The 56672-nt window shown below is 64.6% G+C and carries 49 protein-coding genes (2 of these 49 only partly in view); 28 read left to right on the top strand and 21 right to left on the bottom strand.

The genetic code is table 11. The features are described 5' to 3' along the window. The 5 genes in view from CK489_RS01825 to CK489_RS01805 are tightly spaced (each overlapping or abutting the next) and all read left to right on the top strand, a layout consistent with a single transcriptional unit that may run on beyond the window. Positions 1-637, top strand: partial view of a PulJ/GspJ family protein gene (locus tag CK489_RS01825; RefSeq protein WP_050631336.1) — the 3' portion only. The gene continues 71 nt to the left of window position 1, outside the view; the window shows 637 of its 708 coding nt (coding positions 72-708); the start codon falls outside the window, past its left edge; the stop codon is at positions 635-637. Beyond that, positions 637-1566: a type II secretion system minor pseudopilin gene (locus tag CK489_RS01820; RefSeq protein ID WP_095731071.1), complete on the top strand. Its 930-nt coding sequence runs from the start codon at positions 637-639 to the stop codon at positions 1564-1566. Before CK489_RS01825 ends, CK489_RS01820 begins: the two co-directional genes overlap by 1 nt. Next, positions 1566-2639 carry a PilN domain-containing protein gene (locus CK489_RS01815; protein ID WP_095731070.1) on the top strand — a complete coding sequence of 358 codons (1074 nt, stop codon included), beginning with the start codon at positions 1566-1568 and terminating at the stop codon, positions 2637-2639. The genes CK489_RS01820 and CK489_RS01815 overlap by 1 nt, the downstream gene beginning before the upstream one ends. Continuing rightward, complete coding sequence (gene gspM, locus CK489_RS01810; protein WP_245350224.1) at positions 2636-3199, top strand: type II secretion system protein GspM; 564 nt, start codon at positions 2636-2638, stop codon at positions 3197-3199. Before CK489_RS01815 ends, gspM begins: the two co-directional genes overlap by 4 nt. Continuing rightward, complete coding sequence (locus tag CK489_RS01805) at positions 3199-3843, top strand: hypothetical protein (RefSeq protein ID WP_244486401.1); 645 nt, start codon at positions 3199-3201, stop codon at positions 3841-3843. Before gspM ends, CK489_RS01805 begins: the two co-directional genes overlap by 1 nt. An 18-nt stretch (positions 3844-3861) precedes the next feature. Here the strand turns inward: CK489_RS01805 and CK489_RS01800 are convergent, their stop codons facing one another. After that, positions 3862-4353, bottom strand: coding sequence for a prepilin peptidase (locus CK489_RS01800; protein WP_095731069.1), 492 nt, complete (start codon positions 4351-4353; stop codon positions 3862-3864). A 246-nt stretch (positions 4354-4599) separates the two neighbouring features. On the opposite strand from CK489_RS01800, the gene CK489_RS01795 reads away from it, so the two are divergent. The 4 genes from CK489_RS01795 to CK489_RS01780 all read left to right on the top strand — a co-directional run bounded on the left by CK489_RS01795 (position 4600) and on the right by CK489_RS01780 (position 9859). Continuing rightward, positions 4600-5385 (top strand): EfeM/EfeO family lipoprotein, encoded by a 786-nt coding sequence (locus CK489_RS01795; RefSeq protein ID WP_095731068.1) that lies wholly within the window; start codon positions 4600-4602, stop codon positions 5383-5385. Further along, complete coding sequence (locus CK489_RS01790; protein WP_095731067.1) at positions 5382-6758, top strand: cytochrome c peroxidase; 1377 nt, start codon at positions 5382-5384, stop codon at positions 6756-6758. The genes CK489_RS01795 and CK489_RS01790 overlap by 4 nt, the downstream gene beginning before the upstream one ends. A gap of 236 nt (positions 6759-6994) precedes the next feature. Then, positions 6995-9058: an alkaline phosphatase family protein gene (locus CK489_RS01785; protein ID WP_245350223.1), complete on the top strand. Its 2064-nt coding sequence runs from the start codon at positions 6995-6997 to the stop codon at positions 9056-9058. Positions 9059-9178: 120 nt separating this feature from the next. Further along, complete coding sequence (locus CK489_RS01780; RefSeq protein WP_245350222.1) at positions 9179-9859, top strand: hypothetical protein; 681 nt, start codon at positions 9179-9181, stop codon at positions 9857-9859. Between the two features lie 11 nt (positions 9860-9870). Here the strand turns inward: CK489_RS01780 and CK489_RS01775 are convergent, their stop codons facing one another. Further along, the gene (locus CK489_RS01775) at positions 9871-11238 is read right to left on the bottom strand and encodes a cytochrome c peroxidase (protein ID WP_245350221.1); all 1368 of its coding nucleotides are present in this window, start codon (positions 11236-11238) and stop codon (positions 9871-9873) included. A gap of 370 nt (positions 11239-11608) precedes the next feature. Here CK489_RS01775 and CK489_RS01770 point away from each other — a divergent pair, with 370 nt between their 5' ends. After that, positions 11609-13378, top strand: coding sequence for an alkaline phosphatase family protein (locus tag CK489_RS01770; protein ID WP_095731064.1), 1770 nt, complete (start codon positions 11609-11611; stop codon positions 13376-13378). A 69-nt stretch (positions 13379-13447) separates the two neighbouring features. Here the strand turns inward: CK489_RS01770 and CK489_RS01765 are convergent, their stop codons facing one another. Then, positions 13448-19105, bottom strand: coding sequence for a DUF5801 repeats-in-toxin domain-containing protein (locus tag CK489_RS01765; protein ID WP_143278067.1), 5658 nt, complete (start codon positions 19103-19105; stop codon positions 13448-13450). Positions 19106-19476: 371 nt separating this feature from the next. Between CK489_RS01765 and CK489_RS01760 the strand changes: the two genes are divergently transcribed. Both CK489_RS01760 and CK489_RS01755 read left to right on the top strand, forming a co-directional pair. Next, complete coding sequence (locus CK489_RS01760) at positions 19477-20172, top strand: FecR family protein (RefSeq protein WP_245350220.1); 696 nt, start codon at positions 19477-19479, stop codon at positions 20170-20172. A 75-nt stretch (positions 20173-20247) separates the two neighbouring features. Further along, complete coding sequence (locus CK489_RS01755; RefSeq protein ID WP_050631965.1) at positions 20248-21123, top strand: tetratricopeptide repeat protein; 876 nt, start codon at positions 20248-20250, stop codon at positions 21121-21123. Positions 21124-21177: 54 nt separating this feature from the next. Here the strand turns inward: CK489_RS01755 and CK489_RS01750 are convergent, their stop codons facing one another. The 4 genes from CK489_RS01750 to CK489_RS01735 are packed head-to-tail and all read right to left on the bottom strand — an operon-like array spanning position 21178 to position 24801. Continuing rightward, complete coding sequence (locus tag CK489_RS01750; protein WP_095731062.1) at positions 21178-22044, bottom strand: efflux RND transporter periplasmic adaptor subunit; 867 nt, start codon at positions 22042-22044, stop codon at positions 21178-21180. Further along, positions 22041-22247: a DUF1656 domain-containing protein gene (locus tag CK489_RS01745; protein ID WP_095731061.1), complete on the bottom strand. Its 207-nt coding sequence runs from the start codon at positions 22245-22247 to the stop codon at positions 22041-22043. Before CK489_RS01745 ends, CK489_RS01750 begins: the two co-directional genes overlap by 4 nt. After that, positions 22244-24295 carry an FUSC family protein gene (locus tag CK489_RS01740; protein WP_095731060.1) on the bottom strand — a complete coding sequence of 684 codons (2052 nt, stop codon included), beginning with the start codon at positions 24293-24295 and terminating at the stop codon, positions 22244-22246. Before CK489_RS01740 ends, CK489_RS01745 begins: the two co-directional genes overlap by 4 nt. Before the next feature lie 2 nt (positions 24296-24297). After that, positions 24298-24801 carry a MarR family winged helix-turn-helix transcriptional regulator gene (locus CK489_RS01735; protein WP_095731059.1) on the bottom strand — a complete coding sequence of 168 codons (504 nt, stop codon included), beginning with the start codon at positions 24799-24801 and terminating at the stop codon, positions 24298-24300. 417 nt (positions 24802-25218) lie between these two features. On the opposite strand from CK489_RS01735, the gene CK489_RS41195 reads away from it, so the two are divergent. From CK489_RS41195 to CK489_RS01725, 3 genes are all read left to right on the top strand, one after another. Further along, the gene (locus CK489_RS41195) at positions 25219-25383 is read left to right on the top strand and encodes a hypothetical protein (RefSeq protein WP_157860991.1); all 165 of its coding nucleotides are present in this window, start codon (positions 25219-25221) and stop codon (positions 25381-25383) included. 307 nt (positions 25384-25690) lie between these two features. After that, the gene (locus CK489_RS01730; RefSeq protein ID WP_050631960.1) at positions 25691-25954 is read left to right on the top strand and encodes a helix-turn-helix domain-containing protein; all 264 of its coding nucleotides are present in this window, start codon (positions 25691-25693) and stop codon (positions 25952-25954) included. A 456-nt stretch (positions 25955-26410) separates the two neighbouring features. Continuing rightward, a complete protein-coding gene (locus tag CK489_RS01725) occupies positions 26411-27964 on the top strand; it encodes a porin (protein ID WP_095731058.1) in 1554 nt (517 codons plus the stop codon). Between the two features lie 130 nt (positions 27965-28094). On the opposite strand, the gene CK489_RS01720 is transcribed toward CK489_RS01725, so the two are convergent. Together CK489_RS01720 and CK489_RS01715 are read right to left on the bottom strand one after the other, a co-directional pair. After that, complete coding sequence (locus tag CK489_RS01720; RefSeq protein WP_095731057.1) at positions 28095-28631, bottom strand: MarR family winged helix-turn-helix transcriptional regulator; 537 nt, start codon at positions 28629-28631, stop codon at positions 28095-28097. Between the two features lie 21 nt (positions 28632-28652). Then, positions 28653-29210: an HNH endonuclease gene (locus CK489_RS01715; protein WP_024584725.1), complete on the bottom strand. Its 558-nt coding sequence runs from the start codon at positions 29208-29210 to the stop codon at positions 28653-28655. 190 nt (positions 29211-29400) lie between these two features. On the opposite strand from CK489_RS01715, the gene CK489_RS01710 reads away from it, so the two are divergent. Beyond that, positions 29401-31161, top strand: coding sequence for a chloride channel protein (locus CK489_RS01710; RefSeq protein WP_050631957.1), 1761 nt, complete (start codon positions 29401-29403; stop codon positions 31159-31161). A 12-nt stretch (positions 31162-31173) separates the two neighbouring features. Here the strand turns inward: CK489_RS01710 and CK489_RS01705 are convergent, their stop codons facing one another. From CK489_RS01705 to CK489_RS01685, 5 genes are all read right to left on the bottom strand, one after another. Continuing rightward, on the bottom strand, positions 31174-32151 hold the full coding sequence (locus CK489_RS01705; RefSeq protein WP_095731056.1) for a peptidyl-alpha-hydroxyglycine alpha-amidating lyase family protein: 978 nt from the start codon (positions 32149-32151) through the stop codon (positions 31174-31176). Positions 32152-32285: 134 nt separating this feature from the next. Next, positions 32286-34073 (bottom strand): flavin-containing monooxygenase, encoded by a 1788-nt coding sequence (locus tag CK489_RS01700; RefSeq protein WP_198960800.1) that lies wholly within the window; start codon positions 34071-34073, stop codon positions 32286-32288. A gap of 111 nt (positions 34074-34184) precedes the next feature. After that, positions 34185-35270: a DUF2855 family protein gene (locus CK489_RS01695; protein ID WP_095731055.1), complete on the bottom strand. Its 1086-nt coding sequence runs from the start codon at positions 35268-35270 to the stop codon at positions 34185-34187. 203 nt (positions 35271-35473) lie between these two features. Continuing rightward, positions 35474-36991 carry an acyl-CoA synthetase gene (locus tag CK489_RS01690; protein ID WP_050629440.1) on the bottom strand — a complete coding sequence of 506 codons (1518 nt, stop codon included), beginning with the start codon at positions 36989-36991 and terminating at the stop codon, positions 35474-35476. 29 nt (positions 36992-37020) lie between these two features. Beyond that, positions 37021-37992 (bottom strand): NAD(P)H-dependent flavin oxidoreductase, encoded by a 972-nt coding sequence (locus tag CK489_RS01685; protein ID WP_050629441.1) that lies wholly within the window; start codon positions 37990-37992, stop codon positions 37021-37023. A gap of 180 nt (positions 37993-38172) precedes the next feature. Between CK489_RS01685 and CK489_RS01680 the strand changes: the two genes are divergently transcribed. The 3 genes from CK489_RS01680 (at position 38173) to CK489_RS01670 (ending at position 41761) form a co-directional block, all read left to right on the top strand. Next, positions 38173-39060: a LysR family transcriptional regulator gene (locus CK489_RS01680; RefSeq protein ID WP_095731054.1), complete on the top strand. Its 888-nt coding sequence runs from the start codon at positions 38173-38175 to the stop codon at positions 39058-39060. A 179-nt stretch (positions 39061-39239) separates the two neighbouring features. Next, positions 39240-40730 (top strand): arylsulfatase, encoded by a 1491-nt coding sequence (locus CK489_RS01675; protein ID WP_095731053.1) that lies wholly within the window; start codon positions 39240-39242, stop codon positions 40728-40730. Beyond that, on the top strand, positions 40727-41761 hold the full coding sequence (locus CK489_RS01670) for a SphA family protein (RefSeq protein WP_502694095.1): 1035 nt from the start codon (positions 40727-40729) through the stop codon (positions 41759-41761). Before CK489_RS01675 ends, CK489_RS01670 begins: the two co-directional genes overlap by 4 nt. Before the next feature lie 162 nt (positions 41762-41923). On the opposite strand, the gene aroE is transcribed toward CK489_RS01670, so the two are convergent. Next, the gene (gene aroE, locus CK489_RS01665) at positions 41924-42742 is read right to left on the bottom strand and encodes a shikimate dehydrogenase (RefSeq protein WP_095731051.1); all 819 of its coding nucleotides are present in this window, start codon (positions 42740-42742) and stop codon (positions 41924-41926) included. Positions 42743-43102: 360 nt separating this feature from the next. Between aroE and CK489_RS01660 the strand changes: the two genes are divergently transcribed. Then, a complete protein-coding gene (locus tag CK489_RS01660) occupies positions 43103-44233 on the top strand; it encodes a sterol desaturase family protein (RefSeq protein WP_050629443.1) in 1131 nt (376 codons plus the stop codon). Positions 44234-44395: 162 nt separating this feature from the next. On the opposite strand, the gene CK489_RS01655 is transcribed toward CK489_RS01660, so the two are convergent. Further along, entirely contained in the window at positions 44396-45958 is a 1563-nt protein-coding gene (locus CK489_RS01655; RefSeq protein WP_050629444.1) for a glycoside hydrolase family 17 protein, read from the bottom strand. A 162-nt stretch (positions 45959-46120) separates the two neighbouring features. Further along, on the bottom strand, positions 46121-46774 hold the full coding sequence (locus CK489_RS01650; protein ID WP_095731050.1) for a DNA-3-methyladenine glycosylase family protein: 654 nt from the start codon (positions 46772-46774) through the stop codon (positions 46121-46123). A gap of 121 nt (positions 46775-46895) precedes the next feature. Here CK489_RS01650 and gluQRS point away from each other — a divergent pair, with 121 nt between their 5' ends. Together gluQRS and CK489_RS01635 are read left to right on the top strand one after the other, a co-directional pair. Continuing rightward, positions 46896-47765, top strand: coding sequence for a tRNA glutamyl-Q(34) synthetase GluQRS (gene gluQRS, locus CK489_RS01645; RefSeq protein WP_095731189.1), 870 nt, complete (start codon positions 46896-46898; stop codon positions 47763-47765). A gap of 319 nt (positions 47766-48084) precedes the next feature. After that, complete coding sequence (locus CK489_RS01635; RefSeq protein WP_198960799.1) at positions 48085-49467, top strand: ATP-binding protein; 1383 nt, start codon at positions 48085-48087, stop codon at positions 49465-49467. Here the strand turns inward: CK489_RS01635 and CK489_RS01630 are convergent. Beyond that, positions 49394-50338: a YihY/virulence factor BrkB family protein gene (locus CK489_RS01630; protein ID WP_198960798.1), complete on the bottom strand. Its 945-nt coding sequence runs from the start codon at positions 50336-50338 to the stop codon at positions 49394-49396. The two genes, CK489_RS01635 and CK489_RS01630, sit on opposite strands and share 74 nt — an antisense overlap. A gap of 82 nt (positions 50339-50420) precedes the next feature. On the opposite strand from CK489_RS01630, the gene CK489_RS01625 reads away from it, so the two are divergent. The 5 genes from CK489_RS01625 (at position 50421) to CK489_RS01605 (ending at position 54167) form a co-directional block, all read left to right on the top strand. Next, positions 50421-50615 carry a twin transmembrane helix small protein gene (locus CK489_RS01625; RefSeq protein ID WP_050422790.1) on the top strand — a complete coding sequence of 65 codons (195 nt, stop codon included), beginning with the start codon at positions 50421-50423 and terminating at the stop codon, positions 50613-50615. Between the two features lie 32 nt (positions 50616-50647). Beyond that, the gene (locus CK489_RS01620) at positions 50648-51220 is read left to right on the top strand and encodes a cob(I)yrinic acid a,c-diamide adenosyltransferase (protein ID WP_095731047.1); all 573 of its coding nucleotides are present in this window, start codon (positions 50648-50650) and stop codon (positions 51218-51220) included. A gap of 117 nt (positions 51221-51337) precedes the next feature. After that, the gene (locus tag CK489_RS01615) at positions 51338-52087 is read left to right on the top strand and encodes an electron transfer flavoprotein subunit beta/FixA family protein (RefSeq protein ID WP_021079449.1); all 750 of its coding nucleotides are present in this window, start codon (positions 51338-51340) and stop codon (positions 52085-52087) included. Then, positions 52087-53037: an electron transfer flavoprotein subunit alpha/FixB family protein gene (locus CK489_RS01610; protein ID WP_021079450.1), complete on the top strand. Its 951-nt coding sequence runs from the start codon at positions 52087-52089 to the stop codon at positions 53035-53037. The genes CK489_RS01615 and CK489_RS01610 overlap by 1 nt, the downstream gene beginning before the upstream one ends. A 248-nt stretch (positions 53038-53285) precedes the next feature. Beyond that, entirely contained in the window at positions 53286-54167 is an 882-nt protein-coding gene (locus CK489_RS01605) for a 3-hydroxybutyryl-CoA dehydrogenase (RefSeq protein WP_095731187.1), read from the top strand. Between the two features lie 11 nt (positions 54168-54178). Here the strand turns inward: CK489_RS01605 and CK489_RS42565 are convergent, their stop codons facing one another. After that, positions 54179-54304, bottom strand: a complete 126-nt coding sequence (locus CK489_RS42565) for a hypothetical protein (RefSeq protein WP_283807237.1) — start codon at positions 54302-54304, stop codon at positions 54179-54181. Further along, positions 54301-55521, bottom strand: coding sequence for an aminotransferase class I/II-fold pyridoxal phosphate-dependent enzyme (locus CK489_RS01600; RefSeq protein WP_245350219.1), 1221 nt, complete (start codon positions 55519-55521; stop codon positions 54301-54303). The genes CK489_RS42565 and CK489_RS01600 overlap by 4 nt, the downstream gene beginning before the upstream one ends. A 108-nt stretch (positions 55522-55629) precedes the next feature. Here CK489_RS01600 and CK489_RS01595 point away from each other — a divergent pair, with 108 nt between their 5' ends. After that, positions 55630-56481, top strand: coding sequence for a LysR substrate-binding domain-containing protein (locus tag CK489_RS01595; protein WP_050629452.1), 852 nt, complete (start codon positions 55630-55632; stop codon positions 56479-56481). Between the two features lie 7 nt (positions 56482-56488). Here CK489_RS01595 and CK489_RS01590 read toward each other — a convergent pair whose 3' ends face one another. After that, positions 56489-56672: the 3' end of a chlorophyllide reductase gene (locus CK489_RS01590; protein WP_095731045.1), read on the bottom strand. Its footprint extends 185 nt past the window's final position; the window shows 184 of its 369 coding nt (coding positions 186-369); the start codon falls outside the window, past its right edge; its stop codon occupies positions 56489-56491.

Genomic DNA, 56672 nt, shown 5'->3' with positions numbered 1-56672 from the left:
GGCGTTGATGGGGCTGTTGCTGTCGGCGCTCGCCGGCATCACCGGGGAATGGCTGCCGAGCTGGAACAGGGGGCTCGATCGGATCCAGCGCAGCGAACTGATCGGGATCGCGCTGGAACGGATCGGCGCCGATCTTGCCGCGGCCGAGTTCGTTGCGGCCAACCGCGATACCCACAAGCCGCTGTTCGACGGATCGGAACTGTCAGTGACCTTCGTGCGCACCTCGCTGGGGCCGAATGCCGGCCCGGGGCTCGACGTGGTGCACCTTGGCGAGGTCAGGGATCGCGGCGAGTTCGTCACGGTCCGTTCGCAGGCGCGATTCACGCCCCTCGCCGACGGGGTGTCGCTGTCGGAGCAGGTGCATCTCGGCAGCCCCGTGGTGCTGCTGCGTGCGCCGTATCGGCTGTCCTTCGCCTATGCCGGTGTCGACCGGGCCTGGAAGAACGCGTGGAAGGATGCCGAGCGGCTGCCGGCGATGATCCGGCTGACCGTGCGTGACGCGGTGAGCCAGCGCGTGTTGTCGGTTTCGACCATCGCGCCGGTCCATGTCCAGATCCCGAGCGATTGCACCAAGCCGGACGGCAATTGCGGCGACAAGGGCAGTTCCAATGTTCCGACCGATCAGGGGAAGACCTGATGGGTGCGCCCGGCAATAGCGGCCGATCGCCGGCTGACCGCGGCTTCGTCATCGTTGCGGTGCTCTGGATCCTGCTGGCGCTGTCGTCGCTGGCGGTCATCTTCTCGGCCTATCTTGCCGCGTCGGCGCGGGCGCTGGCGGCGAGCGACGTCTCGTTGCAGACGGAGGCGCTGGTCTCGGCCGGGCTCGAGCTCACCGCCTATCAGCTGACGCTGACGGATGAGAAGACGCGGCCGCAGCACGGCGCGTTTCAGTTCGGGCTGGACGATGCCAGCGTTGGTGTCAGCTTCACGTCGGAGGCCGGCCGTGTTGACCTGAACTACGCGTCGAAGGAGATGCTGGTCGGCCTCTTCGTCGTGCTCGGCGCTCAGAAGGACGCCGCCTCGGAATATGCCGACCGCATCGTCGGCTGGCGGACCCGGCCGACGCCGGGCAGCGAGAACGTGGAGGCCGCGCGCTACAACGCGCTGGGCTATTCGCCAAGGCAGGGGCTGTTCACCCATGTCAACGAGCTCGCGCTGGTCGCCGGCATCCCCGAGGCCTTTGTCGACCGCGTGCTGCCGTTCGTGACGGTGTTCAACGGCAGTCCGGATGTCGATCCGAAGATCGCCGCGCCGGAAGTCGCGCTGGCGGTGGATAAGGCATCGGGGAAGCAACAGGACAGTTTCGGCTCGAGCACGCTCGGCTCGAATGCTCCGTCGCCGAACGGCATCGCCGCGGGAGCGCAGGCCCCGAACCCGCAGGGTGCGGCGTCGACGGCGCAGAGCCCTTGCTACCGGATCGCGATATCGATCCGATTCCGCAACGGTCACCGCACCACGTCTGAAGCGGTGATCGCGCTCGGCGACAAGGCCGAGCCCTATCGTGTGTTGTCCTGGCAGAACGATCTTGAACCGAGAAGCCCGGTTCTGTTGCGCGGGAGAGGGTGATGGCAATGCTTGCCGAAGCACGGCAATGGTTCGAGCAATGGATCGGCGCGGTCGCGACGGCCGTTGACGGCGTCGCGGGCAGGTTCGTGCGCCGGCGCAGCGTCGAGCTCGACGAGAATGGCGACGGCACCTTCACCGCCCGCCTGGCGGCGGCCAAGGACGGCTCGCCCGCAGCTCCGGTTTCGTTCCGGCTCGATCATGATGTACCGCAACCTGCGCTGCCGGCGGAGTGGAAGACGGCGTTCGACGGCAGCCGCATCGAGGTGCGTTTGCGTTCGGATCACATCGTCAGCCGTGTGCTCGATTTCCCGAGCCAGGCAAGCGACTTTCTCGACGGCATGATCCGCGCGCAGGTCGACCGGTTGACGCCATGGTCCGCCGCCGATGCGGTGTTCGGCTGGGGTTCGCCGCAGCCGATCGCCAACGACCGTATCGAAGTCGCGTTTGGTGCGACCGCGGCGGCCAAGGTCGATCCGGTGGTCCGGATGGCCAGGATGCTCGGCGCCGCCTCCATTGCGGTCTCGGCGCCGGCAGTCGGCAGTGATGGCAAGCCGCAGCAGGTGACGCTGCTCGACCGATCGCTGCGCGGCCTTGCCGGGCCTGCGGTTCCACGGCTGCTGCGCATCGCCCTGGTCTCGACGGCCGCCGCGGCCGCGGTCTGCATGCTGCTCAACATCTATGTCGGCGGATGGCTGCAATCCGAGCAGGAGGATCTGCAACATCGGATTTCGCAGCGCCGCGCCGCGCTGCGTCTCGATGCCAACGGCGATACGTCCGGCCTCGGCCTCCTGGCCAAGCGCAAGCAGACGACGCCGTCGAGTGTCATGGTCCTGGAAGCGATCTCGCGCGTGCTGCCGGACACGACCTATGTGACGGAGCTCCGTATCGAGGGCAACAAGGTGCAGGTGGTGGGATTGACCAAGGATGCGCCATCCCTGATCCGGCTGCTGGAGCAGTCGCCGCAATTCACCCGCGCGACGTTCTTCGCGCCGACAACCCGCGCGGCGAATGAATCGGCGGAGCGGTTCCACGTCGAAGCCAACATATCAGCCTATTTTGGGTCCGGCTCATGAGCGCAGCATCCCGATCGCTGACCGCGGTCAGCACCTCACCCCTGGTCGCCACCGCGAGCTATCTCGGTCTCGTCGTGCTGTTGCTCTTCGTCGTCATCTCGTCGCTCTCGGATCTCATCGGCCTGCGCAGCGACATTGCGGCATCGGCTGGAATGCTGGAGCAATTGGAGGGACGATCCAGGGCGAAGACCGCGCCCGGCGAGGCCGCCATGCCGACCGGTTCCGCCTATCTCGAGGGGGCGACGGTCACGGTTGCTGGCGCCACCTTGCTGCAACGGGTGTCGGGTGCGGTGATCAAGGCCGGCGGCAACGTGCTGTCGACGCAGCTCGACGTTCCCAACGCACCGGCCAAGGCCGGCTTCATCAGCATGGTGGCAAGCAGCGAGATCGAGCAGGCGCAATTGCAGCAGGTGCTCTACGATCTTGAAGCCGGCATGCCGTTCCTGTTCATCGACCAGCTGGTGGTGCAACCGGTCGCCGACGAAGCCGCCAAGGGCGGCGATCCCGGCAAGTTGCGCGTGCTGCTCGGCGTGTCCGGACAATGGCGAGGAGCCAAATGATGCGACGCCATGCTGCGATCATCGTGCTGCTCGCGATGTCGGCTCAAGCCGCGCCGGCCGCCGTGCCGGACCGGTCCGGCGATGCGCTGGATGCCGGGTTGCTCGACGAGACCCGTCTGGGGGGGCCGGTGCTGAGCTCGCCGCCGGCCTCCGAACCGGTGACGTCGGTCCGGGTGGCCCCGTCGCCTGCGCCGACGCCGCGGCCGCTCAGCGCAAATCCGCTGTGGGGCATTCCGCTCACGACGCTGTCCAATACCCGCGACCGCCCGGTGTTCTCGCCGTCGCGGCGGCCTCCGCCTGCCGTGGTTGCGGAACCGGAGGTCAGCAAGCCTGTGCCGCCACCGCCGCGCAAGGTCGCGACCGAGCCGCCGCCGCTGTCGCTGGTCGGCACGATCTCGGGAGATGACGAAAGCTTCGGGATCTTTCTCGATCAATCGAACAAGACCGCGCTGCGGCTGAAGATCGGCGACGATTTCCAGGGCTGGAAGCTGCGAACCATCAAAGCGCGCGAAGCCACGATGGAGAAGGACGAGCACGAGGCGGTGCTCACATTGCCTCAGCCTGGTGGTGATGAGAGCGGCGAGGCCCGCCTCGTTCCGGTCAGCACCGAGCGCAAGCCATTGGCCCTGCGACGACAGATGTAAGGGGACGTCCCGCAGCAGCTAGTTCAGCGCAAGCCAGTTCTGAAGTGCCGGCGTCAGGAGAAGCCCGAGCGCAAGAAAAGGGCCGAACGGGATCGACGTCTGGCGCTTCATCGCGTGTCCTGCGAGCTGCAGGCCGCCGGCCACACCAAGTGCCGCGAGCGCCGCGATCAGCAGCAAGGTCGGAACCCCCGACGCGCCGACCCAGATCGACGCGGCGGCAAGAAACTTCACGTCGCCAAGCCCCAGGCCGTCCACGTGCCGCAGGGCGAAGTAGAGGCGCTGCAACAGCCAGAACACGACGCCGACGAGGCCGGCGATCGCCATCGCACTGAAGGCGGCTGTTGCGCTATCTGTGACAACGATGTTCGCAAGTCCGAGTGCTGCGATCGCAAGATTCAGCCAGTCGGGAATGATGCCGTGGCGAAGATCGATCAGCGCGACGGCGCAACACAGCACGCAAAGCGCGCTATAAGATGCAATGAAGTAAAGCGCTTCGTGATCGATCTGCATGGTAACGGGACAAGTGTGACGCGTAAGCACAATGTGTTGCAACAACTCGCGCGCATTGAACAGTGCATTTTCAATCGATCAGCAGCGCCGCATGATGCGTTTGCGGCATTGTGATCGTCATCGACGATGATGAAACAGAAAAGATGCGACAAAAAGTCTGCGCTGTCACAAATCCGCATAGGATACCGACAATAGTTCGCTCCGCTACGTGCCGCGAGCCCTTCGCGGCAGATGAGTGGGTTGACTATGTACAAGATGCGAGTGGCGGCGTGCCTGGCTTTGCTGGCCGCGTCGGCAGGCGTGCGCGCCGCGAATGCGGGCGCTCTCGAGGACGGCGCCGAGCGTTATCGGCCCTATTTGATCGAGGGCGTCGGCAGCGCGCTGGCGGGCGCGCGTGCGTTGCGCGAACGCGCCGCTGCTGCGGATCTGCCCGGTGCAAGGAAAGCCTGGTTGTCGGCGCGCGCCGGTTGGGAGCGCTCGGAGGTGTTCACCGCGGGCTTCGTGCCCGAGCTCGATGCGCAGATCGACGCCTGGCCGAACGCGGACAGCGGGTTTCATGCCATCGAGGCCAAACTGTTCGGCGCTGCCAGCACCGACGTCGCCACCGATGCGACCGGCCTCGTCGAGCACCTGAATGATCTTCACGGCAAGCTCAAGGACATCAAGCTGACGCCGCAGGGCCTGCTGGACGGCACGGTACGGCTCGCCTACGAAGTCGGCGAGAGCAAGGCCGATGGCGGCGAGTCGCGCATCAGCGGCACTTCGCTGGACGACATGCGCAACAATATCGCCGGCATCGACTTCGCCTATCGCACGATATTCTCCGCCGCGCTCAACACGGTGGACGGCAAGCTCGACGAGATGGTGACGAACCGCATCGAGCAGCTGCAGGCGATCGTTGCCACGCCCGACCTGCCTCACATCAACATCGCCGATCTGCGCCAGACCAGCGAGGAGCTGGTCGTCGCGCTGCAGAGCGCCTCGGCAAAGCTCGGGCTGCAACGCCCGACCCTGGAGGCGCAGGCGCGATGACATCGTTCCACCGGCGGCTGGCCGCGCTGCTTCCCGGCGTCATCGCCCTCGCGTTGCTCGGGCGTGCGGCAGCGTTTCCGGTCGACGGCGACAAGACCGTGCTGCCGGTCGCGACCGAGCTGAACGAGGATGCGCTCGACAAGCCGCGCGAGGTGTTCCAGTCCGAGCGGACCGGAGCCAAATCGTATCTGGTGAACCTCGGTGATCTCGCCTTCAATTCGCCGGGGCTGCTCGGCGAGGTGGCGCGGCAGGCCGGCGTGAGCTGCGGCACCTGCCACGTCAATGGTGCGAACAACGCCAAGTTCTTCATGCCGAAGATGTCGAGCCGGCCCGGCACGTTCGACACCACCGGCCCGTTGTTCAATCCGAAGGCCAACAATCTGGCGTTCGATCCGGTGCGGATCCCGAGCCTGCGCGGCGCGCGCTATCTTGCGCCCTACGGCGCCGACGGCCGCTTCGCCTCGCTGCGCGATTTCGTCCACAATGTCATCACCAACGAGTTTGCCGGTCCCGAGCCGTCGCCGGCAACACTCGATGCGATCGTCGCCTATCTTCACGATATCGACTTCCTGCCCAATCCGAGTCTCGGTCCAGCCGGACGACTGGCCGGCAAGATCACCGACGCGGAGCGCCGCGGCGAGGCGCTGTTCGCAAAACCGTTCCCGCACGATGCTGCACTGAGCTGCGCGGGGTGCCATGTTCCGTCATCCGGCTTTGTCGATCACCAGCAGCACGATGTCGGTTCGGGCGGACTGTTCAAGACGCCGACGCTGCGCAACGCCGACTTCAACGCGCCGTATTTCCACGACGGCCGCTTCGATAACTACAACCAGGTCGTCGATTATTTCGATCGAACCTTTCAGCTCGAGCTCTCGGCGCAGGACAAGGGCGACCTCGTCGCCTATCTCACGGCCGTCGGCGACGGCGTGCAGCCCTATGAACGCGACGGCGCCGGTGCGACGCTGAAGGAGATCAACGATTTCTCGACGGTGCTCGCGACCGCGATTCCCGCCGGTGACAAGGACATCGTCGGGCTGGCGGTCGATACGATCGGCCGCGAGCTGCGCGAACTGACCGAGCAATATCCCGATCGCAAGAACACCAGCGTGTTGGGCGGCGAGCAGCAGCGTGTGCTTGCGCGCAACGGGCTCAAAGAGCTCGTGCTGACGTTGCGGCGCATCGAGATGGCGGTTGCCGCGGGCCGCAACGCGGATGCTGCAACCGAGTTCAGGAACTATCGCAACTTGATGGTCGCTGCCGTGCCTGCGCTGTTGGCGAGCGCCGAGCCGTGGTCGCTGTTCAATCAAGATGTGCACGACCAGCATTACGCTGCACTTCGCGAGGTGATGCGTTCCAGGCACATCGCGCATTGATCGGCTTTTATCGTAGCGGTTTCGCGCAACGCGCCGTTGCGTGGACTGCTGCGTCGATTTTCGATCATCGATCGAAAAGTTGATCGGTGGAGATGCGTCGAGCGGCGGGATGTCTCCACAGAAAATCTTTGAACGTTTCGAAATTTCTCGCGCGCTTTCACGTAAGCGAAAAGCATGCGTCATACTGTCGCACTAAGCAGGGCGTGTTGCTATCCGCAAACACCCTGAGGTCGACAATGAGTTTGAATTACAAAAAGCACTGGCGAACCAGCACCGCGCTCTGCATCGCGTCAACGGTGCTGGTCGCAACTGCCGCATATGCCGCTCACTATCCGGGCGGTCGCAGTGATTGGGACAAGCGTTCGCATCACAATCACCAGGCGCAAGAAGAGGGCGATCGTACGAGGCATGAGAACCATGGAGATCATGGTGGCAAGGATCACGGCGACAAGGGCAAGACGGCGTCGCCGATCAAGCACGTCATCATTCTGATCGGCGAGAACCGCGGCCTGGATCACACCTTCGGTGTGTACAAGCCGAAGGGCAAGGGGCAGACCATCTCCAACCTGTTGTCGAAGGGTATCGTCAACGAGGACGGAACGCCGGGACCGAACTTCGCGCTGGCGCAGCAGGCCTCGGTCGCGGGCCAGCCGCTGTACTACATCGGTGCGCCTGCCATCTCGAAGTCGCCCTACAACGCCACCAATCTGATGCCGCAGCCGAACACCAACGGCACGCCGACCGCGCAGAGCGACACGTCGCCTCCGTTCAAGACGATCACCGAGGCCAGTGTCGAAAAGGACATGGATCCGGCCGATCTCGACATCCTCACCACCGGCTTCAGCGGCCTGCCGACCGGTGTGCTGGATACCCGCGTGCCCGGCGCCGGCGGTCTGAACGGACCGTTCCCGCTGCAGGGTGAGCAGATCAGCGACGACGACTATACGGGCGACTCGACCCATCGCTTCTATCAGGATTGGCAGCAGGAAGACTGCAACGCCGCCAACGCCACCAAGAAGAACAATTCGGGATGCCTAAACGACCTGTTCCCGTTCGTGATGGCGACCTATTCGTCGTCGAACAAGAGCATGGCCAACTCGATGGGCTTCTACAATGCCCAGCAGGGTCAGGCCCCGGTCCTGAAGATGCTCGCCGACCGCTTCACCCTGAGCGACAATTTCCACCAGTCGTTCCACGGCGGCACCGGCGCGAACCACTTCATGCTCGGCACCGGCGACGCGGCGTTCTGGAGCGACGGCAAGGGCAATCCGGTGACGCCGCCGGCGAACCTGATCGCCAATCCGAATCCGGTCGCGGGTTCGGTCAATCGCTACACCGTCGACGGCAACTGGAGCAACTGCTCGGACGTGTTCCAGCCCGGCGTGAAGCCGATCGTCAACTATCTCAACAATCTGCCGTACGCGGCGGAGCCCAACTGCAAGCCCAACCACTACTACATGCTCAACAACGTCAATCCGGGCTACCTGCCGAACGGCGCGCTGTCGGGCGGCAACAACGTGCCGCCGTCGTCGGTTCGCACGATCGGCGATGCGCTGATGGAGAAGAACATCTCCTGGGCGTTCTATGGTGGCGCGTTCAACGACGCCGTGGCGCTCTCCAATGCCGCGGTTGCCGCCAATCCGTCGAACCCGAACCTCAGCGCCGCTGCGGTCACCGATCCGGCGCACGCGCTCGGTGTTGCCTACTGCCAGATTTGCAATCCGTTCCAGTATGCGACCTCGATCATGGCCAACCCGGCCGTGCGTCAGGCCCACATGAAGGACACTGCCGATCTGATCACGGCGATCCAGAACAACACGCTGCCCGCGGTGTCGTTCGGCAAGCCGGACGGTCTGCTCGACGGTCACCCGCAGAGCTCGAAGGTTGACCTGTTCGAGGCCTATGTCCTGAACGTGCTCAACGCGCTGGAGAACAATCCGGAGCTGAAGGCTGATACCGCGATCTTCGTCACCTGGGATGAGGCCGGCGGCTACTGGGACTCCGGCTACCAGCAGTCGATCGACTTCTTCGGCGACGGACCGCGCATTCCGACCCTGATCCTCTCGCCCTATTCGACGGGCGGCAAGGTCAACCACAACTACGCCGACCACGCTTCGCTGCTGAAGTTCATCGAACGCAACTGGGGCCTCCAGCCGCTCACGAACCGCAGCCGCGACAACCTGCCGAACCCGAGCTACTCGAAGAACAACGAGTACGTCCCGACCAACAGCCCGGCGCTCTCTGACTTGTTCGACGCGTTCGACTTCAGCAAGCCGGTGACGTTGTCCTACACCGAGTGATCGGGCCTTCGTCCACCACGAGGTCTTGAATCCATCCAAGGCCGGCGCCGATCGAACCATTGGTTCGGTCGGCGCCGTCATGTTCTGCCTGCCCATCAACTGGACGACCGGGGATCTGCGATGACGCGCGACGAAAACACGTGCAAGGGGCGTGTGGCGGCTTGCCTGTCCGCGATCGCGATCCTGGCCGCCGCGCCGATCCCGGCCACGGCGCAGCAATTTGCAGCCGACCTCATCGCGCGGAAGGACGGTACGGCAACCGCCATCGGAACGCTGCGGGTCTCGGGCCGAAAAGCGCGCATCGAGACCACCGCGCTGCCCGACGGCTTCTTCCTGCTCGATACGGCCGGGCCCGCTGCCTATTTCGTCCGGCCGGCCGCGCACGTCTACATGAATGCCATGCAATCGAGCCCGCTCACCCAGCAGTTCGTGCCGGTCGATCCCGACGATCCGTGCCGGCAATGGCTGGCGATGGCGCAGCTATCCGCGCCGATCGATCTCGCGACGTGGCACTGCCAGCACGATGGACAGCAGGCCATCGCGGGGCGCGACACCGAAATCTATCGCATCGCCGCGCCGTCCGGTCTGGGCTTCACCGGCTGGATCGACCGTGCGCGCAGCTTTCCGGTGCAGATCAAGACCGAAGACGGGACGGTGATATCAGCCGATCACATCCGGGACGAGCCCCAGCCGGCGCAAAGCTTCGAACTTCCCGCGGGTCTGCGCAAGTTCGACCCGCACGCGCTGATCCGCCGGATCCAGCAGAGCGACGTATGGGTCGAGCCGCCGGCCTCGCAGTGATGGGCCGTGCGCTACTGTGATTGCCCGCTGGTGACCGGCAGCATCCGGCCGAGTGCCGTGTAGTGGGCTTGATGCACGGTGCTGTTGAACAGCGACCACGGCTCGGCCTTTTTCAGGGCGACGGGGACGTCGAAATTCACCAGCTGGGCAAATCTGCGATACTCCGTCATCGCTTCGTCGATATGACCGGCCGCGACTTCGAGGTCGATGCGGCGCAGCGTGAGGACGAGGTCCTTCAGGATCGCGCGCGCCGCGAGCCGCTCGTCCTTGCCGCCGATCGAGGTGTTCCTGATGTCCGGGATGTGCTCGGTCAATTCGCGCAGTTCGGCGCCGACCCCGGTCACGGCGAGCGACACCACCGCGGTATCGGCGGCCGGGATCGCGGCCTCAAGCACGCTTGAGAGCTCCAGCACTTCCTTCATCCGGAGCACGACGCCGTCCTTGTCGAACGGACGTTCGCCGTCGCCGACCGCATTCAGATAGGCCACGAGGTCCTGCACGTCCTGGGTCGACAGTTCGAGGTCGAACACGCGGTCGAAATGATCGACCACCTGCTCATAGCTGTCGTAGCGGCCGTCGTGGAAGTACGGCGCGTTGAAATTGGCGTTAAGCAGGGTAGGGGTCTTCACCAGCCCGCCCGATCCAACGTCGTGACGCACCTGGTCGTTGAAGGTTCCACCCGGAATGTGACAGCCGGCGCAGCTGAGCTCGGCCTGCTTCGGGAACGGCTTGAAGAACAGCGCCTCGCCACGGCGCTCGGCCACGCTTGCCTGCACACCGAGCCTGCCGCCGGGCGCGATCTTCGGATTGGGGAGGAAGTCGATATCGTTGATATAGGCGACGAGGCCGTCGAGGACCTGGTCGCTTGGCCGCGGGCCGGAAAACTCGTTGACGATGACATTATATACAAACTCGCGCAGCGAGGTGATGCGCCCTTCATGGCCGTAGGGAGCGAGGAAGCGGGCGCCCCGCAGGCTCGGAATCCTGACCGGGTCGAGGATGCTGTTGAAGGTCTTCGCGTTGAAGACGAGGCTCGTCGTGTCGAAGGTGCCGGGGCGCGAGGACACGCCCGGAACGAACAGCTTCGGGTTCGATGCGCCGCTGACGTGGCAGGTGCCGCAGCTCATTTCGGCCTGGCGCGCCTTGCCGCCGAGGATGGAAGGCGAGTTGAACGCGAGATCACCGAGATTGACCAAATAGGACTTCCGCCCGCCCATCGCCTCGGAATGAAAGAGCTCGCGTGGCCGCAGCAGCGCGTCCTCGGAAAATTCAGTGCCGGCCGGCAGCACGGTCTGGTCGCCGCCGAGCGGAAACGCCAGTGCGCGCAACGGCAGCAAAGCAACCACGAGCGCCAGCAATGCAGTCCGCCGCGGTCTCACGTCGCGATCGGCAGATGGCGCACGACATTTCGCGGAGCCGGACGCCGGAATATCCCAAGCCATTGCGAGAATGCGCTCCTTGTCACAATGCATATGCGCCGCCCGACGTCGGAAGATGTCACCGAGGTGACAGTTTCCTGTCGGCAGGATCAATGACCATCTGTTTGGATAGACGACTGTTGATTGCGGTTTAATGACGATCAATCAACGGGCCGAAAACGGCGCTGCATGTGACAGAAAGAAAAATGATCGGCGTGTGCGGGTCCTTTCACGCGTTTGTGCGCGCGTCGAAAAACGGTCATCCCGGCGAAATGTGTTTTGCATAGCGTGCAACTCAATTTCTATTTCTTTCTGAAATCAGGAGAGCACTATGCGGCTTTGGGGAGCCATTCCGGCGCTCGCAGTTGTTGCTGGCGCCGTTGCCATCTCACCGGTGGCAAACGCCGAGAATTTGGTCGAAAAGATCGTTGATGAGTTCAAGCACGAGGTGCGGGACGAACTGCGTGAGCTGCGCGACCGCGGCCATGAAGGCGTGCATCAGTACAAGCACATCGTCGTCATCTATCAGGAAAACCACAGCTTCGATAACCTGTACGGGCATTGGGGCGATGTCGGCCGCGACAAGATCAACGGTACTTCCGACGCCGACCAGGCCCATACGCTGCAGGTCCGCCAGGACAACCAGACCGTCTATGCCTGCCTGTTGCAGAATGACGTCAATCTGACCTCTCCGTCGCCGCAGCCGACCACCTGCACCGACAACACGGGCTCGGTCGCGATCCTGAGCGCGTTCAAGAACAAGCCGTTCGAGATCAACGACTTCATCCCGACCTCGGCGACCACTTGTCCGAAGCCGGTCGGTGCGTTCGCCGCGCACGGCTTCCTCAACGGCACCGGCGCGCCCGGCGGCTGTACCGAGGACATCGTGCATCGCTTCTACAGCGAGCAGTATCAGCTCAACGGCGGCCGGCAGAACCGCTACGTGACCGGCAGCGACGCTTCGGGCCTGGTGATGGGCTACTACGACACCAAGAAGCTGCCGATCTACAGCTATCTCCACGGCCACGGCGCGCCGAACTACGTCATCGCCGACAGCTTCTTCCAGGGCGCCTTCGGCGGCTCGTTCCTCAACCACCAATTCTTTGTCGCGGCCGCGGCGCCGCAGTTCGTGGGTGCCTTGAACGACGGCAGCGCCAACGACTTCCACTCGATCGTCGATGCCAACGGCATGCCGACCAGCACGCCGCTCTATGCGCCGCTCTCCACCGTGAAGGACGCGCAGCTGACGGCGAAGTGCAACCAGGCCGGCCTGCCGGCGGGCCTCGCCTGCGGCGACTATGCGGTCAACACCACGCAGCCGACCTACCAGCCCTATTCGCCGGGCACTCCGGACATCAAGCGCCTGCCGCCGCTGCACACGCCGAACATCGGCGATCGGCTGTCGGCCAAGCATGTTGACTGGGCCTGGTACTCGGGCGGCTGGTCCAATGCCAATGGCGACGTCGGTGCTTCCGGCTGGACCAACGGCAACGGCACGACCTGCACCGATCCGAACCATGTCTCCACCGCGGTGTTCCCGAACTGCCCCGACGTGGACTTCCAGTACCACCACCAGGCGTTCAACTACTTCGCCAATTACGCGCCGGGAACGCAGGCCCGCAGGGATCACCTGAAGGACGAGGCGGAGTTCATCCAGGCGGCCAGGACCGGCCGGCTGAAGCAGGTCAGCTTCATCAAGCCGATCGGCGAGGAGAACGAGCATCCGGGCTACACCAGCGAGTCCGAAGGCAGTCAGCATCTCGTCGATCTCGTCAAGGCGATCGTCGAAGGGCCTGATGGCAAGGACACGCTGATCGTCATCACCTATGACGAGTTCGGTGGGCAGTGGGACCACGTGCCGCCGCCGCCGTTCAACCGTCATGGTGCCGAGGCCCGTGCTGCGGACCAGTGGGGCCCGGGTACCCGCATTCCGGCGCTGCTGATCGCCAAGCGCTTCAACAAGTCGGGTGTCGCGCATGAGGACTTCGACACCACGTCGATCCTCAAGATGCTCGAGAAGCGTTTCGATCTTGATCCGCTGGTGACGCGCCCGGTGCGCAGCCTGTCGGCGGCGCTGAAGGCCGGCGAAGGCTGGCACTGATACGAGAGATCATCCTGGCCCGCGCCAATAGCTGACGCAGGCCAGGACTTTCACCAGGCTTCAGGGCCCTTACAGGATCAGATCGTGCTGCACATGAGTGATCGGATCTGAAATGACGGTGCCGGCCATTGCCGCAATTTCCGGACTGGGCGCGAATATCGGCGCGGGTGCCCCGGTCGTGACGCCCTGAATGTCGACCTGAAGGCTGGTCGTGGCTGTATCGCCATCCTTGTCGGCGGCAAGCACGTCGAACAGCAGATCGGTGCTCGGGATGGTCGTCTTCTCGTTATAGGTGATGTTGTTGACCGTGAAGGTGGCGTTTCCGCTGGCCGCCTGACTGTAGTCGATCCCGACCTGGTTGAACTCCTTGCCAACGTAGAGCGTGTAGGTCGACGTGGCGCTGTCGAAAGTGGACGTGTCGATCAGCGACGCATCCGACGTTTGTTGCACGACCACGGTGGGATTGCCGCTATGTGGCTTTGCAACGTCGATGCTGAAGTCGTGCACGTCGGTGCCGCCGTCCAGGACCTTGAAGATCACGCTCGCCGTGCCATTGCCTTGCCACTGGGTCAGCATGAAGCTGATCTGCGGCTGCTCGTTGGAGAACTTAAGGTTCAGCTGCTCGTTGGGATCCATGCTGAGCCCGGTATCGCCGACTGCGATGCCGTTGCTCGACGCCTTGACATCAATGGGATTGCCGCTGTTGTCGGATCCGGTGATGACGAGCTCTTTATCCGGGGCGGTGAGGGACGGCGTGCCGCCGCCCGAGGCGCCGAAGGTGGAGCCGGTCACGGTGACCTGCTTCAGCACGTCGACGCTCTCGAGATCGAAGATGAAGGTTCCGTCCGGATTGATCAGCAGCGTGAAGTAGGGATCAGCCAGCGTACCGCCTGAATCCGAGAGGTAGGCGTCCATTTCGACGCCGCCGCTCACCGTGTGAGTCGCATAGTAGAAGTTGTAGTCGTCGCCATTTCCGGTGACATGCACCGAGGTGATGCCGCCGCCGAGGCTGGACGTGGCCAGGTTGAATCCCGTGCTGCCGACCGCGCCGTCGTGGATCGCAACCTGCATCCCGGCATCGCCATCCGCGCCGAAATTGACGTGGTAGCTGCCGGTCGCGATCTGATCGTCTTGACCGGCGATGCAGGTCTCCGGGAATCCACCGATGGTCGGACCGTCATCGGTGATCGTCAATTGCTTGCCGAGGTCGAGGCTCGCGCTCTGGACGTCGCCGTCCTTGTCGGTGATGGTCGCAACCAGGTTGACGATGCCGGCTCCCAGCGTAACGCCTTCGCCGGTGTCGAGATTGGTACCGAGGGGTTGCGTCACCGCGCGATATTCGGTGAAGGTCACGAGCCCTGTTGTCGGGTCGACGGCGATGGTGAATGCCAGCGTGCCGTCGGTCGTGCCGACATGGCCTTCGATGGTGCTGCCGTTCAGAACCAGCACGTCGGCGAGGCCGGTGTGCGAATCGATCAGGCCCGACGCGGTATCGTTGCCGCCGCTGATCGTCAGCGCGTAGCAGATGGTCGCACCATCGGCGCCTTGAACCGAAGTGAATGCCGTCGAGAAGTCGGTCGATGTCGTCGTCTGCGATGCATCCGGCGCCGAGCCGGCGATGTGGTCGTCGAACGCCGTCGCGGTCAGATGCGTTTCGCTCAACGACAGCGATGGCGTCGTGCCATTTGCCGCGATGCTCGGTCCGTCGTCGGTGATCGTGAGCTGCTTGCCGAGGTCAAGGCTCGCGCTCTGGACGTCGCCGTCGCGGTCCGTGATGGTTGCAACTAGGCTGACGATTCCCGGCGCCAGCGTCACGCCTTCGCCGTTGTCCGGACTGGTGCCAAGCGGCTGCTTCACCGCCCGATACTCGGTGAAGGTCACGAGCCCCGTGGCCGGATCGACCGTGATGGTGAATGCCAGGGTGCCGTCGGTCGTGCCGACATGGCCCTCGATCGTGTTGCCGTTCAGAACCAGCAGGTCGGCGAGGCCGGTGTGCGAATCGACAAGGCCCGACGCGGTCCCGTCGCCGCCGGCGATTTTCAGGGCGTAGCCGATGGTCGCGCCATCCGCGCCCTGAACCGAGCTGAACGCCGTCGAGAAATCGGCCGATTTTAGCGTCTGCGATGCATCCGGCGCCGAACCCGCGATGTTGTCGTCGAATACTGTTGCCGTCAGATGCGTCTCGCTCAGCGACAGCGACGGCGTGCTCCCGTTTGCCCTGATGCTCGGCCCGTCGTCGGTGATGGTCAATTGCCGGCCGAGGTCGAGGCTCGCGCTCTGGAAGTCGCCGTCCTTGTCCGTGATCGTTGCCGTCAGGCCTATGATGCCGGTTGCAAACGTCACGGCTTCGCCGCTGTCCGGGCTGGTGCCAAGCGGCTGCTTCACCGCCCGATACTCGGTGAAGGTCACAAGCCCCGTGGCTGGATCGATCGAGATGGTGAATGCCAGGGTGCCATCGGTCGTGCCGACATGGCCCTCGATCGTGTTGCCGTTCAAAACCAGCAGGTCGGCGAGGCCGGTGTGCGAATCGACCAGGCCCGATGCCGTCCCGTCGCCGCCGGCGATCGACAGCTTGTAGGCGATCGTCGCGCCATCCGCACCTTGAACCGAGGTGAACGCGGTCGAGAAATCGGCCGACGTCATCGTCAGCGCCGCATTCGGCTGCGAGCCCGCGATGTTGTCGTCGAACACTGTCGCGGTCAGATGCGTTTCGCTCAGCGACAGCGCCGGCGTGCTGCCGCTTGTCTGGATGCTCGGGCCGTCGTCGGTAATCGTGAGTTGCTTGCCGAGGTCCAGACTCGCGCTCTGGACGTTGCCGTTATTGTCGGTGATGGTCGCGACCAGATTCACCAGCCCCGCGCCCAGCGTAACGCCTTCGCCGCTATCCGGGCTGGTGCCGAGCGGCTGGTTCACCGCGCGATACTCGGTGAACGTGACGCGTCCGGTCGCCGGATCGATCGTGATGGTGAACGCCAGCGTGCCGTCGATTGCGCCGACATGGCCTTCGATGGTGTCGCCGTTCAGAACCAGCAGGTCGGCGAGGCCGGTGTGCGAGTCGGTCAGACCCGAAGCTGTGCCATTGCCGCCGCTGATCGTCAGGGCGTAGCCGATGGTCGCGCCGTTCGCGCCCTGGACCGATGTGAAAGCCGTCGAGAAGTCGGCCGAGGTCGTCGTCAGCGCCGCGCTCGGCGCGGAGCCGGCGATGTTGTCGTCGAACACCGTGGCCGTCAGGTGGGTCTCGCTCAGGGAGAGCGAGGGGGTGGTGCCATTGGTGCTGATGCTCGGGTTGTCGCCCGTGATCGAGAGCTGCCTGCCAAGATCGAGGCTGGCGATCTGGTAGTCTCCATCGCTGTCCCCGATCGTGGCAAACAGGCGGACAACTCCGGGACTCAACGTAATGCCTTCATCGGCGTTCGGGTCTGGCGGTTGCTTCACCGCGCGGTACTCGGTGAAGGTCACAAGCCCGGTGAGCGGATCGATCGCAATGCTGAAGGCCAGCGTGCCGGTGGTCGAGCCGACATGCCCTTCGATGGTGTTGCCGTTCTGAACCAATACGTCGGCAAGGCCGGTATGCGCGTCGATCAGGCCCGACGCGGCGCCGTTGCCACCCGTGATCGCCAGCGTGTAGCTGATGGTCGCAGCATCTGCGCCCTGGATCGAGCTGAATGCCGTCGAGAAGTAGGCTGCTGTCGTGGTCAGCGCCGCATCAGGTGCCGAGCCCGCGATGTTGTCGTCGAGCGCCGTTGCGGTCAGGTGGCTCTCGCTCAGCGTCAGCGACGGCGCGGTGCCGTTGGCATTGATCGTCGGGCCATCGTCGCTGATGCTGAGCCGGCTGCCCAGATCGATGGCCGCGCTTTGGGAGTCTCCGTCTCTGTCCGTGATGGTTGCAATCAAGCCGACGATTCCGCCCGTCAGCGCCACTGCTTCACCGCTGTCCGGACTGGTGCCGAACGGCTGCCTCACCGCCCGATACTCGGTGAAGGTGACGAGCCCGGTCGCCGGATCAACCGTGATGGTGAATGCCACGGCGCCGTTGATTGCGCCGACACGGCCTACGATCGTGTTGCCGTCCAGGACCAGCACGTCGGCGAGGCCGGTGTGCGAGTCGACCAGACCCGAGGCAGTGCCGTCGCCGCCGGCGATCGCCAGTGCATAGCTGACTGTCGCGCCATCCGCGCCTTGAACCGGCTTGAATGCCGTCGAGAAGTCGGCTGACGTTGTCGTCAGCGCCGCGTTCGGCGCGGAGCCGGCGATATTGTCGTCCAGCACCGTTGCCGTCAGATGCGTCTCGCTCAGCGTCAGCGAGGGCGCCGTTCCGCTTGTGCTGATGGTCGGGTCGTCTTCAACGACGACCAGCATGCTGCCGAGATCGAAGGTCGCATACCCGAACTGGGCGCCCTTCATCACGGTCGCGACCAGCATGATGACCCCGCTCGCCAGCGATATGATGTCGCTGTCGCCGGTGCTGGTGCCGGGCGGCTGTGCCGCCGCCCGGTACTCGGTGAACGTCACATGCGCGGTGACTGGATCGAGCGCGATCGTGAATGCCAGCGTCCCGCTGGTGGTGCCGACGCGGCCTTCGATGGTGTTGCCGTTCAGAACCAGCACGTCAGCCAGGCCGGTGTGCGAGTCGATCACGCCCGACGCTGCGCCGTTGCCGCCGGTGATCACCAGTGCGTAGTTGATCGTCGCGCCGGCCGCGTCCTGTGGGTTGGCGAACGTTATCGCGAAGTCGCCTGTCGTCGTCGTCAGGGCCTCGTTCGGCGACGAGCCGGCAATATGGTCGTCCAGCGTCGTCGCTGTCAGATGCCTCTCGTTCAACGTCAGCGGCGGCGGCGCTCCGAAGCTCAGTATGAGCGGCGCCGGTGGCGGCGTGTACGTGATGACGTACCCGGGAAGGGTGATCGGTACCGGTCCGAGCTGGTTCGGCGCGAATGACGGGTCGGGCACGTCAAAATTGATCGGCTTCAGCAGCGGCGAGCCGTCGTAAGCCGGCATCCCGGAGCCTTTTGACCACACGCCTTTCGCGTAACCGGCAAGGGTCTCCTGTTGCGCGTTGCGCAAATCCTCCATGTGAGCAGGGCTGTTCGAGACCTGGCTCACGCCGACCGACGACCCTCTTGTGGTCAGGATGACCGTGACTCCGGGGTCGTCGACGACGATATGCCGGGGGTTCGCCTCTTTCGTCACCAGCTCGAACACGCCGTGGTGCATGTCCTTGTAGGTGATGTTGTCGTCGTCCAGGAACGTGACGTTGGGCTCCGCGGCCCGGGCATCCTTCAGGAGCGAGAAGGTCAGCGCAGCGAACGACAGCAGGCTGAGGCCGCTGGCCGTGACGGTGCCAACGGGCGTGTCCGCGGTCAGGACGTCTGACCCGGCCAGTCGGCTGCCGATGAAGCGGAGGATGCTTCTGGTCTTCGCGAGCAGTCCCGGCCGCAAGCTGCTGACCGGGTCCTGGGCCAAGTCGCCCAATGCCAGCCTTGTGCCTGCCGGCAGGTGGAGCATTGCGCCATCGATCAGCCGGATGTCGACCCGCCCGCCGGCTGCAACCTCGATGACGTCACCCTGGCAAACCGGATCGCCGGCCACGACTGAAAGGACGATGTCGCGCGCGCGCACAATGGTGCCGCAACCGATCACGGCATCGACAACGCCAATCCCTCGGGGCAGCTGGCTTGAAACGGCCGAGCTCGCGCCCCCGAACGCTACGCCGGACGCGACTAACATTGGCTTTTCGCCTGCTGAACGGCTCAGGCGGTAGGTGCTGCCGTAGTTTTCTTGGTTTGGCTTGCAGTCCCTACGAGGTGAAAAAACCCCGCAGCCGCAGCCATAGGCTCGCCCGCCGAAACGTCCTGATTGAAACTGAATTCGGTAGTGAAAATCGGCTTCCAATGCGGCGGGGGAGCCATCGCGGAAACGACAGAGCTGCTGCCAATTATCGCAAGTGCACCCCCACCAAATTTAGTGTATATTTACCAAGTAAATTGTCCACTTATTAATTTTTAGTCGAACGACACCAGGCCCTTAGGCCTGTTTTGCAGCAACTCGTGTGGCAGTAGAGGTCCTGCGGTCCCGGCCCGGCGGTCCAGATCACCATCGTGCCGCGACACGACAAGATCTTCTCAACGGAGGGGATCGTGCGTATCCATTTGATTGTTCAATTGCTTGCAGGCTTCGTCTTGGCGCTCGTGAGCCTGGCGCCTGGTCCGACGCTGGCGCAAACCGAGCGGGCCCAACCCGCGGTTCAAAATTCCTCGGCGAGCTTCATCGGGACAGTCGTGACCGCCACTGGCTCGGTCACGATCGAGCATCCGAGTGCGGTCGTCGTGCAGGCTGCCCTGTCTGATCAACCGCTGCAGGCGAAGGTTGGCGACCGCGTCTATTTGGGAGACGTGGTGCAGACCGGGGCCGATGGGCGGGTCGGCATCAACTTCACCGACGGCACCTCGTTCAATCTGTCGAGCAACGCCAAGATGGCGATGACCGAGTTCGTGTATGACCCGAACGGCAAGTCGAATTCGACCCTGTTCAAGCTGGCCAACGGAACGTTCACCTTCGTTGCCGGCAACATCGCGAAGACCGGCGACATGAAGATCGACACGCCCGCCGCGACGATGGGAATTCGGGGCACCACGCCACGCATCGAAATATCGGACGATGGAACGGTGAGGTTCGCGACGCTCGTGGAAGAGGGCAAGAGCAAGCTTCTCAGGAAGCCTGCGACACGGGCGGCGCAGCAACCCCAGCAGAACATTGACCGCAGGTTCAATCCGAACATTTGTCGAGGGTGCTAGGCGAGCAGGGCGTCAGTCTTGAACGGCTACTCACGGACATCGGCGACGACTGCGTCGCCAAACCCGGAGCCCGACATGAATCCTCGCGCAGGTTTTGGTGGGAGTGGCGGCCTGGCGGCGCTTTTCATCCTGCTGCTGCTCACGCCGTCGGTCGGTGCGCAGAGCCCGACGCAGAAGAACAACTACCTGCGGAATATCGAGCTGTGCAGCGGCCTCGATCACACGGCGGCCGACGCGCGCATCGGTGCGTGCACGGCGTTGATCGATGCGGCGCAGGACATGACGCCGGCCGGCCTCGCGATTGCCTACAACAACCGTGGGAATACCTACACCGCCAAGGCGGACTATGACCGCGCGATCCGGGATTTTGACCGATCCATCGAGCTCAATCCAACCTACATCAAGCCGTTCAACAATCGCGGCGTGGCCTATCTCAGGAAGCGCGACTACGATCACGCGATCGCTGCGTTCGACCAGGCCATCAAGCTCAATCCCAATTACGGCGAAGCCCTTGCCAATCGCGCCGGCGCCTATTTGAAGAAGAATGACTTTGCCCGCGCGGTGCAGGATTACGATCAGGCCATTCGCCTCGAGCCGAACCTGGACGGCGTGTGGAATGGACGCTGCTGGAGCCGGGCCATCCTCGGCAAACTGCAGGAGGCGCTGGAAGATTGCAACAAGGCGCTGCAATCGGGGCCGGCCAATGCCGCGACCTACGACTCGCGCGGCCTGGTCTTTCTCAAGACCGGCGAGCTTGGCGCGGCGATCGACGACTATAGCTCCGCGCTTCGCATCGATCCGAAGCTGGCAAGCGCGCTCTATGGACGTGGGCTGGCGAAATTGAAGCAGGGCGACAAGGCCGGCGGCAATACCGACATCGCGGCGGCCAAGACGATCCAGGGCAGCATCGGCGACGATTTCAAACGTTACGGCGTGCAACAGACGCGCTAGCTGGCAGAGTCCGCCTTACGGGCGGCCGCTGCCGGCGCGTCTGGTCGGGGCCGGCTAGTTCGTGATCTCGACCGTCGCCGAACGGCCGGCGACCAGTGCAATGCGATCGGGCAGGTGATCCAGCGCAATGCGCACCGGGACGCGCTGGGCGAGCCGGACCCAGCTGAAGGTCGGATTGACGTTGGCGAGCAGGTTCGCGCCGTCGGTGCGGTCGCGGTCCGCGATGCCGGCCGCAATGCTCTCGACGTGCCCGGTGAGCCGGACCGGCTCGCCCATCAGCCGCACCTGCGCCTTGTCGCCGATCCGAATGCGCGCCAGCTTGGTCTCCTCGAAATAGCCCTCGACATGCAGCGTATCGGTGTCGACCAGCGCCATCACGCCCTTGCCCGCGGTGACGTACGCACCGGGCCGCAGGTCCATATTGGTGATGGTGCCGTTGACCGATGCATGCACCTCGCTGCGATCGAGGTTGAGCTGGGCCACGGCGCGATCGGCGACCGCCTGGTCGTAAGCGGCCTTGGCCTGCAGCTGCGTGGCCAGCACCTGCTCCTGCTTCTGCTGCGACACCGCATCGGTGGTCAGCGAACTGTAGCGTTTGAGATCGGATTCGGCCTGATCCAGCGTCGCACGATGGCCGGCGACCGCCGCATCGGCCTGCTGCAACGCCAGCGCAAAGCGCGCGCGATCGATCCGGAACAGGATGTCGCCGCGGTGCACCGGCTGATTGTCCTTGACCAGCACGTCGGTGACGAAGCCGGATACGTCGGGAGCGACCTGAACCACGTCGGCGCGGACCCTGCCGTCGCGGGTCCATGGCGATTCCATATAGTAGACCCAGAGCGCGCGGCCGACGGCCAGCGCGGCGGCAAGCGCGATCGCGGTGAGCGCGACCCGGCCGAGCCAGGCGAAATTCCCCTTCATGGCAGAAACTCCGAGAGATAAACGACGACGCCAAGCAGGCAGACGTACAGGGCGAAATTGAACAGGGCGCGGTGCCAGACCAGCCGGTAGAGCCCGGAGCGCTGCATGATCCGGTTCGCCACCGCGCTCAGCGCGTAGGCGATGATGAGCCACAGCAGCAGCGCCGGGACCAGGACACCATAGATGTCGAGCTCATACCTCATGCCGCAAAACTCTCCTCGGGCTGCGATCGATACGCAGGTGCATCCGGAAACAGGCCGCGGCGGATGCCGACGAGGCCGAGCAACGCGTCGTCCCGCGCGCGCTCATTGGGATCCTTGACGACTGCGGTCAGCGCCGCATCGATGCATGTCAGCAGTTCGGTCGGCATTGCCCCGTCCGTATGGGCACGAAACGACGCGGCGAGGTCGTCCAGCATGCCGTCGATGGCACGCACGGTCGATGCGGCGAGGCCGTAGCGCGCCCGCCTGAGATCGATGATGTTGAGCCCGATGCGCAGCTGGACCAGGCTGTCGGCATCGCGGCGGTCGCTCTCGGAGATGAAGGCGATGCGCTGGACCAATAGCCCGAGCCGATGCAGCATCAAGCCGGCAAACTGCGCGCGATCGCCGCGGCCGCGCCGTTCGGCCGCGACCGCGAGCGTCTGCCAGCTCGACATCATCAGCCGCTTGGCGATCCATTCGGCGCCGACGCCGCGCGCCACCCGCGTCACGATCTCGGCGATGACGACGCCGAGGAAGAACGCGACCGACGTGTTGGCAAAACTGGCGAAATCCGCGCTGTAGGTCGATTGCAGCGCGAGCAGCGTCGCGGTGTTGGCGGCGAGCGCCATGCCGATCGGCGCGGTCTTCGGCCTTGCGATCAGGAAGCCGTATGTGAGGAAGGTCGGCGCCAGCGCGGCGATCAGGACCTCGACATGGGAGATGCCCGGCACCAGCGCGAACTGATAGATCGCCACAATGACGATCGCGACCAGCGAAAACAGGCCGAAGGCCCGGATGCTGCGCGCCGGCTCATCCTGCGCGGCGAAGAAGGAGCAGGCGACCGCCGCCATCATCGGCGCCGAGGCGCCGTCGGGCCAGCCGGTCGCGATCCACAGGCCGCAGCAGATCAGGATGGCCACCGCCGCCCCCGCGGCCGACCACAGCGCCATGCCGTGGTCGCGGTGACGGACCGGCGCCGCGCCCGATTCCGGGCGGAACGCCAGAGGGACGGTGGAGATATCCCGACCCGCGGCAATCGCGTCGCCCACCGCGCGGCAGTCGGCCGAGATGTCGACAAGCTCGCGCAGCCGCAGCAGCAGGCTGATGGTGATGATGCGCTCCCGCGGTGCGAGGCCGTCGAGCGCGGATTGCCGCTCGGCGATCGCGGCGCGGATCTGCTCGCCGGATTGCGGCGGGCGATCCTCGTCCACGATCCATGCGGCGAGGTCTCCGATCAGGCGTCGCAACTCCGGTTGCCTTTGCAGCGCCGGCTCGCCGAGCGCGGCCAGCCGGTCTTCGATCGACGTGACGATCGGCAGCAGCATCAGCATGCGCAGCCGGACCTCGGCGAGGCCGCGCGCGGTGCCGGCGTCGGCCAGCCGGTCGTAGGCGAGATGGGTCGCCAGCGTATCGATCTCGACGGTGTCGGTCGCAAGGCGCAGGCGTTGGGCCCGCCGCGTTTCGCTGGTCCCGCGATCGAGCAGCACGTCGCGGGACAGCCGGCGCGCATCTGCCAGCCAGCTCCTGACCCGGCCGCCGACCGCCGGCGCGACGCTGCGGGGAAACACCACCGTCGACACCAGGCTGGCACAGATGATCCCGAGCGAGATTTCCTCGACCCGCGCCAGCGCGACGTCGAAGATGTTGCCCGGGTCGGCCACCGACGGGAAGCCGATCAGCGCGACGGTGTATCCCCCCAGCATGAAGATGTAGCTGCGCGGCGTGCCGTCGAGCAGCGCCAGATAAAGGCAGAGGCCGACCCAGAGCGCGATCGCGAGGCACAATAGCTCCGGCGCATTGACAAGGTTCGGCACCAGGGCGACCGTCATGCTCGCGCCGACCAGGGTGCCGATCACGCGGAAGAACGCCTTCGAGCTGGTCGCACCGGCCAGAGGCTGTGAGGTGATATAGACCGTCGCCATCGCCCAATAGGGGCGCGGCAGATCGATCGCCAATGCGATGACAAGCGCCAGCATCGACGCGGCGAACGTCTTCAACGCGAAGATGAGGTCCGCGTGGCGGACCAGGAACGGCTCTTCCGCGTGCATGACTATCTTGCCTCTGCGGCAGTCTTGTCTGCAGCAGTCTTGCCTTGAACACTCTTGGCGTCCTGCAGGCGGCTCGCGCGTTGCTCGATGCGCCGCAGCGTCTCGAAGGTTATCGCAAGTTCCTCGCTGCCGATATCCTTCAGCAGGCTGGCGCGCACGCGGCGGAGCACCCGGTTGGTCTCCTCGACCTTGGCTTCGCCTGAAACGGTGAGATGCAGCGTCTTGGCGCGCCGGTCGGTCGGGTCCTCGCGGCGCTCGACCAGGCCTTCGGATTCGAGCAGATCGATCAGCCGCACCAGCGAAGGCCCCTCGATGCCCAGTTCGTCGGCCAGCACGCCCTGGCGGACGTTCTCCCCTTGCCGCGACAGCACCAGCAGCGGGATCGCCGTCGCGTAGGACAGGCCGTGGTCGGACAGCGCCTGATCCGACTCGCGACGCCAGATCCGAGCGAGCCGCGTGATCAGGCGGCCGATCTCGGCGTGGATATGGGATTGCGACGGAGGCATGCCAATTAGATAGGATGCGAACTATTAGGTTGCAATCATATAGTCCGGACTATGGCGAATGATCACGCAAAAGCGATCGCGCCTTGCGGACGAACTGGGCCGCATCGGCGGAAGTCCCGTCATGAAACGCCGAGCAGCCGTCCCGGGATGACATTGCCGCAGGCGACGAAATGCGTCGGGACGGAGAGCTGCGCAAGGTGGACGGCGGCCATCCCAACCCGCTCCGTGACCTCGTCCGCGTCAAGGCATCGCGCGGTCGATCTTCCGCTCACCTCGAACTTGAAATGCATGTGCGACAATCGGTTGAGCGACGCAGGTCAACATGCCGCGCGTCAAGATGACTGATGCATTGAGCAACGTCGATAGCGCACTTTATCGGGCGGGCAGTCATTGCCTAGTCGGACGGAACTCAGATCGATGCGGATCGAAACCGGTTCCGCAACATGCGTCACGGTGCTGTTCGGTCGCATGGACAATCAGGCGCCGATCACGGTGCGGGATGTCTTCAATGAGAGTGTGGCAATCTACCGCGCCGCTCAGCGCAATCCTCCGTTTGCACCTCTGCATAATCTGTACAAATAGGTCGAGGATGCGCTCCGCTTGTTTCCTGCTTCGCCGCCGCGCGAGCGCTGCGCGTGCGTGCCGCGGATACACGGATGAAGTGTGCCGACGGTCGAACCGGTTGCCGCCGGCGCGCCTGCGGCCAGGGCGCGCTGATCGCCGGAACGGATGCATGATCACCGAAACGGACTTCGACCGGATGATGTTCCAAATGATGATCCAGGAGTTCGGCCAGCGCCTGCCGTGGAAGGCGGTAGGCGCGAACGTCGCGAAGACTCAGTCGGATTGAGAGAACAACAACGCAGCGTCCAGGAGGAACTCGAAGGGAATGCTTACGGACGTACGGCAGATCAAGGCGGCGCGCGCGCTTCTCCGCTGGAGGCAGGATCGGCTTGCGCAGGAAGCTGGTTTGGCACTTGCGACGATCCGGCGACTGGAGCGCCTTGAAGGCCGGATAGAAGCCAACTTCGACACGGTCGAACGGATTCGCGAGGCGCTCGAGAATGCCGGAATCGAATTCGTGGGCGCGCCAAACCTGGGAGTACACGTTTCGGCGGCACGACAGGAAGGCGCTGCCAAGTCTGAGGTCTGACGAGGCTTCGATACGACGAGCGGCGATCGGATTTCCTGCGCTGCGGACGTTTCCTCTCAACTGAATCTATTTTGATCAACTCGCGTCTCGCGCTCTGAAGTGCCGGGACGTTTTTCGTGCGCGCGCTATGGATCAATGATCAACGGATAGCGGAAAAGCTATCTTCCTAGCGTTACTGATACTTCATGTATGGAATATAAATATCGTTTTATATCAGTGTGTTAGAAGTATCACGAGACGGCATTGAATGCGTGTGACAAGCATTTGTCGCATTGTCGCGTCTCACGAACTGTTGTTCTCATCGATCCTGCGCGGTGAGGGGCTTCGCGGAGATTGGAGATCGGTCACCGATCATCCGTCTCACGTCGAGGGCGACGCGGATTGGTTGGGGATGAAGATCGGGGGGCAGTCAGCTCGATCACAAATCTCCTCAAACGAAAAAAGGCAGGAGGTTTTATGCAGCTTTCCAAGAGTGTTATTTTGGCTTCGGCAGCGTCGTTCATTGGATTGGCCGGCGCGCAAGCGGCCGACCTTCCAGTGAAGGCCAAGGCGGTCGAATACGTGAAGGTGTGTTCGCTGTACGGCCCAGGCTTCTATTACATCCCGGGTAGCGATACGTGCATCAAGCTGGGCGGCTATTTGCGCGTCGACGTTCTGGCGAACACGAACTCCGACAACACCGGCAACACCTCAGGTGCCGCCGGTGCGAACAACCGTTTCACCAACGGCTACACCTGGCGCTCGCGTCAGGATCTGAACATCGATACGCGTACCGCGACCGAATACGGCGTGGTTCGCACCTTCTTCGATGCGACCTTCAGCTGGACCACGGATAGCTATGCCGGGCAGGGCAACGGCTCGACCGTCTACTCGCCGATCGGCACCGCTCAGGCTCCCAACAATGCCAATGCCGGTGGTGTCGCGGGCGGTACGGTCGGCGTCTACTACGCCTTCATCCAGTTCGCCGGCTTTACTATGGGTAAGGCGGTTTCGCAGTTCGCGACCCCCTGGGCCAACTATCCGGGCAACAACTACGACGGTCTCGTCGGCGGCGGCGGCACGATCACCGGCGTGAACCAGTTCACCTACACCGCGCAGTTCGGCAACGGCATCTCGATGGCGTTGTCGGCGCAGGATCAGGCGGCTTACTATCAGGCCGGCGTCAACAATCTGGGCGCGGCGCCGGGCGCACTCGGTCCGTTCGGTCTCAGCAACTACGCGGGCACGATCGCGCCTGACCTTGTTGCGATGTTGCGCGTCGACCAGGCCTGGGGTCTGTTCCAGGCATCGTTCGCGGCGCATAACAACCATGCGGCCTATTACGGCGGCACTGAAACCACCGGCCATCCGGACGACAAGTGGGGCTGGGCGGGTCAGTTGGGCCTGTCGATCAAGAATATCCCGACCGGACCTGGCGACACGATCAACATCCAGGGCGTCTACACCAACGGCGCAACCCGCTACAACATCCAGGACCTCGCCGGTGCGGCTGGTTCGAACACGGTGTTCGGCGGCACCAATCTGCCGGGTGCGTATCAGAGCGTCGGCTTCGGCATGGCACCTGACTCGGTGTTCGTCGCCGGCGGTCAGCAGCAGCTGATCTCCACCTGGGGCATGCGCGGTGCGTACACCCACAATTGGGATGCCTACTGGAACACGGCCATCTACGGCGCCTATGCCGGGGTCCGCTACAACGGCACGGCCAAGTCCTATATCTGCGGCCCGACCGGCTCAGGCGTGGGCGGTTCGTTCGGCGCAGCCTTCGGCACCGCCGGCCTGACCTCGTGCAATCCCGACTACAACATCGCGCAGCTCGGCCTGATCACCCGGTGGACCCCGGTCAAGAACCTGACCTTCTCGGCAGACCTGACCTACACCCACATCGACCAGAAGTTCGCGGGCACGATCGCCTATCCGGGCAGCGCCGGCATCGGCAAGCCGGGCACCGTGTACGAACTGAAGGACCAGAACACCGTGCTGTTGCTCCTTCGTGCCCAGCGCAACTGGTAAGGATTCATCCACAGAAAGGGAGATTGCTCTGAACTCATAGAGATTGTTACCTCCAAGGAAGGCCTCCGGTATGCCCATCGGAGGCCTTCGCATTTTGATCGCCGCACGCATCTCGCTACGCCGCGGCGAGCTATTCCTTCGCACGCGATTGCGAAGCGGGCCGCCGGCAGGGCGGCTTGGGCGGAGGTTGCTGTCTTCGCTTGCGAGCGGTGCGCCGGGTGCCGTTCAATTGAAGGTTGGCGGACACCGCCTGTTCTAACCCTGTCAGATCCATCAGCAGGCTTGCGATGTCGTCGCGAGGCACATCCAGGAACAATGCCGAGAGCGAGCGCGTCTGCTCCGCTCGCAGCCGGCGAAGGACGGTCCTGCCGGCCTTCGTCAGCAGAACGACCTGAACGCGGCGATCCGCCTCCGCGGTTACGCGCTCGACGTGACCGATGTTGACGAGTTCGTTGACGAGAGCCGTGACATTGCTTTGCGGCACCATCAAAGCGTCGGCGAGCCGGCTCAACGCCATGGCTCGCTTGGAGGCCGACAAAGCTTCGAGAACATGCAGGCGGGCAATGCTGTATTGGAAGCGATCCCTGAGCCGCCGATTGATCTCTCTTGCGATTTGTGAGGAGCAGCCGAGCAGCCGCGACCAAAGCTTGGTCTTATCGTCGCTCATCCCGAACTGGCTCCGCGCCGCCTACGGATCGAGCTCAGTATCCCAATAGAGATAGTCGAGCCAGCTTTCGTGCAGATAGTTCGGCGGGAACAGCCGGCCGTTGCGGTGCAGCTGATGCACGGTCGGGGCGTAGGGCGTCTGCTTCGGAAACATCTTGGCCTGCTGCGGCGTCAGGTTGCCCTTGCGGAGGTTGCAGGGTGAGCAGGCGGCGACGACGTTCTCCCAGGTGGTCTGGCCACCCTTGCTGCGCGGAATGATGTGATCGAAGGTGAGGTCGTCTGGCGACAGGCAATACTGGCAGGAGAAGCGGTCGCGCAGGAAGACGTTGAACCGGGTGAAGGCGGGGTGGGTGGTCGGCTTGACGAAGGATTTCAGGGATACGACGCTGGGCAGCTGGATTTCGAAGGAAGGACTTCGTACCGCGCGGTCGTAATATTCGACGATGTTGACACGATCGAGGAACACCGCCTTGATCGCGTCCTGCCAGGACCAGAGCGACAGCGGGTAATAACTCAGCGGCCGGAAGTCCGCATTCAAGACCAGCACCGGCCAACCGCCTTGCGAGACATGTGCGTTCAAATAACGCTCCTGACTCCCATTAGCTGCGAAGCAGCATGCACTCACATACTACAGGCAGCGTGACGGGATTGTGAAGAGCAATGAGCGGCTTATCCGCCGTGCCCTGCCATGTTCCTGCCCCGATTGCCTCCCGCCCGCGAGGCCCGTAAAGGGAGCCCCAAGCCCCTCGGCCAGTGACGGACCCCTGCCGATGACCACGACCACAAGCTATCTCGAGGCGCCGCGCCGTTTGCGCGCATTCGTGCGTGCGCACGAGACGAGCCTCGTGGTGCTGGCGCTGCTGATTGGCGCCATCGGCGGCCTCGTGGTGGCGGTCATGAGCGGCCTCGTCACGGTGTTGCATTCGGTGCTGTTCAATCTGCCGCTGGGCGAGCGGCTGTCGAGCCAGCCCAGCATCGATCCGGTGCGCGCGCTCGTGGTTCCCACGGTCGGCGGACTGGTACTCGGAATCGCGTTCCTGCTGCTGCTCCGGGTCCGGCCGGCCCGCGAGATCGACCCGATCGAGGCCAATGCGCTCTATGGCGGGCGGATGTCGTTCCGCGGCAGCGTGATCGTGGCGCTGCAGACGATCTGGTCGAGCGGCGTCGGCGGCTCGGTCGGGCTCGAGGCCGGCTACACCCAGCTCTCCAGCGGCCTTGCGGCCTCGATCGGCCGCGGTTTCCATCTGCGCCGCAACGACCAGCGAATCATGGTGGGCTGCGGGGCGGCGGCGGCGATCGCCGGCGCCTTCAGCGCGCCGCTCGCGGGCGCGTTCTACGCTTTCGAACTTGTGATCGGCGGTTACACGCCGGCGAGCCTGACCCCGGTCGGGGTGGCGGCGGTGTCTGGCTATTTCGTCGCCCATGCCTTCGAGCCGCTGCCGCTCGGGGTCGGCGTCGGAACCGTCGGCGACGTGCTCGGGCGGGATCTGGCGATTGCCGCCTTGCTCGGGATCATCGCGGCGCTGACCGGGATTGCGATCATGCGCGGGGTGACGCTGTGCGAGGCGCTGCTCACCAAGACCAAGCTCTGGCAGCCGCTGCGCCCGGCGCTCGGCGGGCTTGCGGTCGGCGCGATGGCGCTGCTGACGCCGCAGGTGATGTCGTCGGGCCATGGCGCGCTGCGCTTCGCCGGCATCGTGGCGATGCCGCTCACCATCATCGCCGGCGTGTTCGTGCTGAAGGCGATCGCCTCGATCGTGTCGCTCGGCTCCGGCTTCCGCGGCGGATTGTTCTTCGCCACGTTGTTCATGGGCGCGCTCGGCGGCCGGCTGTTCGCCGCCGGCGTCGACATCGTGTGGCCGGGGCTCAATCTCGATCCCAACGCCTATGCCGTGATCGGCATGAGCGCGCTGTCGGCCTCGGTGATCGGCGGTCCCCTGACGATGTCGTTCATCGCGCTGGAATCCACCGGCAATCTCTGGCTGACCACGGCGGTGCTGGTCGCGGTCATCATCTCGACCACGATCACCCGCGAACTGTTCGGCTATTCGTTCGCGACTTGGCGGCTGCATCTGCGCGGCGAGACCATCCGCAGCGCGGCCGACATCGGCTGGATTCGCGATCTCACGGTCGGCAAGATGATGCGGCAAGACATGATCACGGTGAGCGCCGCGATGCCGATCGAGGCGTTCCGCGAGGAATTCCCGCCGGGCTCGAAGACCCAGGTCGTCGCGGTCGACGGCGAGGGGCGTTATGCGGGGCTCGCGCTGGTCGCCGAAGCGCATGCGCCGGATCTCGAGGAGGACAAGGGGCTCGCCGGCATCCTGCGCTACGCCGACGTGGTGCTGCATCCCGGCATGAACGTCCAGGAGGCGATCGCGGTGTTCGACGCCGCCGAAGCCGAATCGCTCGCGGTGGTCGAAGGCGATGGCGACCGGCGGCCGATCGGCCTGCTCACCGAAGCGCACGCGATGCGGCGCTACGCCGAAGAATCCGAGCAGCGCCGCCGCGAGGTGATCGGCGAGATTTGACGGCGCCGAGAGTTATCCCGTCACCCGCTCCAGCTTCTGCAGGCAGCGTGTCACGCGCACCGCGGCCGGCATCTCGGTGTCGGGAAAGCTGGTCTTCCAGTCGGTGACGCCGACCTCGCCGACATAGATGTCGCCGCGCGAATCCAGGGCGATGCCGTGCGGCGCCAGGAATTTTCCGATCTCGACCCCCGGGCCCTGCTCGCCGCCGAGCCGGGCGATGCGCTTGCCGGTGCCATCCACGATCGACAGCCGAGGGCCGAGATTGGGCACCTTGCGGTTGACGGCCATGCCGGGGCCGAGCTCTCCGATCACGAAATTCGGCTGCTTGCCGCCTCCGCAGCAGCACAGCGCGCAGGGCCGATGCAGATTGTTCCACTGCGTCTCGTATCTGCCGTTGCCGTCGAACACCTGGACGCGGTGGTTCTCGCGGTCCGCGACATAGACGAAGCCGTCGGCGTCGGTCGCGATGTTGTGCACGATGTTGAACTGGCCGGGATCGGTGCCGGGCTCGCCCCAGGTTTTGATCAACCGGCCGTCCGGGGTGTATTTGTGGACGCAGGCGTTGCCGTAGCCGTCCGAGACGTAGATCTCGCCTTTCGGCGACAGCGCGGTATGGGTGCAGCGATGGAACGGCTCGCCACTCATGAACGGCGCCGGCTTGTTCGGAATGCCGATCGTCAGCAGCACCTTGCCGTCGGTCGAGCATTTGCGCACGGTGTGGTCGCCGTCGTCGGTGCAATAGAGATTGTCGTCGGCGTCGATATGCAGACCGTGCGCGCGGGCGAACACGCCTTCGCCCCAGCTCCGGAGGAAGTTTCCCTCGCGGTCGAGCACCACCATCGGGTGGTCGCCGCGGTTGAACACATAGACACGGTCCTTGCTGTCGATCGCGACCGACGCGACATCGGTCAGGCTCCAGCCGTCCGGCAATTTCGCGAAGTTCTCGACGACGCGATAGCGATGCTCGCCGGTGCCCAGGATGGTCGGCATTGTCTGTCCTCTCTCTTCTCTTCATTCCGGGGTGCGCGCGCGTGGGCCAGGAGTCCATTCATCCGCAGAGCGTGCGGCCCAATGGATTCCGGGTTCGACGCTTACGCGTCGCCCCGGAATGACGGTGGTGGTTGTTACGCAAACTTCGCCACCGGCGCGACGTCGCGCGGCAACAAGCCTTCCTCGATCGCCTTGATCTGCAGCGCCAGATAGCGCGAGTTGATGCGGCATTGCGCGAGGCTGCCGGCGATGAACCAGAGGCCGGGCTGCGGCGTGCGGGTGTACATGTTGCGCAGCTCCTGGCCGTCGCCAAAACCCCAGATCGGACCGACGCGCGTCGCCATCGCCTCGCCGAACAGTTTCTTCACCAGCTCTTCCTGCGGCCGGTAGCCGGTCGCAAGCACGATGAGGTCGGCCTCTATCGTCTCGCCGTTCTTCAGCCGCGCGCCGTCGCTGACGAAGGTCTCGATGTCGGAAAATTGCTTCAGCGCGACCGCGCCGCTCGCGACGAGGTCGGAGCAGCCGACGTTGAAGTAATAGCCGCCGCCACGGGTCAGGTACTTGAATTGCCAGCCGGTGCCGCCGTCGCCGAAATCGAGCTTGAAGCCCTTGCGGGCGAGGCCGTCGAGCAGCGGCTTGTCGAGTTCCTTCGACTGCTCGGTCATCAGCACATGGCTGCGCTTGGCGAGCACCAGCGGCATCGAGGTCGCGATCAAATCGTTGTCCTCGAGCGAGCCTTCATTATAGGCGGCATAGGCCAGCTGCGCCGACGGCTCGATATTGGTGATCAGGGTCGGGGAGCGCTGCACCAGCGTGACCGCGGCGCCGGAGGAATGCAGGTCCTGCGCGATATCGTGGCCGCTGTTGCCGGTGCCGATCACCAGCGCGCGCTTGCCGGTCCAGCTCTCGCCGTCCTCGTAGCGGCTGGAATGCAGCACCTTGCCGGAAAAATTCTTCAAGCCTGACATGTCGGGCAGATTGGGGATGCCGCTGACGCCGGTTGCCATCACGACATGGCGCGGCCGCATGGTCCGCGTCGTGCCGTCGGTGCGGCGCAGCTCGACCGTCCAGCGGCCCGCGGCATCGTCGTAGCTGCCGCCCAGAAATTCCGTGCCGGTCCAGAAGTTCAGCTCCATGGCATCGACATAGGATTCGAACCAGTTGGCGAGCTTGTCCTTCGGAATGTAGGTCGGCCAGTTCGGCGGGAACGGCATGTAGGGCATGTGATTGACCTGCACCTGGTTGTGCAGGGTCAGCGCGTGATAGCGCTTGCGCCAATTGTCGCCGACGCGCGCCTCGCGGTCGACGATCAGCGCGTCGATCTTGAGCTGTTGCAGCCGGGCGGCGATCGCAAGCCCCGCCTGTCCGCCGCCCACCACGAGTACATCCGGATCGCGATCGGCATACTCGGTGGATGCCTTGCGCAGGTCGAGCCAGTTGGGTCCGCGGAAGTCGCGGGAATAGGCCTGTCCGCGCGGCCGCGTATGGCCTTGCTGCTCCTCAAAACCCTTGAGCTCCTCGAGTGCGGTCAGCAAGGTCCAGGCCTTCAGCCGGTCGCCGTCGGCGGCGTCAGGGATCAGCCGTACGATACCGTGGCCGCGGCCGCTGGCGGTCTCGAACTTGAAGATCGCCTCGATCGAACTGGTGCCGGCGCGCGTCACCCGGCGCGGCGCCGCGCGCTCGGCATCGATGCGGAAGTCGTGCGGCGCACTGCGGCGGGCATGTGCCGGCAGTTCCTCGATGATCGCAAAGGCGCGGTTGACGGTCTGGATGTTCCAGCTCAGCGCCAGCACGTCGCGCCAATAGCTGTCAGGGTGGAACAGCGGCTTCAGCAGCACATCGTCGGGGCTCGCCAGCGCATCCTCGAACTGCACAAGCCAATTGTCGGCGGCGACCGAAATATCGTCCGTCTTGTCGAGCATCGGGCGTTTCCCGTCATCGGCCGCCCTTGGTCAGTTGCCCGGCGGCGTTCCCATTGCGGCAAAGCCTATACCCATTGGCGAGGCCGCAGAAAGGGCGCGACGGGATAGCGCCTATTCGGCCAGCGACAGGATCAAGCCCTGATCCGGCGGAACGCGGCCCTGCAGGGTATCGAGATAGGCCTCGCGCACCGCGGCCGGGCCGCGCCGCTCGACGACATCGAGCCAATCGGGCAGATGTGGCACGAGCTCGGTCCATGCGGCGCCAAAGCGCTGGTCGATGCCGCCGGGGCCCCATTCCTTGGCGCGCTTGCGGATCTGGTCGGGTGCGAAGAACCACATCGGTTTGGCGCCGGGCAGCGTCGGCTCGGCCGGCTCGCTCGCGCGATGCGTGAGGCCGACCCGGCCGGAATAGACCATCTGATCGCCGAAGTGCCGGTGCAGGGCCTCGCGCAGCGCGCTGTTGCCGGCCATGTCGACATAGGCGACGGGCTCGGCCGGCGGAATCGCCGCGACCTGGTCATAGGTGACGACGTCGTCATAGCAGCCGAGCGAAGTGACGAAATCGACATTGCCTTTCGAGGTCAGACCGATCACCCGGATACCACGTCGGTGCAGCAGATGGGCGAGGCCGAATGCGGTCTTGCTCGAGGCCGATGACAGGATGACGCGGCGGGCGCCGTAGAATTCATTCTCGGCGAGGAAGTCGTCGACCAGGAACGACAGCATGAACAGCGGCAACATCAGTGCGCGGAAATCGCCCTGCTGGCCGGCATAGGTCGGATCGCCGGAGACGCGGGCGTAGGCGTTGTAGACCGGCGACACCTCTTGCCGGTGCGCGGCGCCATCGCGCAGGCCGCGCTTGCTGACGTCGGCGGCCTCGATCACGAGATGCGTCGCCATCGGGAAATAGCCGAACAGCGTTTCGCCGACGGCGACAGCGGGATGCTTCGAGGCCAGCACCTCGCCAAAGCCCCACACCGGAATGATGCCGTAGCCCTCGGGCGCCGGGAACAGGTGCCAGTACTTCAGCTGCTCGCCGATCACGGCGTAGGTGATGTTGTTGGCGGTGAAGGCGAAGCGCGTCACTTTCACCAGCAGCGCATCGGGCGGCAGCGCCGCGGCATCGGGCAATCGCGTCTCGATCACCTTGCACTGCTGCAGGTCGTTGCGGATGACGATGAAGTCGGCGGAGTTCATGGCGATGATCCCGGCTTCAGATCATGATGCGTTTCCATGGAATCGCATCATGATCTAATCTTTGTTTGAGCATGATCTTCTCGGAAAACCGGTTTCCACTTTTCCGGATCATGCTCTAGATGCGGCTGCATCGTTGCGTCGATTGCCGGCCGTTTGCAACAGCAACTAAGTTTCAAACGCCGTTCGCTTCACCGTCACATCGTTCAGCGAAGCTGCCCTTCGCGGTAGAGGTCGCGCAGCTTGCGCTTGAAGATCTTGCCGGTGGCCTCGCGCGGCAGCGCATCCATGAAGCGGATGTCGCGCGGCACCTTGAAATTGGCGAGCTTGCCGCGCAGGAAATCCTGGATCGCTGCTGCCGACAGCGTGGCGCCGGTCTCCGGCTCGACGCAGGCGAACAGCCGCTCGCCATACTCGTCGTCGGGCACGCCGAACACCGCGCAGTCACGCACGCCGTCCATGCCGATCAGGGTATTCTCGATCTCCGCGGGATAGATGTTGACGCCGCCCGAGATCACCATGTCGCGCTTGCGGTCGCACAGGAACAGATAGCCGTCGGCGTCGAGATAGCCGACATCGCCGACGCTGATCAGGCCGTCGCGGTCGGCCTCGGCGCGCGCCTTGGCGTTGCCGTGGTAGTCGAAATCCGAAGTCGCGGTCTGGCGCATGAAGATCTCGCCGGGCTCGCCGACGTCGCATTCCGTCCCGTCGGGGCGGAAGGTCTTGACGATGCCGCCCTCGATGGCGCGGCCGACGGTGCCGGGCTTGGCCAGCGCCTCGGCCGACGAATGCCAGACCGGGATGCCGGTCTCGGTCGAGCCGAGATATTCGTTGATCACAGGTCCCCACCATTCGATCATCGCGCGCTTGACGTCGACCGGGCAGGGCGCCGCGCCGTGCACGATGAAGCGCAGCGACGACAAATCGTAGCGGCGACGCGTCTCCTCGGGCAGCCGCAGCAGCCGCACGAACATGGTCGGCACCATGTGCATGTGGGTGACGCGGTGGCGCGCGATCAATTGCAGCAGGTCCTCGGGATCGAAGCGCGGCTCGAGCACGATCGCGCAGCCGTTGCGGAACGCGAGCATGCCGTAGGAGTGCGGCGCCGAATGGTACATCGGGCCGTTCATCAGGATCACCTGGCCCTCGTTCGGCTTGACGCCGTAGGTGAGGGCGCCGACGCGGGCGGCCGCCGCCTGTTGCTCGGGCCGCATCGGCTTGCGCTTGACGCCCTTCGGCAGTCCCGTTGTGCCCGAGGTGTAGAACATCGGCGCCGCGCCGATCGGCGCGTCGGTCAGCGGCTGATGCGTGTCGCGCCAGTCGTCCCAGTCGGTCATGCCGTCGGGCACGCGGGTGAGCGCGGGCGTCACGCCATAGGCCGCGGCGATCTCCGGCGGCGTGGTCACGACCAGCAGCTTGATCGAAGGCGGCAACCCGTCGCGGATCTGCGGCAGCAGATCGGCGTGGCAGACCAGCGTATCGGCGCCGCTGTCGGTGAGGATGTAGGCGACCTCGTCGGCCTTCAGATGCCAGTTGATCGGCACCACCGGGCTGCCGAGCGCGGCGGAGGCAGCGACCACCTCGAACAACGCGAAGTCATTGCGCAGCATCATGCCGACCGGCTTGCCGCCCTGCACGCCGAGCGCGCGCAGGCCGGTGGCCGCCCGCGCGATGCGGGCGTGAATGTCGCTATAGCTGATCTGTCGGTCGCCGCTGATGATCATACCGGGTCTCTCCAGGCGATCGTCCAGCGTCAGGCGCTGGCCTTCATGAAGTCGTTGCGCGCCTCATTAAACTCCGCCTTCAGCCGCGTCACCAGTTCGGCGACCGGCGGGGCGTCGACGATCTGGCCGATGCCCTGGCCCGAGCCCCAGATGTCGCGCCAGGCCTTGGCCTTGGTGTTGCCGCCGGAGCCGAAATTCATCTTGGACTTGTCGGCAACCGGCAGGTTGGCCGGGTCGAGCCCGGCTGCGGCGATCGACGGCCCGAGGTAGTTGCCGTGCACGCCCGTGAACAGGTTCGAATAGACGATGTCGTGCGCGGCGTGCTCGGTCAGCGCCTGCTTGTACCTGATGTCGGCGTTGGCTTCCGCGGTCGCGATGAAGCGGGTGCCCATGTAGGCGAGGTCGGCGCCGAGCGCGAGGGCGGACGCGATGCTCCAGCCGTCGGAGATCGCGCCCGACAGCAGGATCGTGCCCTTGAACCACTGCTTGACCTCGCGCACCAGCGCGAACGGCGACAGCGTGCCGGCATGGCCGCCGGCGCCGGCGCACACCAGGATCAATCCGTCGACGCCCTGCTCGGCGGCCTTGCGGGCGTGCTTCACATTGATGACGTCGTGGAACACGACGCCGCCGTAGGAATGCGCGGCCTCGACGATCTCGGACGGCGGACGCAGCGAGGTGATGATCACGGGCACCTTGTGCTTCACGCAGGTTTCCATGTCGCGCATCAGGCGGTCGTTGGAGGCGTGGCAGATCTGGTTGACCGCGTAGGGCGCGACCTTCTTCTCCGGATGCAGCGCCTGGTACTCGCCGAGCTCGTTCTCTATCTGGGTCAGCCATTCGCCGAGCTTCTCGGCTGGGCGGGCGTTCAGCGCCGGGAACGAGCCGACGATGCCGGCCTTGCACTGCGCGATCACGAGCTCGGGCCCCGACACGATGAACAGCGGGGAGCCGACGACCGGCAGTTCGAGCTTGTTGGCGAGCGAAGCGGGCAGCGACATTGTTCGGATCCTCCATGGGGGAACCGCCCGGACGGCAGCCGGAGCGGATCGCGATGTGTTGTGATGGCCGGAGCGACGGCTCTTCTGGCGCCGCAATATAGGGCTGGACGGCCGCATCATGGCGTTCAATATTGAACGGCCGATTGGCCAGAAATGAACAGGGCGCAGGCGGGCGGGCGCATGGACTGGGAGCTGTGCAAGACATTCGTCGCGGTGGCGGAGACGCGGAGCCTTGCCGGCGCGGCGCGGCGGCTGCGCATCAGCCATCCCACCGTCGGCCGCAACGTCGCGGCGCTCGAGAAGCAGCTCGGCACCCGGCTGTTCGCCCGATCCAATGACGGTCTGTCGCTGACCTCGCATGGCCGCAAGTTCCGCGAACATGCCGAGGCGATGGCGGCGGCGGCGCTGCGCGCGGAAGCCTCCGCCTCCGCGACCGGCGAGCAGGCGCGCGGCGTCGTCAAGCTGTCGATCGGCGCGACGCTGGCGGCGCACTGGCTGATGCCGCGGCTCGGGCCGTTCCTGCGCGACCACGCCAATATCCAGCTCGAGATCATCACCCATCCGTTTCCGGCCAGCGTCCGCCGCCGCGAGGCCGACGTGGTGCTGCGGCCGGTCGATGCCGGGGATGAGAACCTGATCGGGCGCAGGATCGGGCGGCTCGGCGCCGGCTTCTATGCCTCGCGCACCTATGCGGCCGGCCGCAAGCTTCCGGAGCGGCCGGACGAATGGAAGGGCCACAGCGTGATCGGGTTTGCCGACCAGGCCTCGAATGCGCGGCTGGCGCGGTGGAGCGATGTCATCACCCGGCAGGGCACGACGGTGATGCGCTGTTCCTCGCAGGGCGACATGCTGGCCGCGGCGCGCGCCGGGCTCGGGATCTGCGCGCTATCCTGCCTGGTCGGGGCCGACTATTCCGATCTGGTTCGGGTCGCGCCGCAAAAGCTCTCGAGCCTCTCCGATCTCTGGCTGCTCGCGCATCCCGATCTGGTGGAGCTTCCGTCGGTGCGGGCGGTGATCGGCTTCGTCACCGATTGCGCGCGCGAGGACCGGATCAGGCTGCGCGGCTAGAACGCATGTTCATGAATCCGAGATGTCTGCTTTGGAGAATGAAGCGGCCACGCGATCTGATGAAAGGGACTCCGCCTTGTGACCGAAGCGGACTCCGCGCCTATCCAAAAGAGCTGGTTTTTCGAGCTAGGAGCGTGCAGACTTCGATCCGGCAACCTATGCTCGTGCGGAGGGCTTGGATGGGAAGCTCGGTGAAAAACAAGAACGACAAGGGTCCAAATCGGCGCGACGTTTTGCTGGCAAGTACAGCGCTTGCTGCTGCGTCTGCGATAGCGGGTTCAAATGAGAGCGTGCTGGCGCAATCTCGTCCTACGCCGGCTGGGCCTCCCAACATCGTCTACTTCCTGGTTGATAATCTTGGATATGGTGAGCTTGGCTGCTACGGCGGCGGCATACTGCGGGGCGCAGCTACCAACCGAATTGATGCATTCGCGACCGAGGGGATGAAGCTCCTCAACTTCGCGCCGGAGGCGCAGTGCACTCCGTCGCGATCCGCTTTCCTGACCGGCCGCTACGCGATCCGCTCCGGGAACCACACCGTCGCGCTGCCCGGCGATGATGGCGGCCTGGTTGCCTGGGAGCGCACGATCGGTGACGTTCTGTCGGCCAAGGGCTACGCCACGGCGTGCGTAGGCAAATGGCATGTCGGCGCCTCGCAAGGCCGTTGGCCGACCGACCATGGTTTCGACGAATGGTACGGGCCGCCACGGACGTGGGACGAATCCTATTGGCCAGAAGATCCCTGGTACAATCCGAAGCGCGACGGCGTCACGAGCATGCTGGAGGCGCGCAGAGGAGAGACGCCGCGGCCGGTCAAGCAACTCGATCTAGCCGTTCGACGTGATGTCGATGTCGAGTTTCTCGATCGCGCCAAGTCGTTCATGAAGCGGAGCGTTGCAGCGAAGAAGCCGTTCTTCCTCTACTTCAACCACTCGATGATGCACATGCCGACGATTCCCCGCGCGGAGTTCAAAGGAAAGTCGGGCCAAGGCGAATGGGCGGACTGCCTGCTCGAGCTCGACTCGGACTTCGGCGCGGTGCTCGACACGTTGAAAGAACTGGGTGTCGACGACAACACGATCGTGGTGTTCTCAGGCGACAATGGGCCTGAGGAGCTGGAGCCATGGCGCGGACATTCCGGCTTCTTTGACGGATCCTATTTCACCGGCATGGAGGGATCGTTACGCACGCCGTGCCTGATCCGATATCCAGGCCGGGTCCCGCCTGGGCGTCAAAGCAACGAAGTCGTTCACATCACCGATATGTTCACGACACTGGCGCGTTGGGCCGGAACCGACGCCCCGAGCGATCGGGTGATCGACGGCGTGGATCAACGGGACTTTCTGGAAGGTAAGCAGGAGGCGTCGGCGCGTGACGGCTTTCCGTACTGGATGGGAGATACGCTCTACGGGGTTAAATGGCGCAACTTCAAGATGGTAATGTATCTGCAGCGCAGCAGCCTCGAACCGTCGCTGAAGTTGGCAAGCCCGCATATCGTGAACCTGACGGTCGATCCGAAGGAGCGTAAAGCGATCGACCTGCCTTACATGCACAGTTGGACTGCGGTGCACTTCGGCGAAATCCTGAAGAACTTCGGCGCAAGTGTGAAGCGTGAAGCATTGATTCCTGCCGGGGCACCGCTGGACCACGTACCTGCTCGAAGGGCATGACGCTTCACATCGTGGGGGAAACGATGAAACAAGCAAATGTGCTGCGGACCACGGCAAGGGTTGGTCTCTGCCTGGTCATGATTGCCATCTCTGCTCCGACGCGCGCCGATGAAGGAGGTCTCAGCTTCTGGCTGCCCGGCACCTTCGGCAGTCTTGCCGCTACCCCGACCACGCCTGGCTGGTCCTGGGCAACCTTCTATATTCACACGGAGGCAGCGGCGGGCGCCGGTGCTCAATTCCCGCGCGGAGGTCGCGTCGACATCGGCGTGAGCGGCAGGGGCGATCTGGTCGGCTTCGGTCCGACTTACACATTTGCAACCGCAGTGCTCGGTGGGCAATTGGCGGTTAGCCTTCTGGGCACGGCGGGCCGGAGCGATGCGTCGGCCGCGTTGTCCCTGACCGGCCCACTAGGCAACACGATCGGAATCAATCGATCGCAGGACCTGACGTCCTACGGCGACGTGCTGCCGCAGGTCTCGCTCAAGTGGAACACGGGCGTGAATAACTGGATGGTTTACGGCGCCGGCGATATTCCGGTTGGTGACTACGACCCCGCAAGGCTGGCGAACCTCGGCATCGGGCATGGAGCCATCGATTTCGGCGGTGGCTATACTTACTTCGATCCGAAATCTGGACACGAATTTTCCTGGGTGGCCGGACTCACCTACAATTTCAAGAACCCCGACACACAGTATCAGAACGGCGTCGATTTCCATCTGGACTGGGGCGCATCGCACTTCTTCGACAGCAAGCTCCAGCTCGGACTGGTTGGATATTATCTGCAGCAGATATCGGACGACCTAGGAACACCGCCGGCTCTTGGCGGCTTCCGCTCGCGTATCGCGGGAATCGGTCCGCAGATCGGCTATCTTTTTCCGGTCGGCGATTTTCAGGGCTACGTGAACGTCAAGGCCTACAAAGAGTTCGCAGCCCAGAACAGGCCGGAAGGATGGAATGCCTGGGTCACCTTCGCCATCTCGCCTGCCGCACCGGATGCAACTGCCGCCAAACCGCTCTCTCGCAAATTTTAGAGATGAAGTCCGGCTTTAGCCCGCGCGGAAGGCGTCCGGCGAGGAGCCGCTTGTGGCCCGTTGCTGACCTTCCGGAGCCACCGCCGAGACGTCCGAGGCCGGGACCAAAGCGGACGCGAAGCCCCGAGGCCGGGATGTCGTTCCTTGACCCAAAGCCGACATTCACGTCAGTGGGACAGTCAGTTTAGCTATAACCTCGGCTGTCGCCGGTCTTACCCCGCGCCACCAAGCGAAAGCCTCGGCGGCTTGCTCGACGAGCATGCCGACGCCGTCGCAAACTCGGGCGACGCCCGATTTGCGGGCAAGGCGCAAGAATGGGGTCAACCCATAGGCGAGTTCGTAGGCGAGCGAGGCATTCCTGAACAGGTTTTCTGAGACCGGGAGAACTTCGCCCCGCAACGCCGCCGACGTGGCGTTGATCACGACATCATAGCGTTTCGCATCCTTTAGTTTGTCATAACCGCTCGCGATGACCGAGCCATACGAGCCGAAGGCTTCAGCGAGCGACCGCGCTTTCTCAAACGTCCGATTCACGATCACAAGCTCTGCCGGTCTGGCTTCTAAAAGGGGCAGCAAGGCGCCGCGCGCTGCGCCACCTGACCCCAATAGCAAAACGCGCTTGCCTTGCAGGGGAATGCCTTGGTTGTATTCGATATCACGCAACAGGCCGACGCCGTCAAAGTTGTCAGCCTCGACGACATCGCCAACGAAGGACATCGCATTGGCGGCACCCGCAAGACGTGCGCGATCGCGCAACTCGGTCGCATAGGAAAAGGCATCGAGCTTGAACGGTGCGGTGATGTTCAAGCCGCGTGCGCCCTTGTGGCGGAAAGAGTCTACAGCTGCCGCGAAGCCCCCTTCGGGGGCCTCGATCGCCGTATATTCGAGCTCTTGGCCGGTCTGCTGTGCGAATGCACGATGGATCATAGGCGACTTGGAGTGGCCGATGTGATTGCCGATGACGGCGTATCGATCAGTCATGGTCCATATGCCTTTCTGCCAAAGTGCTCGGCGACGGCCGGTTCCGCGTACAGCACGTTGGGAACACGTTCATATCATGCGAATCAAGGATGTCGGCTTTTGGCCCATTGCACTTCGTGGCCCTCACGGCGAGCGGTTCGTCCAGCCCCCTCGTGCAATTGAAATTATCTATTAACCCACGGTTGCATCTGACCTTGGCTGTTGCCGGGTGGATGCTAAGTCTTGAGCATTGTGATGCAGGGTCTAGAGAATGAAGAGAGGCTGGGTCTATCTCGTATTCGCGTACCCTAGCCGTCGGATCTGAGAAACTCTCGCGCGCCTATGCTGACGCGCTTGAGAATCTTTGTTTGGAGACTGTTTATGGCTCAAGAAAGTTCGAGGCCGCGCATCGGCGAAGGGCGCATCGGCAGTTCTCTCTGCGCCGCGATCGGCGTGCTCAGCGTCGCTGCGGTGCTATGCCTGCGCTACCCCGCCTTTCTCACGACGCCTGAGCTGCGCGTCCATTACGACGTCGAGCTGCTCCGCCTCACCCTCGCGATCGCCATGGTCGTCGGTGCCTGGCTGGGCGTCATCGGGATCGTGCTTGGCGGCCCGCGGGTGCCCGCTGCGATCGGCCTCAGCGCGCTTTTCCTCGCCACGCTGCTTGGCGGGCCCTACGTGCCGACACCGGATTTTCTCCAGCCGCGCTTCTATCTCGGCCTTGATTGGCTGGTGCTCGATCTATTCTTCACCGGCGCAGCATTCGTACTGCTCGAGTGGGTCTTCCCACGGGTGCGGCCGGAGCAAGGGCCGCTCAGCCCCGGCTGGAGGCTCGATCTCGCCTATTTCGGCGTCAACCACCTGCTGATCGGCATCTTCCTGGTGGTCTCGACACATTTTGCCCATGACTATTTCGCCTGGGCGATCAGCCCGTGGCTGCAGGCGCATGTCGTGGCCCTGCCGGCGATCGTCCGTTTCGTGCTGATGATCCTGGCGGCCGATGCAGTCGAATACATCTCCCACCGCGCCTATCACGAGGTGCCGTGGTTGTGGCGAATCCATGCGGTCCATCATTCGCCCGAACACATGGACTGGCTCTCGGGATCGCGCCTCCATTTCTTCGAGCCATTGGCAACGCGCGCCCTGGTGCTGGTGCCGATCGTCCTGCTCGGCTTCCCGCAGGACACGATCTTCGCCTATCTCATTTTCATCTCTGTGCAATCGGTGCTGATCCATTCAAACATCAAGATGGATATCGGCTGGCTGCGCTACCTAATCGTCACGCCGCAATTCCATCACTGGCACCACGCGTCGGACGCCGAGGCCATCGACAAGAACTACGCGGCACACACGCCGCTGTTCGATATGCTGGGCGGAACTTGGCACCTGCCCAAAGACCGCTGGCCGGTCAAATACGGTACGGTGAAGCCGATCCCCGGCGGCATGCTCGGCCAGTTCGTGCACCCCTTCGTCGGGCCGGTGAAGGAATTCCTCGAACATCGGAATCCATGAAGCGGCGTGTTCCGCTGCTGCCAGGCGGCTGAGGCTGTTGTCCCTTCGCGGACGTTCAATCTGCCATCGTTGATGTCTGCTTGTCAGCGCAATCCGGACCCTGCCATTTCGGCACGCCTGTACCGAATTCATGAGTACGCGCCCTAAAGCTAGAACGCATGCTCAGGCACGCGCCCGCCACAGCGTCGCCGCGAGCACGATGAAGACGGCGCAGGTCCACAGCGCCTGCCAGTTCTCGAGCCCTTCGTTGAGGACCGTATAAATGGCGGCTCCGACAAAGATCCCGGCAAAGATCGATTCCGCCAGCGGGCGGGTTCCTTTGGTGGGCGGATTGAGCAGCGTCATCGCCGCAAACGGCACGGTCGCCATGGTGAGAGGTGCAAAGGGAAAATCGATGAAGCGCGGATCGAACACGAGGCCGAGGGCTGCCGCCGTACCGACCAAGACGGTGACGATCAGCGCCAGTCCGTGCATGGTCACCAGCACCGACTCCGTGTGGTAGCCCTTCGGACCCAGCAATTCCAGGAAGCTCGAGGGAGCGCGACCCGACATCAGGGCGTTGGCGCCGAACACCGGCGACGCCGTTGCCGCCACCAGGAGCGAGCCCCACAACAGCCAGCCTCCGGTGCCGTAGCTTTCATAGACCATGCGTTGCGCGGCGATCCCGAGCAGGATTCCCCCTGTCGTCGCGGATACGCCGACCGCCAGCCATGATCCGAATTCGGGCTGCCTCGGCTTGCGGCGCAGGGTCAGCCATGCGACGCCGAACACCAGGATCGCGAGCGCCATTCCGCTGTACATTTGCAGCTTCCAGGCCGGAAAATTGCTGACCGGCTGGCCTGGCGGATATTTCAGCGCGCGCTGTTCGGAATCGAACAGGCCCCAGGAGCCGCCGATCGTGCCCTCGATCTCGCGCTTCCACCCTTCGTCATAGGCCTCGAACAGGTTGACGCGGAAGTGCTCGCGCCGCGCCAGGTCGAGCACCTCCGCGACCACGCGCGCCTGATTGGTGCGCGACGGCAGCGCGGACTCGCGCATCCGCCCCTCGCTCGGCCAGCCGACTTCTCCGATGAAGATTTCCTTGCCCGGGAACGCCGCCGCCACCTGCTTGCGAATCTCGTCTGCGTGCGCGGCGGCCCGATCCGCCCGGATTGGAATATTCTCCCAATAGGGCAGGATGTGAATGGTGACGAAATCGACGGCCTCGGCGAGCTCGCGGTTGCTCAGCCAGAACTCCCAGACCTCGGCATAGGTGACGGGGACACTGACCTGCGCCTTGATCGAGCGGATCAGGGCGGCGAGGTCGGGTGCCGCCATTTCCTTGCGCAGCAAGACCTCGTTGCCGACCACGAGTGCGATGATCGTGTCCGGATATTCCCTGGCGAGGCGGATCGCCGTTTCGACCTGCGTTGCATTCTTCTTCCGGTCGCGATCAAGGAAGATGCCCTGAATGACCTTCAGCCCTGCCTTGGCCGCAAGCCCGGGAATCTGGTCGAGGCCGAGATCGGTCGCATAGGTGCGGATGCAGTGGGATATCTTGGCAAGCTGGGCGAGATCTTCCGCGATCTGTTCCGGCGTGACCTGCGTCGCCGGCGAAAGCGATGTCTGATTGTCGCGGAACGGGGCGTACGAGATGCACTGAACCTTGTCGTTCGGATCGATCGGTGCGCGCGGCAGATTGACCGGGGTGCCCAGCCACCACCACGCCGTGGCGATAGCGCCCAAGGATATCAGGAGAAGCGTCAGCGGGGTGCGAAGCGATACCAGGTCGGTCCCCCTTGCAGGAAGGAAGTGCAGGGCGTGCGAGATCGGTGACGCCGGCAAATTGAAAAAGTATGTTGATGCTATATCACGCGACCACGCAATTGGCGTGTCTTTCTCGACGGCCTACTTTGCACCGGCGATCACGCCTTCGCGATTCTTGAGTACGCGATAATAGGCCCACCACAGATGGGCGGCGGCGCCGCGCAGCGGCCGCCACGGCTCGGCAAGCGGCGCCATCTGCTTCGGCGTCGGCCGCTCCTTCAGGCCGAGCCCGACCTTGACCGCCTCCTGCACCGCGAGATCGCCCGCCGGCCACGCATCGCCATGGCCGAGGCAGAACAGAAGATAGACGTCGGCGGTCCACGGGCCGATCCCGGGCAGCGCGGTCAGCGTGTTGTGCGCGGCATCGGCCTCCTCGTTGGCGAGCACGTCGAGGTTCAGCCGCTCCTCGGCGAGCTCGCGGGCGATATGCTTCAGCGTCTTGATCTTCGCGGCGGACAATCCGAGCCGGCCGAGCCGGTCGGCGCGCGCCTTGCGGATGGCATCATGGTGGAACGGGTCGAAGGCCTGGCTGACGCGGCCCCAGATCGCGGCAGCACTCGCGGTCGACAACTGCTGGCCGCAGACGATCGCGGCGAGCCCGGCAAAGCCCGGCTCGCGCTGCCGGATCGCCGGCATGCCGGTCGCTTCGAGGATCGGGCGCAGGCGCCGATCCTGGTCGACCAGTTTGTGGACGGCGTCGTCGAGGTCGGCCTGGGTTTCGAGATGAATCAGCATTGCGGGATCGTTTCGACTCGTCATGCGCGGGCTTGACCCGCGCATCCATCTCCTATCGTAACAGAGTCTTCTCCAGATGGATTGCCGGATCGAGCCCGGCAATGACGCCCGGTCAAACGCCATGCCACCCGTTTTCCGTTTCGCACCGAGTCCGAACGGCTACCTGCATCTCGGCCATGCCTATTCGGCCTTGCTCAACCATGACCTCGCACGGCAGAGGGGCGGGCGCTTCCTGCTGCGGATCGAGGACATCGATTCGACGCGCTGCCGACCGGAGTTCGAGGAGGCGATCTACGAAGATCTCGCCTGGCTCGGCATCGCCTGGGAGACCCCGGTGCGGCGGCAGTCCCAGCATTTTGCCGCCTATCGCGCGGCGATTGACCGTCTGTCGGCGCAGGGGCTGGTCTATCCGAGCTTCGAGAGCCGCGCCGAGATCGCGCGGCTGGTCGCCGAACGCGAGGCCGGTGGCGGCTGGCCGCGCGATCCCGACGGTGCGCCGCTTTATCCGGGGGCGGCGAAATCGCTGTCGGCCGGGCACCGCGACCGGCTGATCGGGCACGGCGCGCCGTTCGCGTTGCGGCTCGATATGGCCGCGGCCTGCGCGGGGGCCGGTGGCCTGCACTGGCGGGAAGCGGGCGAGGGGCCGGCCGGCGAGAGCGGCGAGGTCGCGGCCCGGCCCGAGGCCTGGGGCGACGTGATCCTGGCCCGCAAGGAGACCCCGACCAGCTATCATCTCTCGGTCGTGATCGACGATGCCCTGCAGGGCGTCACCGATGTGGTCAGGGGCGTTGACCTGTTCTGGTCGACCAGCGTGCATCGTCTGCTACACGCGCTGCTCGGCCTGCGCGCACCGGCCTACCGGCACCATGCGCTGGTCCTCGACGCGACGGGTCAAAAACTGTCCAAATCCACCCGCGCGACCGGGCTGCGCGAATTGCGGGATGCGGGGGCGAGCCCCGCCGACATCCGCCGTCTGGTCGGTCTGGAGTAGTCCTCCACTGACGTGCTGCGCTCCTCTCCCTCTGGCGGAGGCGATGGGGCTTGCGCGGTTTCGGAATAATAGAAAAATATCCCCGATTTGCCCGACAAGTCAAGTTGCGGCGTCAGGCGCCGGCGCGGCCGCCGCCTCCTTTGCATGGGGTTGTTTTCGACATTTTGGCTGGAGGTGCGCGCTGTTCTTGCAAGGGAGGGCGCCGCAAGTGGATGGACCGCTTACCATCATCCTGATTTGCCTTGGCTCCTCCCAAACAGCGCCGTGACTCTGCCACTGCTGGCATGCCATGTTGCCTCCGGGGCGGGGTCACGAGATCATGGCGGCATCATCGCGCGGACGGCGCAGCAAGCGGCGAGCAAAGGGCGCGCCGTCGACGACCCGCGCCGCCGACACCCGCAAGGTCAAGACTAGCAAGTCCAAGACTCCCAAGTCCAAGACTCCCAAGTCCAAGACCCGCAAGCCCAAGCCGGCGGCCAAGCCGCGCCACACGCGGCCCGCGCCAAAGACATCAGCCAAGTCCGGAGCCAGGTCCGGAGCCAAGTCCGGTCCCGGCATGGTCGAGACCGCGCTCGCCGCCTTTGCCCATGAGGTACGGACCCCGCTGACCGGTATCCTCGCGATCAGCAACCTGCTCGCGACGTCGGAGCTCGGCGAGCGCGAGCGGCGCTGGGTCGACACCATCAGGGCCGGCGCCGAGCATCTGGCGAGCCTTGCGACCCTGTTCGTCGATGCTGCCCGCAGCGAGGGGCCGGGGCTCGAGATCCGGCAGGACTTCTTCGACCTGCACACGCTGGCGCGCCACGCCGGCGATTCGCTGGCCGGCCGGGCGGCAGCCAAGGGACTGCGGGCCACGATCGAGATCTCCGCCGAGCTGCCCGCCTTCGCGGTCGGCGATCCCGTGCGCCTGCGCGCGGCGCTGGAAAACCTGATCGACAACGCCGTCAAGTTCACCGAGCAGGGCAGCATCGAGCTGCGCGTCACGCCGGTGCCTGCGGCCAAGAACGCGGCGAAGCGACGGGCGGACGGCAGGGTCGGCGTTTCCTTTGCCATCGCCGACAGCGGCATCGGCCTGACGCTGTCGGAGGTCAAGCGCCTGTTCCGGCCGTTCTCGCAGGCCAACGTCTCGATCGCTGCGCGGTTCGGCGGCTCCGGGCTCGGCCTGTCCTCGGTCAAGCAGCTAGCGCGCGCCATGGGCGGCGACATCGTCGTGGCCCAGCGCTCAGGCGGCGGCACGGTCTTCACGCTCAGCGTGGTGCTGGTTTCAGCCGAAGGCACGGCCGGCGCGCCCGCGGGCGAAGGCACGGCGGCGCCGTCGTCGCAGGGGCTGCGGCTGCTCAGCGTCGAGGACAATCCGTTCGGCCGCGTCGTGCTCAACACCATCCTGACCGAGCTCGGTCACCATGCCGAATTCATCGGTCAGGGCGAGGGCGCGGCCGACAGGCTCGGACAGGGTGCCTTCGACGCGGTGCTGATGGACATGGTGTTGCCCGGCATCAGCGGCGTCGAAGCCATCAGGCGCATCCGCGCACTGCCGCCGCCGCGCGGCCGGATCGTGATCGTCGGGATCTCCGGCCGTGCCGAGGACGAGGCCGCCGCGCGTGCCGCCGGCGCCGACGCCTTCCTGGTCAAGCCTGTTTCTCCGCGGGCACTCGCAACTGCGCTGCATGAAGCGACACGCCGCGCGGCAGCCGCGACTTGATGATCGCGGCGTTGAGTTCGCCGCCGAACACGAAGATCGCGGCGATGAAATACATGAACACCAGCGCGATCACCACCGAGGCGAGCCCCGCATACATCGTGACGTAGTTGTTGGCGAAGCGCGCCAGGTACATGCCGAAGCCGATGCCCGAGATCAGCGATGCCACCATCGTGAAGATGATGCCGGGCAGGATCTGGGTGAAGCCGCGGCGCCCTGCCGGCAGCCAGGCATGCAGGATGAACAGCGCGACGACCAGCGCCAGGATCGTGATGCCGTAGCGGGCGATGTTGAGCAGGCTCTCGTTGGATTCGACGAAGAACGGGATGTAGCGCCGCGCCGCCTCGATGATCAGCGGCCCCAGCACGATCAGGAACGCCATTGCGAGCGAGGTGAACGCTGCGACCAGCGTGTAGCCGATCGATTCCAACCGCAGCCAGTACCAGCGCCGCGGCTCGATCACGGCATAGGCGCGGTTCAGCGCCACCCGCAGCGCCTCGACGCCGTTGGATGCGAAGTACACCGCGAGCACCGCGCCGATGGTCAGGATGTCGCCGCGGGTGTTGGTCAGCACGTCGTGGATCTGGCCGGACAGCGCCTCGGCGACCTGATCCGGCCAGACCTGGAGCAGCAGCCCGACCGCTTGGTCCGCAAGCTCCTTGGAGCCGAAGAAGCCGGCCAGCGACGTCAGCACGATCAGGAACGGAAACAGCGCCATCAGGGTCGACAGCGCGATGTGGCTTGAGATCGCCCAGCCGTCATCGGCGAGGAACGTGTAAAAGGCATCCATCACGACGTGGGTGACGTAACGAAGCTGCTTCACATTCCACCCGGCATTGTCGAAAACGGCTCGGTCCGAGAACGGACCCAGCATCTGATATTACGCACTGAAAAGCCAGTTGGTTGCATCGGTCGCCTGTGTGGAAGTCCGCGTCCTGCGGTGTTATGTACCGCAGATGACATCTCTTCTCAGTACGATCATTCTTCCCATCGCAGTCGGCGCCGTCGCGCTGGTGCTCCTGCTCGGCCTCGTCAACATGATGAAGGGCGGTTCGCCGAACACATCGCAGAAGCTGATGCGGCTGCGCGTGCTGCTGCAGTTCGTCGCCATCGTCATCGCGATGCTCGCGGTCTGGGCGATGGGGCGATAACAGCGAAGTGCAAATCTTAGGAGATCACGGCCATGGTCGTTCTCAATCGGATCTACACCCGCACCGGCGATGACGGCACCACCGCGCTCGGCTCCGGCGAGCGGCGGCCGAAATACGATCTGCGCGTCGCCGCCTACGGCACGGTCGACGAGACCAACGCCGCGATCGGCGTGGTGCGGCTGCATCTGGCCGATCGTCCCGAGGTCGATGCGATGCTCGGCCGGATCCAGAACGATCTGTTCGATCTCGGCGCCGACCTTGCGGTGCCGGAGCGCGAGGGCAAGGCCGAACGCCTGCGCGTGCTGACGAGCCAGGTCGAGCGCCTCGAGCACGACATCGACAGCCTCAACGATCAGCTCGCGCCGCTCACCTCGTTCGTGTTGCCCGGCGGCACGCCTGCCGCTGCATATCTGCATCTCGCCCGGACGATATGTCGCCGCGCGGAACGGATGATGGTGGAACTCGCCGCCCGGCCCCACGAGCCGGTCAATCAAGCTGGCATCCAGTATATGAACCGCCTGTCGGATTTCCTGTTCGTTGCCAGCCGCTTCCAGAACAATAAGGGGGCGGGGGACGTGTTGTGGGTGCCGGGCCAGAACCGTTAGACTGGCTCAAAACCGGGTGACGGTTTTTTGGCTTTGGCGCGTTGACCGGGGGAAACGGGACCTTTAGGTTCCGCGCCAGCCAACCGAAACCCATAAAATCAAAGCGAAAGAGGATCGATGAAGGTTCTTGTGCCGGTAAAGCGGGTCGTCGACTACAACGTCAAGGTCCGCGTCAAGAGTGACGGGACGGGCGTGGAGCTCGCCAACGTCAAGATGTCGATGAACCCGTTCGACGAAATCGCCGTCGAGGAAGCACTGCGGCTGAAGGAAGCCGGCAAGGCGACCGAAGTGGTGGTGGTGTCGATCGGACCCGCGCAGGCTTCCGAGACCATTCGTACCGCCCTTGCGATGGGCGCCGACCGCGGCATCCTGGTCAAGGCCGAAGGCAATGTCGAACCGCTCGCGGTTGCCAAGATCCTGAAGGCGGTGGTCGAGGCGGAGCAGCCCGGCCTCGTCATTCTCGGCAAGCAGGCGATCGACGACGATTCGAACCAGACCGGCCAGATGCTGGCCGCGCTGCTCGGCTGGTCGCAGGCGACCTTCGCTTCCAAGCTCGAAGTCGAAGGAAGCGACTTCAAGGTCACGCGCGAAGTCGACGGCGGCCTGCAGACCATCAAGCTCAAGGGCCCGGCGATCGTCACAACTGACCTCCGCCTCAACGAGCCGCGCTATGCGTCGCTGCCCAACATCATGAAGGCGAAGAAGAAGCCGATCGACGACAAGAGCGTCGCTGACTACGGCGTCGATGTGACGCCGCGTCTGGAAGTGCTGAAGACCGCGGAACCGGCAGGCCGCAAAGCGGGCGTCAAGGTCAAGGACGTCGCCGAACTCGTGAACAAGCTCAAGACCGAAGCCGGGGTTCTCTGATGACGACGCTGTTGATTGCTGAACACGACCACGAGACCCTGAAGGACTCGACCAACAAGGCGCTGACCGCGGCGAGCCAGCTCGGCGGCGACGTGCATGTGCTCGTTGCCGGTGGCGGCCAGGGCACCAAGGCGGCGGCGGAAGCAGCCGCCAAGCTCGCCGGCGTCAGCAAGGTGCTGGTGGCCGAAGGCCCAGCCTATGAGCACGACCTTGCCGAGCCGCTGGCTGCGCTGATCGTCGCGCTGGCGCCGAACTACGATGCCTTCGTCGCGCCCGCGACCTCGCGCTTCAAGAACGTGATGCCGCGCGTCGCAGCGTTGCTCGACGTCATGCAGGTCTCGGAGATCATCAAGGTCGTCGCGCCCGACACCTATGAGCGGCCGATCTATGCCGGCAACGCGATCCAGACCGTGAAGTCGAAGGACGCCAAGAAGGTGATCACGGTCCGCACCTCGACCTTCGCCGCAGCCGGCGAAGGCGGCAGCGCGGCGATCGAGAACGCCGCATCCGCCGCCGATCCGGGCCTGTCCACGTTCGTCGGCGAGGAGGTCGCCAAGAGCGACCGTCCGGAACTGACCTCGGCCAAGATCATCGTCTCGGGTGGCCGCGCCATGCAGAGCCGCGAGAACTTCGCCAAGTACATCGAGCCGCTCGCCGACAAGCTCGGTGCCGGCGTCGGCGCCTCGCGTGCCGCGGTCGATGCCGGCTATGCGCCGAACGACTGGCAGGTCGGCCAGACCGGCAAGGTGGTGGCCCCGGAACTCTATGTCGCGGTCGGCATCTCCGGCGCGATCCAGCATCTGGCCGGCATGAAGGACTCCAAGGTGATCGTCGCCATCAACAAGGATGAAGACGCGCCGATCTTCCAGGTCGCCGATTATGGCCTGGTCGCCGACCTCTACCAGGCGGTTCCGGAGCTCACCGAAGCGCTCGGCAAGCTCGGAAAGTAAGCGACAAGACATCGGCCGGATGGGTAAGCTCCGGCCGGTGTTGTGATTTTCGAGGCAATGATCTGGAAACGTTTTTCCGGAAGGATCGTGCCCGACAGGGGGAAATGGGATCGGGATGTGATGACCTGTCATCACATCATGGTCCCGGGAAGCGTTTTCCGGCGGATTGGGCAACCCGGAAGGCTGCACTTCGGGTATCGTTGGGATTGGGCAGGCGCGACATGCGCGCCGTTCCGGTGGATGACAAGATGACGGTGGCAATCAAAAAGGTCGGCGTGATCGGTTCGGGCCAGATGGGCAATGGCATTGCTCACGTGGCGGCGCTGGCCGGCTTCGACGTGGTGCTCAACGACGTGTCCGGCGACCGGCTGAAGTCGGCGCTGGCGACCATCAACGGCAATCTGACCCGCCAGGTCGCCAAGAAGGCGATCAGCGAGACCGAGCGCAAGCAGGGGCTCGACCGCATCACCTCCGCCGAGACGATCGATGCGCTGGCCGACTGCGATCTCGTGATCGAGACCGCGATCGAGAAAGAAGAGACCAAGCGCAAGATCTTCCACGACGTCTGCGCGGTGCTGAAGCCGGACGCGATCGTCGCGACCAACTCGTCGTCGATCTCGATCACGCGGCTCGCCGCCTCGACCGACCGCCCGGAGAAATTCATCGGCATTCATTTCATGAATCCGGTGCCGGCAATGGAGCTGGTCGAGCTGATCCGCGGCATCGCCACCGACGACACGACCTTCGACACCGCCAAGGCGTTCGTCGCCAAGCTCGGCAAGCAGGTCGCGGTGTCGGAAGATTTCCCCGCCTTCATCGTCAACCGCATCCTGCTGCCGATGATCAACGAGGCGATCTACACGCTGTATGAAGGCGTCGGCAACGTCGAGGCGATCGACGCCGCGATGAAGCTCGGCGCGCACCATCCGATGGGCCCGCTCGAGCTCGCCGATTTCATCGGCCTCGACACCTGCCTGTCGATCATGCAGGTGCTGCACGAGGGGCTGGCTGACTCCAAGTACCGGCCATGTCCGCTGCTGGTGAAATATGTCGAAGCCGGCTGGCTCGGACGCAAGAGCCAGCGCGGTTTCTACGACTATCGCGGCGACAAACCGATCCCGACCCGGTAGTCAACGCGCCTTCAGATCAGTGCCCGCAGCAGCGCAAGCGTCGCGGGCACGAGACTGACAACCATCGTCACACCCGTTCCAAGCCCGAGCAGATGCGCCGTCAGCGCGATCCGCTGGCTCTGCGCGTGAGGCGTCATTGCAGTGCCTCGCAGGCGCGCTTCAGTCGCCTCGCGGCTTTCTCGATGGTCGATGATGGGTTGGCGAAGCTGACGCGGATATAGGGCGACAGCCCGAGATCCTCGCCGGGAAACACCACGACGTCCGCTTCCTCGAGCAGATAAGTCGAGAAGTCTCGGTCGGTCTCGATCACCTTGCCGTCAGGCGGGCGCTTGCCGATCACGCCGGCGCAGTTGACCAGCAGATAGAACGTGCCTTCCGGCGGCGTGCAGGAGAGCCCGTTGCATCCGTTCACGAGTTCGGCAAAGCGATCGCGCCGCGCGCGAAGGATGGCGGCGCGCTCGAGCAGCACATCCTGCGCGCCATCGAGCGCGGCGACCGCCGCGGCCTGGCTGATCGACGATGCGCCCGACGTGGTCTGCGACTGGATCGCGATCATCGCGCGGATCAGCGCCACAGGTCCGGCGGCATAGCCGATCCGCCATCCCATCATCGCGTAGGACTTGGCGAGGCCGCTGACGGTCAGCGTCCGCGGCTTCAGGCGCGGCTCGATGTTCGCAAGCGTCGGCGCAGGCGCGCCGTTGAATGCGATGTGCTCGTAGAGCCCGTCGGCCAGCACAAAGATGTCCGGATGCTTCAACAGCACCGCAGCGATCTCGGTGAGATCCTCGCGAGAATACAGCGCGCCGGAGGGATTGACCGGATTATTGATCACGATCCAGCGCGTCCGCGCCGAGATCGCCGCCTGCAGATCCTCGGCGCGCAGCTTAAAGCCGTTGTTCTGCACGCACGGGATGACGACGGGTGTGCCGCCCGAAAGCCGCACCTGGTCGAGATAGGGCGCCCAATAGGGCGCGGGGATGATCACCTCGTCGTCCGGCGCCAGCGTCGCCAGCAGCGCATTGAACAGCGCCTGCGTCGAGCCGTTGGTGATGACGATCTCATTCAGCCCATAGTCGAGACGATGGTCGCGCCGAAGCGCGGCCTGCACCGCGCGCTTCAGCTCCGGTTTGCCGTCGACATCGGTGTAACGGGTCTCGCCGCGCAACGCCGCTTCGTGCGCCGCCGCGATCACATGGTCAGGCGTCGGGAAGTCCAGATTGCCCGACGACAGCTCGATGATGTCGCGCCCGGCGGCGCGCAGCTCGCGGGCGCGGCGGCGTAGCACCGATGCAGGCGACGCCTTGATGCCGCTCATGCGCGGCGAGAGTGTTGGGACGGCTGAAGCAAGGGCCATGGCGGTCTCCTCAGGTCGAATTGTCTCCGGCCGAACCTAGGAGTTTCTTGATCATTGAAAAATCATATGAAATGATATTTCAATGATATCATTTTTAAATGTAGCTCCATGAAGGCGCTCGATGTCGAGGCGGTCCAGGCCTTTGTCCTGGTGGCGGATCTCAGCAGCTTCACGCGCGCGGCGCAGGTCATGGAGACCACGCAGTCGGCGGTCAGCCTGAAGATCAGGCGGCTGGAAGACGGGCTCGGACGGCGGCTGCTGGAGCGAACGCCGCGGCTGGTCCGGCTGTCCGCCGAGGGCGCCGCCTTCCTAGGCGCGGCGCGCAACCTGGTCGCCGCGCATCAATCGGCGATCGGCTCGTTTGCAGTCGAGCATCGGCGCCTGGTCGTCGGCATCAGCCATCACATCGTCGGATCGGAGCTGGCCTCGCTGTTGAAGCGGATGAACGCCACCGATCCGGGGCTGGTGATCCAGCTGCATGTCGATACGTCACGCGCGGTGCTCGGCGCATTCGACGACGGCAAGCTCGATGCGGCGGTCGTGCTGCGTCATGACGCCAAACGTCGCGACGGCGACGTGCTGTTCGAGGAGCCGTTCGGCTGGATGGCTGCACCCGATTTTCATCATCGGCCTGGCGAGCCGCTGCGGCTCGCGACGCAAGCCGAGCCGTGCAGTGTGCGGGCCATGGCGGTCGAGGTCCTCGACGCTGCCGGCATCGCCTGGACCGAGGCGTTCGTCGGTGGCGGGCTATCGACCATCGGGGCCGCGATATCAGCTGGTCTCGCGGTTGCCGCGCTGGCGCGCCGGGTGGCGCCAGCCGATACCATCGACCTCGGGCCGCGGCTCGGCCTGCCGCCATTGCCGTCGCGCGACGTCATGCTGCACTCGAAACTGTCGGACGCGCGGACACGGCAGGCGCTGCGCACCCTCGGCGCAGCCTTTGCGGCGAACGCGGCCTAGACGTCCGTCATTCAGCCAAGCGACACCCGGCGCGCCTGAGCATGTCGCGGATGATCAGCGGCGTGGCCGGCGTCTCGGCTGCGGCGGTGGCGGGAGCAGTTGCGATCGCATCGCGGGCCTGCTGGGCGTCGAGCGTCAGCCGTCGGGTACAGGGCGGCAGGCCGCGCGCGGAATCCAGCAGCCAGCCGGCG

The organism is Bradyrhizobium sp. UFLA03-84 (assembly GCF_002289535.1).
GTDB lineage: Bacteria > Pseudomonadota > Alphaproteobacteria > Rhizobiales > Xanthobacteraceae > Bradyrhizobium > Bradyrhizobium viridifuturi.
Note: the sequence above shows the minus strand (reverse complement) of the source record. Positions and strands in the feature narration are given on the sequence as shown.

Bases quoted from the DNA above. Each gene is read 5' to 3' on its own strand.
- CK489_RS01820 (WP_095731071.1), top strand. From the start codon at position 637: ATGGGTGCGCCCGGCAATAGCGGCCGATCGCCGGCTGACCGCGGCTTC.
- CK489_RS01815 (WP_095731070.1), top strand. From the start codon at position 1,566: ATGGCAATGCTTGCCGAAGCACGGCAATGGTTCGAGCAATGGATCGGC.
- gspM (WP_245350224.1), top strand. From the start codon at position 2,636: ATGAGCGCAGCATCCCGATCGCTGACCGCGGTCAGCACCTCACCCCTG.
- CK489_RS01805 (WP_244486401.1), top strand. From the start codon at position 3,199: ATGCGACGCCATGCTGCGATCATCGTGCTGCTCGCGATGTCGGCTCAA.
- CK489_RS01800 (WP_095731069.1), bottom strand. From the start codon at position 4,353: ATGCAGATCGATCACGAAGCGCTTTACTTCATTGCATCTTATAGCGCG.
- CK489_RS01795 (WP_095731068.1), top strand. From the start codon at position 4,600: ATGTACAAGATGCGAGTGGCGGCGTGCCTGGCTTTGCTGGCCGCGTCG.
- CK489_RS01790 (WP_095731067.1), top strand. From the start codon at position 5,382: ATGACATCGTTCCACCGGCGGCTGGCCGCGCTGCTTCCCGGCGTCATC.
- CK489_RS01785 (WP_245350223.1), top strand. From the start codon at position 6,995: ATGAGTTTGAATTACAAAAAGCACTGGCGAACCAGCACCGCGCTCTGC.
- CK489_RS01780 (WP_245350222.1), top strand. From the start codon at position 9,179: ATGACGCGCGACGAAAACACGTGCAAGGGGCGTGTGGCGGCTTGCCTG.
- CK489_RS01770 (WP_095731064.1), top strand. From the start codon at position 11,609: ATGCGGCTTTGGGGAGCCATTCCGGCGCTCGCAGTTGTTGCTGGCGCC.
- CK489_RS01765 (WP_143278067.1), bottom strand. From the start codon at position 19,105: ATGTTAGTCGCGTCCGGCGTAGCGTTCGGGGGCGCGAGCTCGGCCGTT.
- CK489_RS01755 (WP_050631965.1), top strand. From the start codon at position 20,248: ATGAATCCTCGCGCAGGTTTTGGTGGGAGTGGCGGCCTGGCGGCGCTT.
- CK489_RS01750 (WP_095731062.1), bottom strand. From the start codon at position 22,044: ATGAAGGGGAATTTCGCCTGGCTCGGCCGGGTCGCGCTCACCGCGATC.
- CK489_RS01745 (WP_095731061.1), bottom strand. From the start codon at position 22,247: ATGAGGTATGAGCTCGACATCTATGGTGTCCTGGTCCCGGCGCTGCTG.
- CK489_RS01740 (WP_095731060.1), bottom strand. From the start codon at position 24,295: ATGCACGCGGAAGAGCCGTTCCTGGTCCGCCACGCGGACCTCATCTTC.
- CK489_RS01735 (WP_095731059.1), bottom strand. From the start codon at position 24,801: ATGCCTCCGTCGCAATCCCATATCCACGCCGAGATCGGCCGCCTGATC.
- CK489_RS41195 (WP_157860991.1), top strand. From the start codon at position 25,219: ATGCGGATCGAAACCGGTTCCGCAACATGCGTCACGGTGCTGTTCGGT.
- CK489_RS01730 (WP_050631960.1), top strand. From the start codon at position 25,691: ATGCTTACGGACGTACGGCAGATCAAGGCGGCGCGCGCGCTTCTCCGC.
- CK489_RS01725 (WP_095731058.1), top strand. From the start codon at position 26,411: ATGCAGCTTTCCAAGAGTGTTATTTTGGCTTCGGCAGCGTCGTTCATT.
- CK489_RS01720 (WP_095731057.1), bottom strand. From the start codon at position 28,631: ATGAGCGACGATAAGACCAAGCTTTGGTCGCGGCTGCTCGGCTGCTCC.
- CK489_RS01710 (WP_050631957.1), top strand. From the start codon at position 29,401: ATGACCACGACCACAAGCTATCTCGAGGCGCCGCGCCGTTTGCGCGCA.
- CK489_RS01705 (WP_095731056.1), bottom strand. From the start codon at position 32,151: ATGCCGACCATCCTGGGCACCGGCGAGCATCGCTATCGCGTCGTCGAG.
- CK489_RS01700 (WP_198960800.1), bottom strand. From the start codon at position 34,073: ATGCTCGACAAGACGGACGATATTTCGGTCGCCGCCGACAATTGGCTT.
- CK489_RS01695 (WP_095731055.1), bottom strand. From the start codon at position 35,270: ATGAACTCCGCCGACTTCATCGTCATCCGCAACGACCTGCAGCAGTGC.
- CK489_RS01690 (WP_050629440.1), bottom strand. From the start codon at position 36,991: ATGATCATCAGCGGCGACCGACAGATCAGCTATAGCGACATTCACGCC.
- CK489_RS01685 (WP_050629441.1), bottom strand. From the start codon at position 37,992: ATGTCGCTGCCCGCTTCGCTCGCCAACAAGCTCGAACTGCCGGTCGTC.
- CK489_RS01680 (WP_095731054.1), top strand. From the start codon at position 38,173: ATGGACTGGGAGCTGTGCAAGACATTCGTCGCGGTGGCGGAGACGCGG.
- CK489_RS01675 (WP_095731053.1), top strand. From the start codon at position 39,240: ATGGGAAGCTCGGTGAAAAACAAGAACGACAAGGGTCCAAATCGGCGC.
- CK489_RS01670 (WP_502694095.1), top strand. From the start codon at position 40,727: ATGACGCTTCACATCGTGGGGGAAACGATGAAACAAGCAAATGTGCTG.
- aroE (WP_095731051.1), bottom strand. From the start codon at position 42,742: ATGACTGATCGATACGCCGTCATCGGCAATCACATCGGCCACTCCAAG.
- CK489_RS01660 (WP_050629443.1), top strand. From the start codon at position 43,103: ATGGCTCAAGAAAGTTCGAGGCCGCGCATCGGCGAAGGGCGCATCGGC.
- CK489_RS01650 (WP_095731050.1), bottom strand. From the start codon at position 46,774: ATGCTGATTCATCTCGAAACCCAGGCCGACCTCGACGACGCCGTCCAC.
- gluQRS (WP_095731189.1), top strand. From the start codon at position 46,896: ATGCCACCCGTTTTCCGTTTCGCACCGAGTCCGAACGGCTACCTGCAT.
- CK489_RS01635 (WP_198960799.1), top strand. From the start codon at position 48,085: ATGGCGGCATCATCGCGCGGACGGCGCAGCAAGCGGCGAGCAAAGGGC.
- CK489_RS01630 (WP_198960798.1), bottom strand. From the start codon at position 50,338: ATGCTGGGTCCGTTCTCGGACCGAGCCGTTTTCGACAATGCCGGGTGG.
- CK489_RS01625 (WP_050422790.1), top strand. From the start codon at position 50,421: ATGACATCTCTTCTCAGTACGATCATTCTTCCCATCGCAGTCGGCGCC.
- CK489_RS01620 (WP_095731047.1), top strand. From the start codon at position 50,648: ATGGTCGTTCTCAATCGGATCTACACCCGCACCGGCGATGACGGCACC.
- CK489_RS01615 (WP_021079449.1), top strand. From the start codon at position 51,338: ATGAAGGTTCTTGTGCCGGTAAAGCGGGTCGTCGACTACAACGTCAAG.
- CK489_RS01610 (WP_021079450.1), top strand. From the start codon at position 52,087: ATGACGACGCTGTTGATTGCTGAACACGACCACGAGACCCTGAAGGAC.
- CK489_RS01605 (WP_095731187.1), top strand. From the start codon at position 53,286: ATGACGGTGGCAATCAAAAAGGTCGGCGTGATCGGTTCGGGCCAGATG.
- CK489_RS42565 (WP_283807237.1), bottom strand. From the start codon at position 54,304: ATGACGCCTCACGCGCAGAGCCAGCGGATCGCGCTGACGGCGCATCTG.
- CK489_RS01600 (WP_245350219.1), bottom strand. From the start codon at position 55,521: ATGGCCCTTGCTTCAGCCGTCCCAACACTCTCGCCGCGCATGAGCGGC.
- CK489_RS01595 (WP_050629452.1), top strand. From the start codon at position 55,630: ATGAAGGCGCTCGATGTCGAGGCGGTCCAGGCCTTTGTCCTGGTGGCG.